The following is a 57,671-nucleotide window of genomic DNA, read 5'->3' on the forward strand; positions in this document are numbered from 1 at the left end:
TAAATGTAGCTTTTTTCCCTTTTACATCTAAAGATTGTAAAAAGTGGGAGTAGTTTGAGGTGATTGTATCGTATTGTTTTTGTACTTTTTCAAGCGCAGTAGCTACTTCTGGTAGATGAAAGAGTGTTTTTAAACCAGTATAGAACTGATAGTCTGCACTAAGTCCTGCTTCTTTTAAATAATCAGCACTCAAATAAAGCATTTTTTGTGGAGCACCACCACACTTGATAGGGCTGTCAGGTTGTGTATAGACAACTTTTTGTTTTTTTGTTTTGGCTTTTTCTTTAAGCTCATCGAACCATTTCTTCATCTCAACTGCTCCACGAGCAGTTCCTTTTTCCATATCGCTTAGATATACACAAGAGATGCCATTTGTCCCTATATCTTCTTCATTTAAACCCTCTATTTTATCAAAACGGTTGATAACTCCAGTTGCTACAATCATATAGTCATACTTAACCTCTTTTCCAGCGCGTGTTGTAACACTATTGTTTTTTGGATTAAAGGATGCAACTTCATCTTTTATCCACTCTACATCATCAGGGATATATGCACTATTATGTAAAATCAGATCATCAAAAGTCATTTCACCAGCCGCAACAAATACTTGTCCTGGTTGATAGAGGTGTATCTCATTTGGTGCTATTATAGTTATATTTGGATTTTTTATGGCACGGTGTACACGAGAGAGTGCCATGATAGCCCCCGAGCCTCCACCAACTATAAGTACTTTTCCACTTACATCTTCACTCGCTTGTATATCAGTAGGTTTTGCACTCAGTAGCATAGTAGCTGCAACGGGTGATAATCCTATGACTTTGAGGGCATCTCTTCTTGATAAGCTCATTATTACGCCTTTATTTTGTGATATATCGTCAATTGTACTAGTCTATTTCTTAGTAAAAACTGAATTAGTATTCATATTTTTTGAATATAAATTTTTTTTATCCATTTTTAAGTTTCTAAGTAATTTTAAAGCTTCATTCCCATACAATTGAAATACTGAATGAGTATTCATTTTTATAGACGATGTCTAAATTTTGCAAAGGTGGTGTATTATGGTAGAACAAAGAGAATCTTTGGCAAAGATGTTTAGTGCTAAAAGTTCACGCGTCAATACGAACCGTGGAGAGGCTTATTATGAGTCTTTAATGGAGATGATGACACAGCGTTTACAAGAGCTTGAAAAGAGCGAGGTTGCTTCTCGCACATCCGTTCTTTCAGTTTTAGAGGCTGAGGGTGTTTCTAGGCGTGACTTTATGAAGTGGGCAAGTGCTGCATGTGCTGCGTTGATGCTTCCATCTAGTTTTACACCACTTGTTGCACAGGCGGCAGAACTTATGAACCGTGTACCTATTATATGGTTAGAGTTGCAAGATTGTGCAGGTAATTCAGAGGCAATTTTAAGAAGTGATGCGCCTACGATCGATGAGCTAGTACTTGAGACTATCTCTTTAGAGTTTAATGAAACACTTATGGCTGCTGCTGGTCATCAAGCAGAAGAGCATTTAGAAGAGGCGATGAAGACATTTAAGGGCAAGTACCTTTGTGTAGTTGAGGGGGCTATCCCTATGGGTGCTGGACGTGAATGGTGTACGATTGGTGCCAAAGGGGAAACTTTTGAAGAACACTTAAAACGAGTGGCCGCAGATAGTGCAGCAGTTGTTGCAGTTGGTACTTGTGCAACATTTGGTGGTGTTCCAGCAGCTTCTCCAAACCCTACAGGTGCAGTTGGTGTTCAAGATGTTATCCGCGGTAAAGCGATCATTAACATCCCTGCTTGTCCTGCAAACCCTGCAAACATTACAGGAACTATCTTACATTTTGTATTAACAGGTCAAGTTCCAGAGTTAGATCATCTAAACCGTCCAAAATTTGCATTTGGATACAGAATCCACGACAACTGTGAAAGACGTGCGCATTTTGATGCGGGTGAGTTTGTAGAGGAGTGGGGTGATATTGGTGCACAAAACAATTTCTGTCTATATAAAATGGGCTGTAAAGGTCCTATGACATTTAACAACTGTTCAATCGTACGCTACAATAGTGGTACAAACTGGCCAATTGGTGCTGGACATGGTTGTATAGGGTGTTCTGAACCACAATTTTGGGATAAGTACGCACAAGAGCGACCAATGGCAGATACTCACTACAAAGCTCCAACAGGTGGCGTTGAGAAAACAGTTGATGAGTTTGGTTTAGGATTACTTACAGCAGCTGGTATTGGTATAGGTATTCATGCAGCAGCAAGTGCGATAGCTGGAAAAAGAGAGGGAGATGAGTAATGAGTAAGCATATTATAGTTGATCCGATAACAAGAATAGAGGGACACTTAAGAATAGAGGCGGTCATTGGCGATGATGGTGTTGTAAAAGATGCCTATTCAAGTTCTGGAATGTTTCGTGGTATAGAAGCCATCTTAAAAGGGCGTGATCCAAGAGATGCAGGGTTACTTGCTATGCGTATATGTGGTGTATGTACAGGGACTCATTACCAAAGAAGTATTGAAGCGGTTGAACACGCGTTTAACTTGAAGATCCCTAAAAATGCAAGAATTGTTCGTAACCTTATCCAAGGTGCATTGTATGTACACGATCATGTTGTGCATTTTTATCATCTCCATGCACTTGACTGGGTAGATATTACATCAGCACTCAAAGCTGATCCTGCAAAAGCTGCTAAAGAAGCACTAAAATGGAGCAATACTCCACATGGTGCAGGTGAGGGGGAGCTTAGAGCTATACAAGAGCGTGTAGGGAAGTTTGTAGCGCAAGGTCGTCTAGGTATTTTTGCAAATGCATACTGGGGCAATAAACACTATAAACTCTCTCCTGAGCAAAACCTTATAGCTGTTGCACACTATCTTCAAGCGCTTGATATGCAAAGAGATATGGCAAAAATGATGGCAATCTTTGGTGGAAAAATGCCACACCCTCAATCACTTGTAGTTGGTGGTGTGACATGTGTACAAGATATTCAAAACCCTGCACGTATAGCTGAGTTTAAATCTATACTGAACAAGTCAAGAAACTTTGTGAAAAATGCTTATATGCCAGATGTTTTGATGGCTGGTACCGTGTATGCAGATGAAGCGTTAGATGGAACTGGAGCAGGTCTTAAAAACTACATGAGTTATGGTGATTTTAGACTTGACGATACAGGTTTTTACACTTCAGCTCTGCTTTTCCCTAAAGGGGTGGTTTTAAATGGTGATCTAAGTACATTGTATCCGTTAGAGCAAGAGAAGATCACAGAGGATGTTTCTCACTCTTGGTATACAGGTGGTGGCGATAAAGGTTTACATCCATTTGATGGTGTGACAAATCCACACTACACAGGTATGGAGAAAAAAGCGGATGGAAATGCGTACATCAAACCAAATGAAAAATACTCATGGATCAAGTCACCACTTTATGATGATACAAGAGTAGAAGTTGGACCATTAGCACGTGTAGTTGTTGGTCTTGCTGCAAAAGATCCAAACATCACAAAATACGCAACTGATTTCTTAACTGAACTTGGAAATACTCTAGGTCTTGGAAAAGCTGCACCTGCATCGGTGATCTTCTCAACTGTTGGTCGTACAGCTGCTCGTGCTATCGAGACAAACTTGATGGCAGATGTGATGATGGGATGGGTAGATGAACTAGCAGCCAACGTTGCAGCTGGTGATCACAGTACTTGGACTGAGTTTGACTTTGATGCGGTAAGTAAAGATGCTAAAGGTTTTGGAATGGCTGAAGCTCCTCGTGGAGGTTTAGGTCACTGGGTAGTTATAAAAGATGGAAAAATTGAGAACTATCAAGCAGTAGTACCATCAACTTGGAATGCGGCTCCAAGGGATTATAAAAACCGTATGGGTGCATATGAAGCTGCACTTATAGGTACAAAAGTAGCTGATCCAGAACAACCGCTAGAGATACTAAGAACTATACACAGTTTTGACCCATGTATAGCGTGTGCTGTGCATATAGTTGACACAAAAGGCAAAGAACTCGCACAGTTTAAAGTCGGAACAAGCTGCGCTGTATAAAGGAGTCAGTTATGAGTCGTAAAAAAGTTGAAAGAATGACGGCTGCTATGAGGATCAACCACTGGGTGGTTGCTATCTCTATGGTTGTAGCAGTAGTTACTGGACTATATATAGGGCATCCTTATTATCAAAGTTTCATCGCTGATCCTGCGGCAGATAAGTATGTAATGGCGTACAACAGACTAGCTCACTTTATAGTAGCTATCATCTTTGATGTGAGTAGCATTGTTGTTGCGTATTTATACTTTTTCTCACGTTTTGAAAAAGCGTATAAAAAGTTACTGCCAACACCAAAGAATATCTTGGTATTTATAGCAGTTGTGCTTAACCTTATAACATTTAACCGTGTGAAAAAGTTTGACTCTTCACAAGCAGATAGTTTTAATGCGGTGTATTTTTTCGTATTTCACTTACTGTTACTGTGGATGCTTTTTACAGGGTTACAACTCTATGTTCACGGTTTAGAGAGTGGGCAAAGCTCTATAGGAACATGGTGGCCAACACTTTTACATGTTGCTACTGATTGGACTGTGGGTGTAACTGGTGGAACGTTTATGGATGTAAGAATTGCACACCATTACTCAATGTATGCTATCATCGCTTGGACGATGTTTCACATCTACTACCAAGTGTGGAGAACTATCTTCTGGCAAGAGGGCGACATCGCGATCGCTTTTGGTGGAAGCAAATTTGCAAACGAAAAATCGTAAATAGAGCTTAGACTCTATTTGCGTTATTATATGTGTGAGGTTTTATGAGAACAGCTATAATTGGTGCAGGGACTATTATATTCCAAGATGAGGGTATTGGTGTTTATGCGAGTAAATACATAGAGCAAAACTACACATTTGAAGATGATGTGACATTAGTCGATGGCGGAGTACTTGGCTTTGGACTAATGCCATACTATCAAGAGTATGACAAAGTTATCATCTTAGATACACTTACGATCGAGGACAGTGTAGGCTCGATTTATAATCTCCCATCTGAAGAACTACTAGGGCTTGGAAGCTACAAACAGACTGCACACGAAGTTGAGATCGTAGAGATGTTAGAGATATGTTCACTCCTAGAAAAAATGGCAGATGTAAACATCATAGGGATAGTCCCAAAAGATATACTCACTGTCGGAGTTGGTTTAACAGACGAGTTAAAAGCTCAGTTCGATGCTTTCATAACTGTTACAATGGATGAAGTAAAAAATAGTGGGATTGCATACAAAAAAAATGAAACTCATGTACCACTTGAAGTGATCTTGGAGAAGTACGCAAACCCTAGTGCTGAGGCTATGGTTGTAAATTAACAGGAAAATTGCAAAAGAAGGTAATGATATCACTTGTATATTTTAAATAACTTTATACGATATAAGTCTTAATAACTGTAAAGTGACCTTATTTTCCTCAAATAAATGAATTGCATTTATTTTATATTAAAAGTTTAAATATTCCTCTAAAAAATATTGATAGTTATCTGCATTTCTGATAGCGTATTCAGGGGTTTTTCTTGCTAAGTTTTGACAGTTTTTAATCCCATAAATTTCTTTTAAATTACTATTTGTTTTTCCATATCCATGAGATAACTCGTGTGCTAATGTTCCTGGTTTACTATTAAATCCGTTTGATTTTAATTTAAAATAGTTCTTGTAGCAAACACCTAATCGGTGATAATATTCATTTATATCTGGAGATGGCCAAAACCAAGCAATGGTATCATCTTCACAATTTGTATTCGTAATAAACATTTCAAAGTTTTTACATATTCTATTTGAAAAAATGCCATTTATTACTTTTTTTACATGACTCGATCTTGTATTATTATATACTCCAAACCATTTTTTATATAAACTATCATTTTTTATTTTAATTTTTTTTAATATTTCTTTTTTGTTTAAATTAAGGTAGTCATTTTTTAAAATATATGTTTGTGAATTGTTATTAGGATAAATTCTTGGAAAACTTAAATACTTTGTTCGATAACATTCACCACCATCATTATATGACAGATAACAAATATTATTTGGGGGACAAGAAGGTATAGCATCTATTGTCTTAATTCTTTTTTTATTTGGAATAGTATTATTGTTAATCTTATTAAAATATTTATTGATTCTATTTGTTGGATATAAATGTGCTTTAACGATATTTGATTTTAATTTTATTGGCTTAAAATCATCTAGTTTTGATTTCTTTTCACCTTTTATTACTAAAACATCATTATATTTTAAGCTCACACTATATAAGGCTTCGGCATTTAGGTGATAGAAATCACTTAGATTTATTTCTTGCGTGATTGATTCCTTGGATTTAATTTCAATTGTACTTTTAGTTTTTTTAAAAATACGTTTTGCATAAGGTCCTTTATATTTACAGGGCTCTTCATCTTGCAATTTTATATCAAAACAATTTAATACAATAGCATCAAAAGGAGTATTCCATTTCAGTAATTTTATAGAATAAGCATATTTATTAGTTAGAGTAACTTTTATCTTATTAGTTTTTGAGTGTGATAATTTAATTTCCAGTGCCATAATCAATCCTTTTTTATGTAGTAGAACGTTTGACTACAACGACACCTCTAAGTGTTCGTTGCTAGGCTTTGTTAGCATTATCTTACTTTCATTAATGTTCTTGAAAACTTTATATTGCCTTTTTGGAAAACTACACTGTTACCAATCTTTTTGTCTTTAAAGAATTTCAAAAGTTTTATACTTTTATTACTTCTAATAAAAGCAATAAAATCATCTAAGTTTATATACTTTTCATTGAAGTACATTCTTTTTACAACATTATTTGTATCCATACCAAATTCTCTTATTGCAAAATGGTCATATTCAAAATATGATTTTACAAGTAATGAATTTACTACAAGGCAGTTATCAATTTTTTGGTTATTTAACTCATCCAAAGGTGTAATAATTATTGGTATGATTTTTTTGACAGCATGTAGATTGATATTTAATTTTTTTGATAACTTTGTTTTATTTTTTATAATGTAATTTTCTATTCTATTTAGTTGAATAGAAGCTTTTTTTAGGTCTTTTTTTCTTTGATACATTGGTTTATAACCATAATATATTTTTTGATTTTTTAATTCTGAAATAATTAAATTATGCCCATCAAATAACAATAAATCTATTTCACCTATTGTTATACTTCCATTTTTCAATTTAATATTTTTTCTCATTTCAATATTTCTAAAGCTTAAAGTTTTTTCACTTGGCAAAAGTTTTTCTTCTAATGTTTTTCCTTTTTCTGAAAACTTTGAAATAATATCATCAAACCGTTCCACAAACAATCTAGGAGTATTGGCATATTTTATGGTTATTGGCACAGCATATGTCATAAAGTCATATTTGAAAAATGGGTAATTAAAAAAATCATCACCATTATTTGTGTAAAAATCTAAAGACTTTTCAAAAAAGCTTTTTACTTCTTCTTCATTTTTCATATTAACAATATTTTCAAATACCTTAAAACTAGCTATGAATAATTTTAGGAAAAACTCCCAATTAACAATAAATGCTGTTTCATTTTTTTCATTATTATAAAAATAAAAAAAATATGTTCTATAGATAAGATAAAATTTTATATATGCTTCAAGACAAAAATTATTTATTTTTTGATTAAAAATTTTAGATTCTATAAAGTATTCATTCTCAAAAATATTTTTTATGTACTCATATTCTAGCTGAACAATTCCAATCATATCTTTTTTTTCTACAAGAGGTATAATTTCTTTAGTATACTGCATAGACATTCTCATATGCTTTAAATTTAAATAGAGAAAATAGCCAAATTCTTTATTAATAAAAATATTCATTTGTTCTTTTTTTGGCTTTATTAAATACTCAGTATTATTACTATCTTGTAACTTTGATATATTCCAATCAAATAAATTAATTAAATCAATACATTCAATAGCATTTTTCCAAATACTAAAGGAATTTAATATACTAAAATTATCATCTTGAAAAAAATTAATAAATTCTTTTTCTATACTTTCATCATTATGAAAATATGGTTTAATTAAAATTTCATCTATTTTAGATTTATACTTAAAAAATGATATATTTGTTTGCATAAATTCAGCTATAAATTCTATTTGTTGGTCTATATCAATAGAGTTATTGTCCTTATTAGGAATAGAGTATGAAGAAGTTGTATCTAAAAGTTTATTTAAATTTTCATTTTCCCTATAATTGTCAATTATTAATAATAATTCTTGTGTAAGATGATTAAAATATGCAAAAAGATAGTTTACGAAAAGTTCTACTTTGTCTTGTTTTTCTAATGAAGTATAAAAATCATTAAATTTTACATAAAATTCATTCATTGTCAAATAAATATTTTCAATATACTCAAAATACATTTTAAACTCAAAAAAAGTATCTACTTCTTTTAATCTAATATTGAATTTTTGTAAAAAATCAATTTTACTTTTAAATTCACTTGGATTGTTAATATTAAAAATTTGATTTCTTTTGATCTCATGATATAAATTCTTCAATTCAGTAGTATTGCTTGATTTAATCATCTCAATGTTATTTTCAATATCAAGTTTTTTAAATGTTTCTAGTTTATTAATTGTATTTTCCTTTTTTACTGTGCAGTGCTAACGTTTGAAATGAGCCGATGAATTGCCCGCAGGGTAATTTATTGGCTCCACTGACTTGTTAGCTTTTTTACAAAGTTACCCATTTCAAAATCTATATATCTTGAAATTGTTATAGATTCATTATTTTTAAATGAAATTTTACAAGTACATAAAAATGGACCATAGGCTGATGTTCTAACGCCTATATAATCTTCTGTTTTTGTACCTTCATATATTTTATTTCCCCAATAACTTCCAAAGAAAAATTTTGCCTTATCAATATCAGTAAAATGTGTACTTTTATGTCTTATAATATAAATAAATATATCAAATTCTTGACCATCTTTATTAGAAGGCTCAACTATATGTGCAAGGAAGTAGCCTCGACAATCTTCATATATTTTTTCTCTTTCAACTGCTCTTTGTTCTGAGATTCCTAAATCCTGTGTATCTGGATATTTTTGCTTCGCTAATACAAACTTTGATAATTGAGGATTCTCTATTCCAGCAAATATTTTTTCATCTTTAAAATCTGATGGTGCATAAAGCTTTTTATGATGAGAACTAACAAGCCATGCGAAAACACTCAAAACAATTACAGGAAATATTGTTAAAAACCAAATAATAGGCATTCTTTCAGTTGTTACAAGATGCTCACTTGATCCTATTAACAAAGCTGCAAATCCATAAATCAATACAATAAACAATGCAATAATCCCTAATGGGTTCCTTGCTAAATCTTTTGCTGTATTCCCAAATGTTTCCAATGTATTCATAAAGTTAATTCCTTTGATAAGCTAACTATTTATTCAACGAACATTATATATAAAACAGTTCGATATTTCCAAATTAAATGACACTAAAAATGTTAATTTAAATGACTATTTTATTGCAAAATGGCATATTTCTGCTAAAAATTGCTAAAATCTTGAAAATAGCAATGTATATTTAAAAATATAATTGCCATTATTTGATCATTTTGTCATTTAATTGTTAGAAAAAAGTGTTAAATGTACATTTTGCATATTTAAACTTCTTTTATAAAACAAAACAATAGAATAATGAATAACTATTCAGAAAAAAGTGAACAATGATGATAAAACAACTTATAAAGTATAACAGTGACGGGAGTTATTTTGCGGGTTTTTTACAGAGCTTGATCGATGAAAGTGGCATTAGCGGGAGTGTTTCACAAGATGAGCATTACATTACACTCAAACTCGATGGATCGCAGCAAAAAGAAGCAGAGGTGTTTGATGGTCTATGTGCGAAGTATTTGCCACACTCTTTGTTTGTAGAGGCTATAGAGTCAAAGCCTTTGGAGTTTGCCATCACACCATCTACTTTTCGCTCACAGAGTTACGAGATCGCACCTTGTCCCAAATGTTTGGAGCTTTTAACAAACCCTGCAAGTGAGTTGTATTTAGATGATAATGTTGTGTGTGATCATTATAGTAATGATGGGGTAAGCATCACCGACACAGCGACATATACGCCACACTACACAGACCAAAACACACTTTTACTTGTAGATTCATCGAAGATAAACGAACTTTTTTACATCACTCAAAAAGAGCAAGAGGTGCTTTTTAGCATAGAAAAACCAACCATAAAAGTAACCATCAAAGATGAAACACTCAAAGAACTAACAGGTAAAAACTTCATAAATATCAAAGCCCCTTTTAGCATTAAAAGCTCCCTTGTAGCACTCAATGCAAAAGAGAGTGAGATCGGGTATGTATTTTTTGACGATCCCCAACCTTTTAGAGTTGTAGTGGTACAAGAAAATGTAACGATCATTGAAGATAAAAAAGGTCTTTCACGATCCTTGCAACCACTTGATCAAGATGAGATACTCAACCGTTTTTTAAATATTAAACACGAAGCCGTTTTTAGCAAAAGTGCCATCGGTGCTTATCTCTCTACAAATGAGATCTCATTTTTGATCGCAAATGAGCTAGGAACGAAGAAAGTGCTTTCACTTGGAGCGTTTGATCTGCAAACTTCGCTCAAAAAGATGAAAGCAGATGAGAAACGCTCGAAACTACTTGAAAACTTTGCAAGTAAGCGCAAAGATTTTGCAGAATTTGAAGCGATGGACTCTCAGGATATATTTGCCGTAGTGTGTAAGATACTTGAGTTAAAAGAGCAGAGTTATGAAGCATTGAGCGACAAAGCTTTAGAGTTTAGAGGCAACGGCGGACTTAAAATAGATATGTTTTTTGATGACAAAGGGTTTGACTACGAGTCGTTTTTAGGCTCTGTTATAAGTTTTTATCTTGCTGGAGCTGAAACGCATTACTTGGCGTATTCGATTTACGAAGCGTTTGGAGATATGACGATATCATCACTCACACAGATACAAAAGAAGTTTCATATAGACAACTTTATAATGATGGGAGATATGTTTGCCAACAATGTCCTTTACTCTCGTATACTCTCAAAGTTTCAGATGCAAAAACCTTATTTTTCAAAAGCTATAGCATTAGATAAATAAAGGAGGATTCATGTTACGTTTTTTTCTTATAATATTAGTAGCTTTGCCACTTTTTGCAAGTCAAGATAAATGGTACATTTTAAGTCACGATGATGGATGTATAGATATGAGTCTGTTAAATAGAAAAGGGGATTTCCCACATACACCAACTTCTCCACAAGACTATGCAAAGATGATGCAAGAGCAGGGCAAATCTGCAATTGTAAAAGAAAATCCAAATAAAAAAATCGTTCAAGTTAAACTTGGTGGAACAAAAACATTGTTTTTTGTAAAAGAGGAATTGTGTCATAATTTGGGCAATTAAAAAAATTTTAAAAGATAGTACTTTATGACAAAAACAACAGATGAACAAAAACTATACGATAAGATGCTGGAAAACAATCATGGTGACTTGGTATTGCCACCACAGTCGTTTTCGATAATGAAAGGTAAGATTATAGAGTATAACGACGATGAAAAATCTTTATGTACTAAAATCCCCATTTTAAACGAGTGGCTAAATCCCTACAAAACAATGCAAGGCGGTTTTATAAATGCTGCCATAGACAATGCCATAGGACCACTAAGCCTACTAGTCGCTCCTGCAAATATGACACGCACGATGGAGACAAAATACCTCAAAGCAATCACAATGGATGTTGAGTACATCTATATCTATGCTTCTTTAGTTGAACAAAGAAAAAAACGTTTAACTTTTGAAGTGAGTGTTGAAGATAAAAACGCCCAGGTGTATTGTCAAGCGAAAGTTGTGAATTTTATACTTTAAAAAAGATTAGCTATAAAATAACTATAGTAAATGTTTTCTGTTTAAAATAATTAATATTTAATTAAAGTTTTTTATGTATAATCTTATTGTATATGTTTTTTGTTGATAAAGTGGAGCAAGTATAATAATGTAAGAAAATTGTCAATTATTTTGTAGTCTCTTTATCTTGAAAAGTAAGTCTTTAAATAAGTTAAGGAGACAATTATGCAGGTCTACAGGGTATCAATAAAAATTGAAGATAAAAGTTTTGAAAATATCATGAAAGATGGAGTTATGGCTTCAACAGAGTTTGGTCGATTAAATGGTGATGAAGAAATACCAGCTTATAAAGTAAATGTACTTGTGAAAAATGAAAATGATATTTCTACTACATGGGCACAAATTTTGAAATATGATTCTTCAAAAGGCTATATACTATTTGAAGAAGGTTTTATTCATCATGAAGAAAAAATTTTAAAATCTAATATGTCAGACAACTTTATTGAGGCATCAGTGCATATTGAAGAAATGAAAGATAGTAATATTATAAAATGTTTATCAGAAGTAAGTTTTTCAAAAAGAAAATGTTGTACTTCTTATGGTGATAATTGTTATGTAAAATGCTGTAATTGTTGTTGTTCTGATGCTGTTGCATGTCCTGGTGCAAGTTGTTGTGCAATGTAAGTGTATTTATAAATAGAGTATAAATTTACTTATGATAATATAGTTTCCTTGAAATAAAGGAAGCAAAGTGCAGATTCGTAAAGCTTTATTTGTAAAAGGTATTGTGCAGGGGGTTGGTTTTCGCCCGTTTGTGTATCAGATAGCACTTGAAAATGATCTTGGCGGATATGTTAGAAATGATGCTGATGGCGTTATGATAGAGCTGCAAGGGAGTGAAGAAAATATAGAACTGTTTTTACAACAGCTTCACTCCAAACTTCCTCCACTGGCTCGAATAGACTCTATTGAGAGCCAAGAAATAGAGCTCAAAAATGAAACTGCTTTTACAATCCTGCAAAGTGATAACTCCCACGCAAAAACTACACTTATTTCCCCAGATATTGCAACATGTAAAGAGTGCTTGAATGATCTAAAAACAAAACAAAAGTACAAAAACTATTTTGCAACAAACTGTACAAACTGCGGACCAAGATACTCGATCTTAAAAACAGTTCCATATGATCGCATAAATACTTCTATGAGTGTGTTTGAGATGTGTGAGTCTTGCCAAGAGGAGTATAACGATCCAACAAGCAGACGCTACCATGCACAACCGATCTCGTGTAATAACTGCGGACCAAAATTAGACGGCGAAATTGAGACCTTTGCAAATTATATACAAGAGGGAAAAATAGTTGCCATAAAAGGGATGGGTGGTTTTCATATAGTTTGTGATGCTACAAACGATGCAGTGGTGCAAAAACTAAGAGATTATAAAAACCGCCCGAGTAAACCTTTTGCATTGATGTGTAAAGATATTGAACAAGTAAAAAGCATCGCGAATGTAAGTATAAAAGAGGAAGAACTGCTCAGTTCAAAAGAAGCACCCATTGTTATACTGCAAAAAAACTCTGCTGATCTTCTCTCACACCTGATCGCTCCAAATATCGATCGAATAGGGTGTATGTTGGCATATACGCCGTTACATCATCTTTTGTTTGAACATCTGCAAACTCCGATTGTAGCTACAAGTGCTAACTTAAGCGAAGAGCCGATTATCACTACAAAAGAGCAGATACAAGAGAAACTTCCATTTGTGGAACATATCTTAGATTTTGATCGAGAGATTATAAATGCGATCGATGATTCACTGGTGCAAATAGTGGACGGTAAAATGCAAGTGCTTAGACTTGCTCGTGGTTATGCTCCAAAGGTTATAAAACTTTCAAAAAAATCAGATAAAAAGATACTCGCAGTTGGAGCAAATGCAAAAAGTACGATCGCTTTCGTGATTGAGGACAACCTGATCCTCTCACCACACATTGGTGATTTGGATTCTTTAGAGGCTTTTAGTTATTTTGAACGAACGTACGAGAGCTTTAAAAGATTTTATGATTTTGAACCTGATCTGATCATTCACGATAAACACCCAAACTATTTAAGTACAAAATGGGCAAAGTTACAAAATATTTCACTACAAACTATGCAACACCATTTAGCACACATTTATGCAACAAAAGCGGAGTTTGGACTCCAAGGTGATTACTTAGGTTTTAGTTTTGATGGAACAGGTTTTGGAGATGATGCAACGCTTTGGGGTGGTGAGATATTTGTAGGTGATGAGAGAAAATACCACTTTAAACCGCTCAAACTTTTAGGCGGTGTTAAAGCTGTCAAGGAGCCAAGACGTGTGGCACTCAGTTTGTTGTTTGAGAAATATAGTTTTGATGAGGTGCAAACACTTGAATATGAATGTATTCAAAGTTTCTCCAATCAAGAGCTAAAGATGTTACACCAAAGTTATGAAAAAAATCTCAATGCACCTCTTAGCTCTTCTGTTGGGCGACTTTTTGATGCTGTGGCATCTTGTGCAGAGTTAGCACAAATCATTAGCTATGAGGGGGAGAGTGGACTTTTATGTGAGAGTGTTTATGATGAAAGTGTTAAAGAGTATCTAAATTTTACGATCGAAGATGGTGTGATCGAGATAGATTTTTTAAATACATCATACGATAAAAAAACACTTCCAACACTTTTTATAAATACTTTAGTTGAGATCATTATACAAATTGCACAAAAAGAGCAGATGGAAGTGATACTTAGCGGTGGAGTATTTCAAAATAAAACACTTTTAGAACTTACAATAGCAAGGTTGAAAAAATTAGATATAAAATACTTTTTCCAACAAGCTAGTCCGATCAATGATGGGGGGATTGCTTTGGGACAAACATATTACTCTTTAAATGACAAAAAATAGTAAAAAAGTAGTAAAATTAATTTTGTTTTTAATTTAAAAATATAAAATAATGAATAACTATTCATTTTTTGAGTAGAAAATTCATCTTCAAGGAAGCGCATTATGAAAATCTTATTGGCACTTTTAGCATTATCGGCTATGGCATTTGGACACACATCTACTTTAGAGAGTGGTGGTTTTAGCAGTGGTTTTTTACACCCAATTAGTGGACTTGATCACATTTTAGCAATGGTTGGTGTAGGTATGGTGGCATATGCATCGGCTAAAAATGGTTACTTACTTTTAGTTGCTTTTATGGGAGCAATGTTAATAGCTGCGACTATTGGTTTTGCAGGTGTAGAGTTTGCGTATGTTGAAGAGGGAATTTTACTCTCAATTGCTGCGGTATTTGCACTCATTGGTTTTGCTAGAAAAATGTCTATGGCTGTTATCTTTTTTATCATTGCATTTTTTGGGATGTTTCACGGGTTTGCACATGGTGCAGAGTTCCAAAGTGGAAGCTTCTTAGCATATATGGCAGGTTTTTCTACATCGACACTTCTTTTACACATTAGTGGTATCGCGTTAGCATATATATATGCACAAACTGCGATGAGAAAACAAACACAATTAGCAAAGTAGTTTTATGTGTCAAGATTGCGGTTGTAGTATAACAAGTGATGTTCATGAACATTCACATGAACATCACGAGCACGAGCATCATCACCATGATTATGGAAGCAGTGAGGAGCATCAAAAAGCACACGCACACATCCATGATAATCCTCAGCTAAACGATCCAAAAACGATCTCGGTTATCTCAAAGATACTCGATAAAAACGATCATGAAGCTGCACATAACAGAGAGCATTTAAACTCTCACAAAGTGCTTGGGATTAACTTGATGAGCTCACCTGGTAGCGGAAAAACTACGTTACTTGAACACTTAGCGGATGTAGCTGATTTTAAATTTAGCGTTGTTGAGGGTGATCTTGAAACAAGCCGTGATGCAGATAGACTTAAAAGCAAAGGTATCGAAGCACATCAGATACAAACTGGTTCAGCGTGTCATTTAGATGCTTTTATGGTACATAAAGCTTTGCATCATATAGCACTTGATCCAATAGATGTTTGTTTTGTTGAAAATGTTGGCAACTTAGTATGTCCAGCGAGTTACGATGTGGGGACACACTTAAATGTTGTGCTTGTATCAGTTCCAGAGGGGGAAGATAAGATCGCAAAATATCCTGTGATGTTTCGCCAAGCTGATCTGATCCTTTTTACAAAAACAGACCTTTTACCGTATTTTGATTATGATATAGAAAAAGAAAAAGAAACAGCTCGTAAGCTCAAACCAAATGTCGATATTTTAGAAGTGAGCACGAAAGATGAAGACTCATTAAAACGTGTGGCACAATGGATCAAGTTTAAGATGGAGATGCGTTAATGTGTCTCTCGATCCCAAGTAAAGTTGTCAAGATCGATGAAGATACAAACTTAGCTACTGTAGATACTATGGGAGTTCAGCGTGAAGCAAGTTTAGACTTGATGGCTGATGCTGATGTGAAGATCGGAGATTATGTACTCATTCATATCGGTTTTATAATGAACAAAATAGATGAAGAGGATGCACTTACATCGCTAGAGATCTACAAAGAGATACTTGCAGCCATGGATGAGGAGGAGAGGCAAAACGCCATACTTGAAGGCGATCAATGTGAGGGGAGCTGATGGCTTTAGAACTAAAAAACCTTTACGATGATTTTCGTGATGCCAAAACCATACAAGCTTACGCTAAACTCATAGCACAAGATGCCAAAAAATTGCCACATCCCATAAACATTATGGAAGTTTGTGGTGGACATACCCATACGATCATGAAGTATGGGATCCTTCAACTTTTACCCCAAAATATAAAATTTGTTCACGGACCGGGTTGTCCTGTATGTGTTATGCCAAAAGAGCGTGTTGACCATGCCTATGCACTCTCAATGCAAGAGGATGTGATACTAGTCACACTTGGAGATATGATCAAAGTTCCAGGGAGTAATGGAAGTCTGCAAGATGCAAGAAGCAAAGGTGCTGATGTACGTTTTGTTTACAGCCCCCTAGAGTGTATAAAGATCGTAAAAGAGAATCCAACTAAAAAGATCATCTTTTTTGCCATAGGTTTTGAGACAACAACACCAATGACTGCTGCACTTTTAGAGCAGGTTATAAAACAAAACATTCCAAATCTTTTAGTGCATATAAACCATGTTACAGTTCCCGAACCTATGCGTGTACTGGTAAGTGATGAGAGTTGTAATATAGATGCGTTTTTAGGACCATCACACGTTAGTGTCATTAGTGGAAGTAAAATCTACGAAGAGTTTCCAACAAAATGGGGCAAACCTGTTGTTGTAAGCGGGTTCGAGCCTGTTGATGTGATGGAATCGATCTCTATGATCGTAAAACAGTTTGTAGAGTCTCGCTGTGAGCTTGAAGTACAGTATAAACGTGCCGTAACATACGATGGAAATCTAAACGCTCAAAAGCTGGTTGAGAAATATTTTGAAAAAGCACCACACTTTCGTTTCCGTGGACTTGGTGACATTCCAGAGGGTGGATTACAACTAAAAGGCGAGTATGATAAATACAATGCAGAGGTGATCTACAACGATATACTACCAAAAGAGGAGATAGACGATCATAAGCTCTGTAAATGCGGCGAAATCCTCAAAGGTAAAGCTACTCCTCCAGAGTGCAGTATATTTGGCACAGCCTGCAAACCAAACACACCGATCGGAAGCTGTATGGTAAGCAGTGAAGGTGCATGTGCCGCTTATTATAAGTATGGGAATTTGATGTAATGCGATCATTCGGGATTAAAAATTTTAGAAGTTTTGATGAAGATGGAATATATTTAAAAAATATTAAAAAGTTAAATATTTTTATTGGCAAAAACAATTCTGGTAAATCTACTGTTTTACGATTTTTAAAATATCTGTCTGAAAGTATAAAGCAAAATAAATTACATAATTTTCCATCTGAGATACATGAAGAACATAAACGGAATGGGCAAAAAACTTCGTTCATTATTCCATTTAGTCATGAGGAATTAAATTTCCCTGATATAAAAGCTCATATATTAGACCCTTTTGAAATCGAGTTTAGATTTAAAGATTCGCAAATGAATGGTATGAGTTTATTTGATTCGTTAAATGCTAGTCAACTTAATAAGTGTATAAATATTAAAAATTCTGACATTTATCAATATGATTCACGTGTAATAGGACAATTAAAAATGAGGCTAGAAGATAGGTTAAAAGCTTCTATGGCTGAAATTATAAAAAAAGAATTTAAAGATGTCATCTATATTCCTCATTTTCGGACTATTGGCAGAACCTTTGATGGTAATTTATCTGAGATTAATGGTTCTGATATTATTTCTAAAATGTTTGAGATGCAACATCCTAGTGTTGGACAGGAAGCTAAACAGAAACAGTTTTTTAAGATAGAAAATTTTATAAAAGAGTTGTTGAAAGTAGAAACTTTAGAAATGGAAATTCCTCATACTAGAGATAATATTTTGATCAATATGCACGGGAATCGATTACCTCTTGATTCATTTGGAACAGGAATACATCAATTAGTGATTTTATGTAGTGCTTTAGTAATGAATGACAATAAAATTGTATGTATAGAAGAACCTGAAGTTTATTTACATCCAGAACTTCAGAGAATGTTTTTAGACTTTTTAATTAAAGAGACAAATCATACATATTTTATTTCAACTCATTCAAATGTGTTTATCGATTTCAATCAAGATATACAAGTGAATCATGTCACGTATGATGGCATTTCGACAAAAATTGAACAGATAAATGAATCAAATAGTGCTAAAAATATACTAGATGATTTAGGGTATAAAAATAGTGATTTATTACAATCAAATGGAATAATATGGGTTGAAGGTCCAAGTGACAGAGCTTATATAAATAAATGGATTTCTTTGCTTCGTGATGACCTAGAAGAAGGATTGCATTATACGATTATGTTTTATGGGGGTAAGCTTTTAAGTCATTTAAGTTTTACACCAAGAGAATACACAATAGCTAATAAAGACTTTCTCGAAAATGAGTTGATAGATTTAATGAGGATAAATAAAAACAGCTTTGTTGTAATTGATAGAGATGGTGTCAGTTCAAGCGTTGCAATCAGAGGTACAAAGCAGAGAATTAAAGATGAAATAGGCGATAACTTATGTTGGATAACAAAAGGTCGAGAGATAGAGAATTATCTTACTGCAAATACTCTTGAAAAGTGGCTTGATGATAAATATCGTAGAAATGGCAATATTCAATACAGTAGAGATGATAAATTGGAGGTTACAGTATCGAAATTAAATAGTAAAATAAAATATAATCTCAAAAAAAGTCAATATTCTAAAGAGATAAGTGAATATATTAATGAAGATGATTTAAATATACTTGATTTAAAGAAAAATATTGAACATTTAATTGAATTAATTGATGAATGGAATAAATAATGACAAACACAATAACTCTAGCCCAAGGAAACGGTGGCGAAGAAAACAATGAACTTATAACAAAAGTGTTTTATAAAGCGTTTGAAAATGAGATTCTCTCAAAAAGTGAAGATGCTGCTGTTATAGAATCTGGAAAACTTGCTATGAGTACAGATAGTTTTACAGTTTCACCTCTATTTTTTAACGGTGGAGATATTGGAAAGCTTTCTATTTGCGGAACATGTAACGATCTTGCGATGATGGGTGCAAAACCGAAGTATTTGACATGTAGTGTGATCATAGAGGAGGGTTTTGAGATAGAACAACTCGAACGTATTGTTGAAAGTATGAAAAAAGAACTTGGCAAAAACGGTGCTGTAGTTGTAAGTGGTGATACAAAAGTGGTGCAAAAAGGGAGTGTTGATAAGATATTTATAAACACAACTGGAGTAGGTGAAGTACTACAAGAGGGGATAAGCTCAAATAACATTTCCGAAGATGAACTCATCCTTGTAAGTCGTGACATTGGTGCGCATGGGGCTGCTATATTTGCAGCACGTGAGGGGATCGAGCTAAGCACTGATCTGCAAAGTGATTGTGAGAGCTTATTTGCAACTGTTGAGACACTTATAAATAGTGGCATAAAAATAACAGCGATGCGCGATGCAACTCGTGGAGGCTTAGCAGCAGTTTTAAATGAGTGGGCAAAACAATCAAATGTTTGCATAGAGGTTGAGGAAGAAAAAATTCCAGTGAGTGATAGTGTGCAAGGTATTTGTGAGATGCTTGGTTTTGAAGCGAGTGCTCTAGCTAATGAGGGAACATTTGTTCTTGCAATAAATAAAGAAGATGCACAAAAAGCATTAGAGATTTTACAAACATTTCATGCAAATGCACAGATCATTGCAAATGTAACGCAAAATCAACCAAAAAAAGTGGTTCTCCATAGTGCATGGGGAACAAAACGCTACTTAGAAATACCAACTGGCGAACTACTGCCGAGGATATGTTAGATGCATGAGTACAGCATAGTTCAAGCATTACTAGATAGTTGTGAAGCACAAGTTGAAAGTAACGATGCAACTTCTGTTTCAAAAGTTGTAGTTAAGATTGGTGTAATGAGTGGCGTAGAACCTGATCTACTGCAAACTGCCTTTGATACTTTTAAAGAAAAAACCGTGTGTGAAAATGCAGAGTTTATAATAAATACCCAAAAAGTTGTAATCGAGTGCAATGAGTGTAAAACACAAAAAACTTTAGAAGATTTAGAATACAAATGCGATAATTGCGGAAGCGTGAACATAAATGTAATTGATGGCGAAGATATGTATTTGATGTCTCTCGAATTAGAATAATCCCCTAGATATAAAAACTTCACGATAAAATTATGATTTTTCTTGAGAATGAAAAAAGCTTTTAAACATATCTTTTAACCTATTAAACATACCGAATTATAAGACTTCCATAAATAAATGACGAAAAAATAACTAATTTTAACGATAAGAATGAGTTTATATTTTCTTAATATTTCTATCAGTATAATACACACTTATCAAAAAAATAATAAAAGGAAATAGTTTATGGCTTCATACAAAAAAATTGCTATCACAGCATTATTGGGATTAGGACTTTTTGCAACAACTGCAAGTGCAGATGCAGCGAAAGGACAAAGAATTTATCAAAAGAAATTAAAAGCAACTTGTCATATGACAGGTGCAGTTTTTGCAGCAAAACATACTCAGGATGAATGGGCTGAATTTAAAGATAACGGTGAGTTAGTTACAGAGATGACAAATATTTGTCCGGCAGGAAAAGAGTTTTTTGAAAGTAGTAAATTTGAAAGTAAATTTTCTTCACACCTTTACGACTTCGTACATGATTTTGCAAGCGACAGTGGTAACATCCCTGCGTGTTAGTAGTATATGAGTGCATGAACGCACTCATAGCTATATCTTCCAAATATAACAATACTTCAAATATAGGATATAACATATGAATAAAATACTACTTTCTTCTGTAGTAGTAAGTGCTTTATCATTCAATATTTTTGCAGATGAGATTGCAGATTTACAAGCAGAAGTAAAAGCATTGACTACTAAAGTGAATAAACTAGAAAAAAAACAAACAAGAACAAGTAAATCACTCTCTGAAGTGAAACAACATGATGCATTTGACAATGTAAAGTTAGGAATTGATTTTAGAAATGCAATAGATGTTTTAGATTATAAAGACAATACAACTAGTGAAAGTGCTTCCAATCACTCTTTACTTACAAGTAGACTTTATTTAACAATGGCAGCAGCGCCTATGAAAAATTTAACTTTTAGAGGGAAATTAGCAGTTTATTCTATCTGGGGTGCACATGCGTATTATGATAGTAGCTCCCAGCCATCTTTAAAAGATTGGTCAGCTTCATCAAAAGCTACAGATACAGTGATGAGAATTAAAGAAGCTTATTTTGTTTATAGCGATGCTATTGGTAAGCAACCAATTAGTTTTAGTATTGGTAGACGCCCTTCAACTAATGGTTTTTTAGCAAACTATCGAGAGAATGAGCCAGAGGCTGGTTCTCCACTCGCACATATTACAAATATGGAAGTAAATGCGATAATGGCTAAGTTTGATTTTAGTCGTTATATGAATGGTGCATATTCAAAATTTGTCTACGGTCGTGCACATAGTGGCGAGATGAATAACGTGTATGGTACTGGAAGTAATCCATGGGGGCCTTATGCTACACAGAGCTCTGTAGATGACTTAGATGTGAACTTTTTTGTATTTTTAGGAGATGGTTATAACAACAGTCAGTATCAGTTGGCATATCAGTGGGCACATATATTTAATACTAAGGGACAAAGAGTAGCTGATAGTGTAAATAAGGCTGCTGCAGGTTCAGCAGATTTAGGTGCTTTATCATTTAAAGTTCAAGGTGTTGGGAATGAGATCAATGACTTTTTAGATGATACTACACTATTTGCTTCTGTTGCTGCTACAAAATACAATCCAAAAGATGGTTATGCTTTACTTGGATCAACTGAAAGTAAAACAGGGTATTCATTTTGGGCTGGAGCAGTATTTCCAGATAATTTTACAGAAGCTGGAAAGTTTGGTATTGAATATAATCATGGTACAAAATACTGGACACCTATGACTTGGGCAGAAGATACTGCTAGTGGTTCAAAAATAGCTGTTCGAGGCGATGCGTATGAAGCGTACTGGAACTTTAATCTTTTGGGTGTGAAATACCTTCCATCACAGATTCGTTATACGTATGCACAACACAATTTTACGCCAAACATAAATTGTGCTGGTTGGGTAAAACCAGTGGATGTAGATATTACTTCATCTGATTTGAGGTTTGCAGTAAGTTATAGATATTAAAAAAAAATACAAAGGGGAAAAAGTATGGATAAGAAAAAAGAGTTTATGGATGAGGTTGTAAATAGTTCTGGGATGAGTCGTCGTGAAGCATTAAAGCTTATGGGACTCTCGCCAATTGCAGCAGGTTTATTGTTGAGTGGAGCTGTTGGTGAAGCTACAACGGTTGAGGCATCATCTTCAGCAGAGGGCAAAATAGTAATCGTTGGTGGTGGTTCTGGTGGAATCATGGCTATGGCAAGATTACACTCAGCATTGTCAAATCCAAATATTACATTAATTGCACCAAATGAAAAACACCTTTATCAACCTGGACAGGTATTTATGGCCGCTGGTGAGTATACATTTGAAGATATCGTAAAAGATAACAAAGATTTTATTCCTGATGATGTTGAATGGATTAAAGATGAGGTAAAAACTTTTGATCCTGATAACAATAAAGTAATCACTCGTGCAGGTCAAGAGGTAAGTTATGATTACCTAGTAGTAGCAACTGGACTTCAGTATCATTATGAATGGATCGATGGTTTGACAAAAGATATGATAGGGAAAAATGGTATATCTTCTGTATATCTTAATGATGCTGAAGCTGGAACTGCTAATGGTGGTTCTATAACTTGGGATTGGTTCAACAACCTCAAAGAAGCAGCTAAAAAAGGTACACCTAAGGTTATATGTACACAACCTGCTACAGCTATAAAATGTGGTGGTGCACCTCAAAAGATACTTTACTTAAGTGATGATTTTTTGAAAAAAGATAATTTGAGTGCAGATTACACCTTTGCAACAACGAGTTCAAATCTTTTTAGTGTCCCTGAAGTAAATAAAACTTTAGAAGAGGAAGTTCAACCAAGATATGGAAATATCACGAATAAATTTGGACATAATTTAGTGGCGATTGATGCTGAAAATAAGATAGCAACATTTGAACATAAGTACGAAGAACAAGGTGAATATGATGAAGATTTAGAAGAGTATGAAATCATCAAAAAAACTGAGCGTGTTGAGATGAAATATGATTTTATCCATATCGTTCCACCGATGGCTGGTGTTGATGCAGTTGCTTCTTCTTCTCTTGCTTGGCAAAAAGGTACTGGTAAAGGGTGGCTTGAAGTAGATCAGTATACATTGCAACACAGACGTTATAAAAATGTATTTGGTATAGGTGATATTTGTGGTGTACCAAAAGGAAAAACTGGTGGTTCAGCACGTCACCATGGACCAATCATGGTAGGAAACCTTTTAGCGGTTATGGAAGGAAAAGAGCCTAAAGAGAAATTTGATGGTTATACTGTATGTCCACTCAAAACACAGTATGGAAAAATCATCCTTGCAGAGTTTGACTATAAAGGAGCAGCACCATCATTTCCTCTTGATGTAGGTGAACAAAGATGGATATGGTGGGCATTTGATCTTTATATGTTAAAACCAATGTACTGGTATCTGATGATGCGAGGTTTGATGTAGTATGAAACGCATAATGATAAGAGAAAGTGGTATATTTATCACGTTTCTTATCCTCTTGGCACTTTTGATCCATCCTGATCTCTTTGGATCAGCAAGTCAAAGATTATTATTGATGAGTGAAAGAGGAAATTATCTTCACCCATTTATATATACTTTCATAATTTATTTACTTTTTTTGCTGATACGAACTACTATTCTAAAAGTAATACAAGTGCTTCGCAAAATTAAAAAACACAAACAATTAAACAAAACTTAAAACTAAGTTGGGTATAATTCCGCACTTTTTGTAGAAATACATATACATAGATATAATTTAAGGACCATAGATGTACGCAATTATTAAAAATGGTGGTAAGCAATATAAAGTTCAAGAGGGTGATGTTTTAAACTTAGATAAAATGTCTCTAGAACCAGAAGCTACTATCGAAATCAAAGAAGTTTTAGCAGTAAACGCAGGTGAGCTTAAAATGGGTGCTCCATATGTTGATGGTGCTGTTGTAACTGCTGAAGTAATCAGTGAAGGTCGTGACAAGAAAGTTGTTATCTTCAAAAAACGTCGTCGTAAAGACAGTAAAGTAAAACGTGGTTTCAGAAGAGATCACACTCGTGTTCGTATCACGAAAATCGCTGCATAAGCTAAACTAAAAGAGGAGAGGTAAGATGGCACATAAGAAAGGTCAGGGTAGTACACAGAATAACCGTGATTCAGCAGGTCGTAGACTTGGTGTAAAAAAATATGGTGGAGAAGCTGTAGTTGCTGGTAACATCATTATTCGCCAAAGAGGAACAAAAGTTCACCCAGGTAAAAATGTAGGTATGGGGAAAGACCACACTATCTACGCTTTAGTTGACGGTGTAGTTTCTTTTGAAAGAAAAGATAAGAAACGTAAACAAGTTTCTATCATCCCTGCTGCATAATTCTGCATTTTAGATGTTTGGGGTTTTCCCAAGCATTGTATTTTATATAAATCCTTCAAAAATTTTAAATTCAAACCCAAATGTTTAACAAGCTACTTTTGTGAAGATGAGTAGGTTTTTAAGTATTTGTTGTTAGAGTTGTAAGCAGTTTTAACATTTTGTTGCTAACGAATTATGAGATTTACTCATAATTCTACTATAATTACCTTTTAAGGCTAAACATTAATATCAGGAGTTCACTTGTTTACAGATAGTGTCGAATTAACAGTTTCATCAGGAAAAGGTGGTGCTGGTTGTGTAGCATTTCGCCGTGAAAAATTTGTACTCAATGGTGGACCAAATGGTGGTGATGGTGGAAAAGGTGGAGACATCTGGTTTAAATGTGATAATAACACACATACACTTTCGCACTTTCAAAGAAAGATGCACATAAAGGCAGATAATGGTCGTCCAGGTGAAGGTTCACTTATGACTGGAAAATCTGGTGCAAAAAAAGTAATCATCGTACCACCTGGCACACAAGTTGTCGATATGGAAACAGGCGAAGTACTTTTAGACCTTGTAAATGATGGTGAAGAGTTTAAATTTTTAGAGGGTGGAAAAGGTGGACTTGGAAATACTCACTTTAAATCTTCTACAAACCAAAGACCAACATACGCTCAACCTGGACAAAAGGGCGAAACTCGTCATATTAAACTAGAATTAAAACTCATTGCTGATGTTGGACTTGTAGGTTTCCCAAATGTTGGTAAATCAACTTTAATCTCAACAGTTTCAAATGCTCGTCCAGAGATTGCTAACTATGAGTTTACAACACTTACACCAAAACTAGGTCAGGTAAACATTGGGGATTATGAGTCATTTGTAATGGCAGATATTCCTGGAATTATCGGTGGAGCTCACGAGGGTAAAGGTTTAGGTATTCAGTTTCTTCGCCATATTGAGCGAACAAAAACACTTCTGTTTATGATCGATCTTGCTTCATATCGTGATCTTAAAGAGCAAATTGATGTTTTAAAAGAGGAAGTTGCATCTTTTTCACAGAAACTTGGAACTTCAAAATATGCTATAGCACTTACTCGTGTAGATATAGTCCCACCAGATGAAATTGAAGAGTTAGTAAGTGGTTTTATTAAGATGATGGACTTAGAGCCAAGTCAAAAAAATGGTTTTGATTTTGATTTAAGCATACCATATTATATACAAGATGATGTAGATGAGACTTTAGGGTATGAAAAAGAGAAACCTTATTTCATTTTACCAATCTCTTCTGCGACTCATAAAAATATAGAAGGGTTAAAGTACGCCCTTTTTAATTTAGTACAAAGTGACAGAGAAAAAAAATAATGAAAAGAATTGTTGTTAAGGTTGGAAGTGCAGTTTTAACACAAGATGGAACCATTGCACTTGATCGAATGAGAGCATTGGTTGCATTTTTAGCAGAGCTAAAAAAAGAGAATGAAGTGATACTTGTATCATCAGGTGCAGTAGCAGGTGGGTATACAAAACTACAACTTGATCGTAGTATTTTAGCAAATAAACAAGCACTAGCAGCAATAGGTCAGCCAGTTTTAATGCAAAAATATGCACAAAAATTTGACAAGTTTGATATTATTACTGCACAAGTTTTAGTCACTGCTGCAAATTTAGCTCGTGCAGATGAAATACAAAAAATAAAAAATACAGTAGATACATTGTTAGCAAATGGAGTTATTCCAATCGTAAATGAAAATGATGCAACAGCAGTTGAAGAGCTTGTTGTAGGGGATAATGATCAACTCTCAGCATATATGGCAAAACACACAGCTTCAGATATGCTTATTATACTTTCTGATATTGATGCGTATTATGATAAAGACCCACGAAAACATGAAGATGCACAAAGATTAAAAATTGTACATAAAATTGCACAAGAAGAGTTACAAAGAGATGTGACTCCAAACAATCTTTTTGCAACAGGCGGAATTGTTACAAAACTAAAAGCAGCTTCGTATTTATTAGATAATAATTTAGAAATGTTTTTAGCAAGTGGATTTGATTTGAGTGATGTGAAAAGTTTTATGTTGAAAAAAGAGCATATAGGCGGTACTTTATTTACAAAGGATGTGTAGTGGATATTATTTTTATGGGGACACCATCGTATGCAGATGAAATTTTAAAAACACTGATTGCAGAAGAGGGGATAAATGTGGTAGCAGTTTACACGCAACCAGATAAACCTGTCGGTAGAAAAAAAGTATTAACACCACCCCCTGTAAAAACAACTGCGCTAGAAAATGGGATCGAAGTTTACCAACCAAATAGATTACGTGATGAGCAGACTGTTGCAGAGTTATTAAAAATTTCATGTGATTTTATAGTTGTTGCAGCGTACGGGCAGATACTTCCAAAAGAGGTACTCGATCACGCTCCGTGTATAAATCTTCACGCTTCAATTCTTCCAGCATACAGAGGTGCAAGTCCGATCCAACAAACTCTTTTAAATGGTGATGATAAAACAGGTGTTACAGCAATGCTTATGGATGTGGGGCTTGATACTGGAGACATTATAAAAATCTCTGAGATAGATGTGGCTGATGATGAGATGGTGGCAACTTTATTTGATCGACTGACAAGTGTTGCTTCAGAGTTAACAGTTGATGTACTCAAAAATTTTTCACAGTATACTCCGATCAAGCAAGATGAAAATTTAGCAACGCATTGCACAAAGATCACAAAAGCAGACGGAGAAGTGATGTTTGAAGATGCAAATGAACTTTATAACAAATACAGAGCATTTACTCCATGGCCTGGAATATATTTACAAAGTGGTTTAAAACTTAAAAAGATCGCTTTAGTAGATAAAAACTCAAAAAATGAAGCTGGAAAAATTTTAGAAGTTAAAAAAGAGAGTATTGTTGTAGGTTGCAACTCTGGAGCGTTAGAAATTTTCCATGTACAGCCAGAATCAAAAAAAGAGATGAATATCATCGGCTATTTAAACGGCAAAAGGATAGGTGTTGCAGATACTTTATCTTGATGAAGTTGACTCTACACAAACATACTTAAAAAATTTACTACAAAAAACTACACAACAAAAATTGCCGATAGCAGTATCATCAGAAATGCAAACAAATGGGATTGGCAGTAGAGATAACTCTTGGAGTGGTATACGAGGAAATCTTTTTCTTTCATTTGCTATTCCCTTAGATAAACTTCCTCAAGATTTAAAACTCGAATCAGCTTCGATATATTTTGCCTATCTTCTCAAAGAGACATTATCAGAACTTGGTTCAGAGGTTTTTTTAAAGTGGCCAAACGATTTTTATATCAAAGATAAGAAAATTGGTGGTATGATAACGAACATAATTGAAAACACACTTGTATGCGGTGTCGGTATCAACTTAATAGAAGCTCCAGTAGAATTTGAGATAATAGATATAGAGCTTGACAAGAGACAACTCATAGAGGGTTATTTAAAAAAAGTTGAAAAAAATCTATTATGGAAGAAAGTTTTTAGAAAATATAAGTTAGAATTTCACAACAATCATAAACTTTTTGTACATATAAAAAATAAAAAAGTTTCTTTAAGTAATGCTAAACTCGAAGAAGATGGCAGTTTAAATATCGATGGCGAGAGGATATACAGTTTAAGATGAGCGAAGTAATCGTAATAGCAAATCAAAAAGGTGGAGTTGGTAAAACTACAACTGCAGTAAACCTTGCAGCTTCACTAGCTGTTGCTGAAAAAAAAGTGTTGTTAATTGACTCTGATCCTCAAGCGAATGCCACAACGTCACTAGGGTTTCACAGAAACGATTATGAGTTTAATATTTACCATGTACTTATTGGCGCTAAAAAACTCAAAGATATTATTTTAAAATCTGATCTCCCAACACTGCATCTCGCCCCATCAAACATTGGTTTGGTTGGTATAGAAAAAGAGTACTACGATGCAGATAAAGCAAAAGGACGTGAATTAGTTTTAAAAAAAGCTATAGCGACTATTATAAAAGATTACGATTATATTATAATCGATTCACCTCCGGCGCTTGGACCTATGACTATCAATGCTCTTTCGGCATCTAATTCTGTGATTATCCCAATTCAATGTGAGTTTTTTGCATTAGAAGGTTTAGCACAGTTGCTTAACACTATCAAACTTGTAAGAAAATCGATCAATCCAAAGTTAAATATCAAAGGGTTTGTTCCAACGATGTATTCATCGCAAAACAATCTTTCAAAACAAGTATTTGCAGATTTAAAACAACATTTTAAAGGAAAACTATTTATAGACAAAGACAGTAAATATATTGTCGTTCCACGAAATGTTAAATTAGCTGAATCTCCATCATTTGGAAAACCTGCAATTTTATATGATGTAAAATCAATTGGATCAATAGCATATCAAAATTTAGCACAAGCAATTATTGAGTAGAGGTGAGTGAAGTGAAAAGTCAAAAACTTGGTCGTGGATTAGATGCTCTTTTAGGGGAGATTGATGAAGCTTATGGGAATGAAGGTTCTCAAAAAGATCATATCCTAGAGATTCCTCTTAAAGATATCCGTCCTAATCCATTTCAGCCAAGAAAACATTTTGACGAAAGTGCTCTTTCTGAACTCTCTGAATCTATCAAAAATGATGGACTACTTCAACCTGTAGTTGTTAAAGAAGATATCGATGGTTATGTTTTAATTGCAGGTGAGAGACGTTTTCGTGCATCTAAATTAGCAAAACTTAAAGAGATTAGAGCAATAGTGCTGAACTCTGATGATCAAAAAATGCGCAAACTCGCACTTATTGAAAATATTCAGCGTGAAGAGTTAAACTCTGTCGAGTTAGCTGAATCGTATGGAGAGTTACTAAAACTACATGATTTAACACATGAAGAGCTCTCTTCAATGATTCATAAAAGTAGAACACACATTACAAATACTATGAGGTTATTGCAGTTATCTAAAAAAACACAAAAAGCACTTATAGATAAAACTATTACAGCTGGACATGCCAAAGTCCTTGTTGGACTTGATGAAAAAGAGCAAGAAGTGATGGTAAACTCTATCATTGGACAAAAGTTATCAGTACGTGATGTTGAGTCTATGATTAAGGATAGACGCCAGATTGTGGAGAAAACTCCTACTCAGAGTAGTAAAATAACATACGACTTTTCTGATTTACAAGAGAAATTAGATAGACTTGAATTCAACTATAAAACCTCTGGAAATAAGCTAACCATCGAGTTTTCATCGGAAGATGAGATAAGCGAATTTTTAGCGCACTTAGCATAAAACCTCTCAAATTTTCAAATTTTTTACCTCGTTTAACTAACTTTTCAATTTAATAATAGTATAATCACGCAACTTTTAGGAGGTGCTATGTTAGATATAAATCCAATATTACTTTTGGCTACGTTTGTTGTATTTGTTTCACTTATAGCCGTTCTGAATAGTTGGCTTTATAATCCATTGTTTAGCTTTATGAACAAACGTGACGAAGATATTAAAAAAGACCTCGATAAAGTAGGTTCAAATGATTCTGAAATCGCCGAATTACAAGCTAAAGCACAATCAATTATTATGAACGCTAAACTAGAAGCTGCGGCCCTAAGAGAAAAAGTTATTACAGATGCAAAAGAGTTGGCAGAGAATAAGTTAGAGGCGAAACGTGCTGAACTGGCAGTTGATTATACAGAGTTCAAGCAGTCACTAGCAAAATCTAAGGAAGAGTTGACAAAAGAGCTTATGGCTCAAGTTCCAATGTTTAAAGAAGCTATTACAGCTAAAGTAAGTCAGATATAGGGGTGTAAAATGAGTAGAATTTTAGTGTTATTACTAATGATATCATCTATGGCATTTGCATCTGAAGCAGGGCATGGAGATACTGATATCATCCAAAGAACTGTTAACTTCTTATTATTTGCTGGGCTTATTTGGTATCTTGTGGCTGAACCAGCAAAAAATTACTTCGCATCAAGAAGTAATGCGATTGCTGATGAGTTAAATAAAGTTCAAGACAAACTCAAAGAATCTGTCGAACTTAAAAAAGAAGCGTTAGCTAAAATTTCTGAAGCTGAAAAGTTTGCTGAAGAGTTAGCTGCTACATCTAAAAAAGAGAACAAAATTTTAAACGACACAATCATGGCTCAATGTGATTCTGATCTTGAAGTTTTAGCGAAACAAAATGAAACTAAAAAAGATTTTGAAACTAGAGGTATGGTTGCAGAGGTTGTTGAAGAAGTTATTTCTGAGACATTAAATCAAAGTTCTGAACTCTTTGATAGAGAAGCTATGGCTAATGTTATTTTAAAGAAGGTGGCATAGTACATGGAAGAATTGATAGCAAAAAGATATGTTAAAGCCTTAAAAGAGGGAATTGATCCAACATCTATTCAAGCTGTAAGTGATATTTTTTCTGCTTTATCTGATTCTTTCAAAGATGAAAAGTTTATAACAGTTGTTACTAATCCAAATGTATCAATTGCAGATAAATCTAGTATTCTTTTAGAAGCAGTAAAGCCAGCTAAGTCTGAACAGTTAGATAATTTTATAAAACTTTTAGTGCAAAATAAAAGAGTTGAAATTATTCCAGCTATCTCTCAAGAATTAAAAAAAGAGATAGCTATTTCAACTAAAACTTTTGAGGGGACAGTTTACTGTGATAGTGAACTAGACGCAAAAGTTATTGGTGATTTAAGTAGCGGACTAAGTAAAAAGTTTGATTCTACAATAACTTTGAATTTCCAAAAAAATGATTTTAATGGGATTAAAGTTGCAGTAGAAGGACTTGGTGTAGAGATTAATTTCTCTAAAGATAGAATTAATAATCAAATTATTCAACATATTATTAAAGCAATTTAACTTCAAGAGAGGAGAGAAGTAGTGGTAGCAAAAATCCAAGCTGATGAGATCAGCTCAATAATTAAAGAACGTATCGACAATTTTGAACTAAATGTTGATATTAATGAAACAGGTAAGATTGTTTCTTATGCCGATGGTGTTGCTAAAGTTTACGGACTAAGTAATGTAATGGCAGGGGAAATGGTTGAATTTGAAGATGGTACAAAAGGTTTAGCAATGAACCTTGAGGAAGCAAGTGTAGGTATCGTTATCCTTGGTTCTGGTGAAAATCTTCGTGAAGGTATGAGTGCAAAACGTTTAGGAAAACTTCTTCGTGTTCCAGTTGGTGATGCACTTCTTGGCCGTGTTGTAAATGCTCTTGGTGAGCCAATCGATGGTAAAGGACCAATTGAAACAACTGAAACTCGTTTCGTTGAAGAAAAAGCTCCTGGTATTATGGCGCGTAAATCAGTTCATGAACCAATGGCAACTGGTATTAAAGCTATTGATGCACTAGTACCAATCGGTCGTGGTCAACGTGAGCTTATCATTGGTGATAGACAAACTGGTAAAACAACAGTTGCACTTGATACAATCATTAACCAAAAAGGTAATGGTGTTGTTTGTGTATACGTTGCAGTAGGTCAAAAAGAGTCAACTGTTGCTCAAATTGTTCGTCGTTTAGAAGAACATGGTGCAATGGAATATACAATTGTTGTTTCTGCAACTGCTGCTGAAGCTGCTGCATTACAATTCTTAGCTCCATATACTGGTGTTACAATGGGTGAATATTTCCGTGATAACGCTAGACATGGTCTAATTGTATATGATGATTTATCTAAACATGCGGTTGCTTACCGTGAGATGTCACTTATCCTTCGTCGTCCTCCAGGTCGTGAAGCATACCCAGGGGATGTTTTCTATGTTCACTCAAGATTGTTAGAGCGTGCTGCGAAACTTTCTGATGAAGAGGGTGCAGGTTCACTAACAGCTCTTCCAATTATTGAGACTCAAGCTGGTGATGTTGCTGCGTATATTCCAACTAACGTTATCTCAATTACTGATGGTCAAATTTTCCTTGAAACAGACCTTTTCAACTCAGGTGTACGTCCAGCGATTAACGTTGGTCTTTCTGTATCTCGTGTTGGTGGTGCTGCTCAAATTAAAGCTACTAAACAAGTTGCAGGGACTTTAAGACTTGATCTTGCTCAGTATCGTGAACTTCAAGCATTTGCTCAATTTGCATCTGATCTTGATGAAGTTTCTCGTAAACAACTAGAGCGTGGACAAAGAATGGTAGAGGTTCTTAAACAACCTCCATACTCTCCATTATCTGCTGAGAAACAAGCTGCTATTATTTTCGCAGGTAACGAAGGTTTCTTAGATGATATGGACGCATCAAACGTTACACGTTTTGAAGCTGAAATGTATCCATTTATCGAAGCATCTTATCCTCAAATTTTAGAGAGCATTAATAGTTCTAAAAAAATTGATGATGAAACAGAAGCATTACTTAAAAAAGCACTTGAAGAGTTCAAAGCTAGCTTCATAGCGTCTTAAGGAATACTTTATGGCAAACTTGAAAGATATTCAAAGAAAAATTAAGAGTGTTTCAAGCACTCAAAAGACGACTCGTGCGATGAAACTAGTTTCGACTGCGAAACTTCGTCGTGCAGAAGAGTTAGCAAAACGCTCACGTCTTTATGCAGAGAAAATGAATCAGGTTATTGCCGAAATTGCTGGGCGCATTAGTTGTAGTAAAGTTGGAGGATTAGACAGCCGTTTCTTTGAAGCAGTTGAAAATCCGAAGATGGTTGATATTGTTTTTGTAACTGCAGATAAAGGTTTATGTGGTGGTTTTAATGTGCAAACTATTAAAGCTGTTAACAAACTTTTGAAACAATACAAAGAACAAAATGTAAAAGTGCGTTTACGTGGAATCGGTAAAAAAGGTGTTGAGTATTTTAATTACAACGAAGTTGAGATGTTTGACACTGTTGTAGATTTAAGTTCAAAACCAGATAAAGATAGATCTGATGAGTTTATTGAAGCTTCTATCATTGATTTTCAAGAGGGTAAAATTGATGGTTTATATGTAGTATATAATGGGTACTTAAATATGATTACTCAACAATTACATGTAAATCAAATCTTACCAATTAACTCTGAAGAATTTGATTGTAAAGAGGTTCAAAAAAATTCTACTATAGAAGTTGAAGCACAAGATGAAGAGAAAATGTTAAACTCTTTAGTGTCTAAATATGTTAGTTATAACATGTACTACTCTTTAATTGATTCAGTTGCAGCTGAACATTCAGCTCGTATGCAAGCGATGGATACAGCAACGAATAATGCTAAAGAGATGGTGAAAAGCTTAAATGTTGAATTTAATAAAGCGCGTCAAGCTGCGATTACTACTGAACTAATAGAAATTATTAGTGGTGTAGAGAGTATGAAATAATGGAGAAAAATATGATTGGAAAAATTAGCCAGGTAATGGGTCCTGTTGTTGATGTTGATTTCGATGGTTATCTTCCGGTAATAAACGAAGCTATTGAAGTTAATGTTAGTGTTGAAGGTAGTGAACACAGATTAGTGTTAGAAGTTGCTGCTCACTTAGGTGATGGTCGTGTAAGAACTATTGCTATGGATATGTCTGAAGGTCTTGTCCGTGGTATGGATGCAAAAGCTACTGGTGCTCCTATTAAAGTTCCAGTTGGTGAGAAAGTTCTTGGACGTATCTTTAATGTAATTGGTGAAACAATTGATGGTGGTGAGCAAGTTCAAGATGCTCCTGAATGGTCAATTCACCGTGCACCTCCAGCATTAGTTGATCAATCAACTACTACTGAGATGTTTGAAACAGGTATCAAAGTTGTTGACTTACTTGCTCCATATGCAAAAGGGGGTAAAGTTGGACTATTCGGTGGTGCTGGTGTTGGTAAAACAGTTATTATCATGGAGCTTATTCACAATGTTGCTCATGGTCATGATGGTTTATCAGTATTTGCTGGTGTTGGTGAGCGTACACGTGAAGGAAATGACCTTTACCATGAGATGAAAGAATCAAGCGTACTTGACAAAGTTGCACTGTGCTATGGTCAAATGAGTGAGCCTCCTGGGGCACGTAACCGTATCGCTTTAACTGGTCTGACTATGGCTGAGTATTTCCGTGATGAGAAAAAACTTGATGTTCTTATGTTCATCGATAACATCTTCCGTTTTGCTCAATCTGGTTCAGAGATGTCTGCACTTCTTGGACGTATCCCTTCAGCTGTTGGTTACCAACCAACTCTTAGCCGTGAAATGGGTGCATTACAAGATCGTATTACATCAACTAAAAATGGTTCAATTACATCTGTTCAAGCTGTATATGTACCTGCGGATGACTTAACTGACCCGGCTCCAGCTTCAGTTTTCGCGCACTTAGATGCAACAACAGTACTTAACCGTAAAATTGCTGAAAAAGGTATCTATCCTGCAGTTGATCCACTTGATTCAACTTCAAGATTACTTGATCCACAAATTTTAGGTGAAGAACACTATAACGTAGCTCGTGGTGTACAACAAACTTTACAAAAGTATAAAGATCTTCAAGATATCATCGCTATTCTTGGTATGGATGAGCTTTCTGAAGATGATAAAAATGTTGTTGAGCGTGCTCGTAAAATTGAGAAATTCTTGTCACAACCATTCTTCGTTGCTGAAGTATTTACAGGTTCACCTGGTAAATATGTTAAACTTGAAGATACAATTTCTGGTTTCAAAGGTATCTTAAACGGTGATTATGACCATATGTCAGAGAACTCTTTTTATATGGTTGGTGGCATGGACGAAGCTATCGCGAAATTCGAAAAAAACAAATAATTTTGTTTGAATAAAGGACTGTAATGGATAAGTTTAAACTTGAAATCCTAACTCCTAACGGTGAAATCTATAACGATGAAGCTGTTAGCGTAGTTCTTCCTGGTGTAGAGGGAGAATTCGGTGTATTAGCTGGCCATGCTGCACTAACAACTTTGTTAGAAGCTGGTGTAGTTGATGTTGAAAAAGAGGATAAATCAGTCGAATCTATTGTTATCAACTGGGGTGTAGCTCATGTTGATGAAGAAAAAGTTATTGTATTAGTTGAAGGTGCTGCTGCTATTCGTGGTGAGACAGAGACAGAAATCTCTAAAGCTCTTGATGCAGCTAAACAACTTATTAATGAAATCGCAGACTCAAGTACTGCGATTGCTGCTGTATCGGCTAAAATTGAAACAGCTGCACAAAAGTTATTGTAATATATGCTTAATAATATAATAGATTTTTATTTAAAATCTCATCCAGTTACTATTGGTGTACTTGTCTTATTGGCAGTATATTTTATAGTTTTAAATTGGGTGTTTTTCTATCGCTATTTTTCTCTTAATACGTGGCTAAAAAATGAGAGTGCTTCACTTGAAGCTCTCTTACTTGGTGCCACAAGAGTCAATGAGAACTCTTTTTTAAATAATTTTGTAAAAACGAGTAATTTTATTTCAAAAGAAGTTTTACAATTAGGACAATTAGCATCTACTAAAGAGGCGACAAAAGGTCTTTCTATTATCTCTGTTTTTGCTTCCACAACACCATTTATTGGACTTTTTGGTACAGTAGTGTCAATCCTTGACACATTTACGCATATTGGGCAAACTAGTGGAAGTATGTCTGTTATCTCTACAGGTGTGTCAGATGCTTTAATAGCAACAGCAGCAGGTATATTTGTAGCGGTATTTTCTTATACATACCACCAAATATTAAAAAGATTAGCATATGATGTGATTAGTCATATACAGATGCAAAGTGATGCACTTTTAGCCCGTAAGGCGTAAAATATGTTATACGATTGGGATGAAAAACCTGAATTAAATATCACTCCATTAGTAGATGTGATGTTAGTATTACTAGCAATTTTGATGGTAATTGCTCCAAATATTATCTTTGAGGAAAATATCAAACTTCCACAAGGCTCAACTACAAAACAAGTTGCAAAAATTCCCCCTGTTCATATAACAATAGATAAAGAACAAAATATTCAGATAAATAAAGACAACTTTTTATTGAGTGGTTTTCATGATAATTTTTACTTGTATGCAACTAAGCTTGATAAAAAAGCAACAGTACTTATTAGTGCTGATGAGAGTTTAGATTATGGTATTGTCATGTCTATATTAGCAGCTGTAAAACAGGCTGGATTTACTGAGGTTTCTTTAGCAACAAATGGTTAGAGAAGAAAAATATTTTTATATAAGTGGGTTTATATCACTCTTTATATTTTTAACTTTTTTATTTCTATTTGCAGGTTTGTTATTTAGTGTCAATACAACAAAAACATATGGTTTAAAAAAAGATAATTTTGTATCTATTTCACTTGCAACTCCAGTCATGATGAAACAACTATCGCAGAAAAAATCTACACAAGCCATTAGTATCCCTGAAGCTAGTGAAGTTCCTAAAAATGTTGATGTGAATGATCTTTTTAGTGATGTTTGGACACAAAAGATTGATAATACTAAAACAAGACCTAAAGAGGTAAACTCAAAAAGGATACAAGAGATATCCAAGCGAGTACAAACAAGTAAACAAAAAGAGGTTGCATCGCTTTCAGAAAAAATTCAGAATATAGATACAACGACAAATGATAAAGAGAGACAAAGCAGTTCAAGTGCTGAGGAAGTTAACGAATATTTAGCTAAAATTCAAGCTATAGTCTATGATAATTTTTCTCCTCCAATGAATTCAGAGGGAAATATAGTAAAAATTGTAATAGAGATCGATCCAATTGGAAAGATGTTAGATTTTAGAGTGTTAAACTATTCATCCAATGAGTCTTTAAACCAAGAAGCTGATAAAATGAAACAAAAACTTAGCTCAGTTATCTTTCCAAAAAACCCTGAACATCAAAAATCAAGGGTGATTATTCAATTAATTCCAGAGAATAAGGAGTAATTTTGAGATTACTATTTTCATTAATATTTACATCTATTTTATTATTTGCAAGTGATGCAACAATTGATGTTATAAAAAAAGTTGATTCTTTACCATCATTAGCAATAGAAGATGCTTCAATCAACTATGATGACACTTTTAAATTACAAGTATTTAAATCTTTAGTAGCTGATTTAAATGTTATCTCTATCTTCAATGTAGATAGACACCATAGAATTTCAAACTATAATGATACAGATGTTTTGGTTGAGAATAAAGATCTTAATTATGTACTGAGATATAAACTGGAAGAGGATGACAACGGGGCTTTAAATATATCTACAAAACTTTTAAATAAAAATGAAGAAGTTTTTTCAAAAAGTTATAAAGTAAGTAAGCAGTCATTATATGTTTTTGTAACTCATGCCATTGCATATGATATAAATGAATTTATGGGTGAACCTTCAGTTGAATGGATGAAAAGAAAAGTGATCTTTTCTCGTGTAGTTGGTCCTAAAAAAAGTGAAATTGTTATCTCAGATTATACATTACGGTATCAACATGTGATTATTAAAGGTGGTTTTAATCTGTTCCCTAAATGGGCAAATAAAGCACAGACTGCTTTTTATTATTCATCTTTAGATTCTAAACCAACACTTAAATATGTTGATATAAGAACAGGACAAATCAAAAGTTTGATTTCATCAGATGGTATGTTAGTTTGTTCTGATGTGAGTACTGATGAAAAAACACTTTTACTTACAATGGCACCAAAAGGTCAACCTGATATCTATACTTATAATGTAAATACAAATAAATATAAAAGGGTTACAAAATATGGTGGGATAGATGTGAATGCTCAGTTTATGGGTAAAGATAAAATTGTATTTATTTCATCAAGACTTGGGTATCCAAATGTGTTTTCAAAAAGTTTAAATAGTAATGCAGTAGAACAACTTGTTTACTATGGAAAAAACAACTCTGCTTGTAGTGCACATGGAGAATATGTTGTGTATAAAGCAAGAGAGAGTTCAAATAGTTTTAGTGAAAATACTTTTAATTTACATTTAATTTCAACTAAATCTGATTTTATTAGACGCCTTACAGCTACAGGAATAAACGAGTTTCCAAGGTTTTCAAAAGATGGAGATGCCATTATTTTTATAAAAAACTATAAAAATCAAAGTGCAATTGGTATTATAAGATTAAAATATAATAAAAACTATCTTTTCCCATTACAATATGGAAGAGTTCAGTCTATGGATTGGTAAAAAGTTAATAGTTTTCTGCTATAATATTTCAAATCATAATTAAGGATATAAGATATGAAAAGTTTGGTACTTTCTAGCGTTGCCGTAGCACTTTTATTATTTAGTGGATGTAGCTCAAAAGAGCCTGCTATTGATTCTGAACCTCAGAACACTCCTAGCGTTCAAGCTGAAGAAGTAAAAGCTCCTGTAACAGAAGAAGTTGCTGCTGAAGAGAGTGTAGTTAGCTCTAGTTCAGAAAACATTGTTAGAATGAGTGTAGATGAAGTTGAGAAAAGCTTACCTGTAATCTATTTTGATTTTGATAAATTTGATATCACTGCACAAGCTCAGGACAAAATTGTAGCTGCTGCTACTCTTGGAAATAATGGTGCAAAAGCTTATAGTGTTAAACTGGAAGGTAACTGTGATGAGTGGGGTAGTGATGAGTACAACTTCGCTTTAGGTTTAAAACGTGCAGAAGCAGTTAAAAAAGCTTTAGTTGCTGAGGGTATCGATGAAACTCGTATCTCTATGGTAAGCTATGGTGAAAGTAATCCAGTATGTACAGATAAAACTAAAGAGTGCTGGTCGCAAAATCGTAGAGTAAACTTTAAACTATTACCATAAAGTTTGTTCTATGAATCGCAGTACAAAAGCCTTACTACTTAGTGCTGCAATCTCTCTTTCTCTTAACTGTGCCGAACCATCAGCGTTTGGTGCAGGAGATCTCTCAAGTGATAATCCTTATGGATTGACTCCAGATGAAAAAGCCATTTTAGAAACTAAGAAAAAACTTCGCAAAGTTGATCTTAGTACAAAAACACATGCTTCACAGTTAGATTCTTTAAGAGAAAGAATTGATGGACTTCAAGATATTATTGAAGCACTAAGTAGAAAATCACACAACAATAAAATAGCTTTAAAAGAGTTAGAAGATAAAAATGTAGTTGATAGTAACAACTCTAATGAGTATCAAAAAAGACTTTCAGAATTAGTGCAACAAGATTCGCAAACTATCAAAGTTTTACAAGAACAAACACTTGAAATCTCTAAATTGGTTGATCAAATTAATACTGATTATGTTTCAAAAAAAGAGTTTAATGATCTTGTAAACGATATTAATGAATTTAAATCACTTGTTTCAAAAGAGTTGAAAACAAAACCTTCTAAAACAACTACAACATCAAGTAAACTTGGAAGTTCAGAGCTTTATAATAGTGCTAAAGAAAATTTTGATAAAAAGTACTACACAAAAGCGATAGAAGAGTATACAGAACTTATTGAACGAAATTATAAACCAGCATATGCTCATTATATGATTGCTGAGATGTGGTATAAACGAAAAGATTATGCTAAAGCAATTTCATACTTTAAAAAGTCATCAGAGTTATATTCAAAAGCTTCTTATATGCCGGAATTAATGTTGCATACTGCAATTTCGATGGAGAAAACTGGAGATATATCACATGCAAAAACTTTTTATAATGCGATTATCAGTAAATATCCAAATTCAAAAGAAGCAATTAAAGCAAAAAAACTTTTGAATTAACATACAATATGTTAAAATCTCGAAATTAAAAACAAAGGTAATATTATGGCAATAGAAACAAATCAAATCGTATCTATAGAATACGAAGTACGTGATGGGGATACAGTAGTAGATAGTAATGTTGGTGCAGCTCCATTAGTATTTATGTTTGGAAAAGGACAAATAATTCCAGGTTTAGAAAACGGAATTAAAGATATGACAATCGGTGATAAAGGTGATGTATTAGTTCAACCTGCTGATGCTTACGGTGAATACAATCCTGAAGCTACTCAAGAGGTTCCAAAAGAGCAATTTGCTGGAATTGATCTTCAAGAGGGTATGACACTTTATGGTCAAGGTGAAGATGGATCAACTGTACAAGTAATCGTAAAAGAGATTCAAGATGCAGCAGTAATCATCGATTTTAACCACCCATTAGCTGGAAAAAGTTTAATGTTCACTGTAACTATTAACAATGTGAGAGATGCATCGGCTGAAGAAGCTATGACTGGTATTCCAGAAGAGAATAAACCAGCTGATGATGGTTGTTGCGGAACTGGCGGCGGCAGCTGTGGATGTCACTAATTTTATAACAGCTTCTGAAGCATCTAGTCAAGCATTTAAAACAGCGACGCTGTTAAAATCATTGACGATAAATGCCCTTATAATGGGTGAAAATGGTGTAGGTAAAAGAACATTGGCTTCTTTTATCTTGCCAAATGCAACAGCAATAGATGCATCTAATTTTGAAGAGCTCCTACAAGCATTGGAGAGTTCTGATGAAATTATTATTATCGATATTGATAACTTCCCAAATTTAAAACTTTTGATTGATACTATTAAAAAAAATAAAACTAGAGTAGTTGCTACATCTAGACAATCATTTAGTAATGAGTATCTTGATGATCTCTTTAGTGTAAAATTTGACATTCCACCTTTAGTACGAAGAGATGAAGATGTTCAAGAGTTGATCAAGTTATTTGTCAAAGATGCAGTAGAGTTGTTTGGTGGGGATAGTAAATTTGATATAAAAAATTTTAAACCAGATTTATCAGATAATGCTAATTCGTTAAGACGACAAGTGATGATTAGTTATTTACTTCAAGATATTGATGACAATGAGCTTATGGGGATTATTGAAAATTATTTATTTGAAAAACTAGGTTCAAATAGTGATTATAGAAACTATTTGTACCTTTATGAAGTTCCATTAATTAGAGCAGGTTTAACCCGTTTTAAATCACAATTACAATTATCTGATAGATTAGGGCTTAACAGAAACACACTAAGAAAGAAAATATCTGAAAATAAAGAGTATTTAGAAGGAGAAAATAATGAGTAAAATTGCAATGATTTTTGCAGGACAAGGTTCACAAGCAATATGTATGGGGAAAGATTTTTATGAAAATTCTGAACTTGCTCGTGAGATGTTTGAAAAAGCTTCAGAGAGAATAGGAGTTGACTTTAAAGCACTTATTTTTGAAGAGAATGAAAAACTAAATGAGACTGCATATACACAACCTGCTATTTTATTAGTACAGATGATTGCATATAAACTTTTTAAACAAGCTTGTCCAGATATTAAAGCTGAGCTCTTTTTAGGTCACTCTTTAGGTGAGTTTTCTGCTCTTTGTGCAAGTGGTGCTATTGATTATGTAGATGCAGTAGAATTGGTACATAACCGTGGAGCTTTTATGCAAGATGCTTGTAGTGAGATTGAAGCTGGAATGATGGCTATTGTTGGTTTAGATGATGTATCTGTTGAGAAAATCTGTGCGGATGCTCAAAGTGCAGGAAAAAAAGTTTGGCCAGCAAACTATAATCAAGATGGGCAACTTGTTGTGGCAGGGTTAAAACCTGATTTAGTATCATTAGAGCAAACATTTAAAGATGCAGGGGCAAAACGTGCATTAGTTTTAAATATGTCGGTAGCTTCTCACTGTGCACTGTTAGAACCAGCTGTAGAAAAATTAGGTACGTTAATGGATAGCATGGTAGCTGATAGTTTTGAAGCTCCAGTAATCTCTAATGTTACAACGAAACCGTATAAGTCAAAAACAGATGCAATCGCTCTTTTAAAAGAACAATTAACATCTCCTGTAAAATATAAACAATCAATCGAAGCGATTGAGAATGATGTAGATGTAGCAATCGAGTTTGGTAATGGTGTAGTTTTAAAAGGTCTCAACAGAAGAATTGGCAAGGGTTTAACTACACTTAATGTCTCTGATATGGTAACACTTGCAAAGGTAAAAGAGGAAATCTGCGCATAAATGAAAATAACTCTTGCACAAACATCTCCTAAGTTAAATAGAACTAACTTAGAAGATGTTATATCTATAGTAAATAGTATAAAAAATGAGTCTGATTTAATTGTATTTCCAGAACTCAGTCTTAGTGGATATATGTTACAAGATAAACTTTACGAAGATGCATGGCAAGAGGAAGAACTTCAAGACTTAGCTCTATTGAGTAGTGATATAGATATAGTTGTTGGTGCAGCTATAAATGAGAATAAACTTTTTAGAAATACAGCTTTATATTTTAGTGGTGGTTCATTAGTTTCAAAACATATAAAAGTACATTTACCAAATTATGGAATGTTTGAAGAAGCCCGTTACTATGAAGGTGGAGATGGTTTTGAGGTCTTCGAACTCAATGGTAAAAAAATATCTATGTTAGTGTGTGAAGATTTATGGTATGAAAATGTGCATAAAGAGATCATACAATTAGCTCCAGATATTATTATAGCACTAGTAGCATCACCTGCAAGAGGCTTTTATGATGATGGTTTAGTGATTGAAGATAAATGGTATAAAATTATTCAAGAGTTATCTGTAGAAACAAATTCAAAGCTAATTTTTGTTAATCGCGTTGGTTTTGAAGATGGTTTAGGTTTTTGGGGTGGTAGTTGTATAGTTGAGCATGGAAAAATGGTGGCAAAACTACCAAAATTTAAAGAGATGATAGAAACTTACGAGGTGTAAAATGAAAATAGCAGTTATGGGAGCAATGCCAGAAGAGATAGCTCCAATTTTAGAAAAATTAGAGACTTATTTGACAATTGAATATGCTGGGAACAAGTACTATGAAGGTAGTTACAATGGTATAGATGTAGTTGTAGCGTATTCAAAAATAGGAAAAGTTTTTTCCACATTAACTGCGACAACTTTGATAGAGCATTTTGGATGTGAAAAATTACTTTTTAGTGGTGTAGCAGGAGCGATTAATTCAGAACTAAAAGTTGGTGATCTGATTGTTGCAACAAAACTTTCACAACATGATCTTGATATTACAGCATTTGGGCACCCGTATGGTTATGTTCCAGAGGGTGCAGTGTATGTTGAGGCAAATAGAGAGTTAATAGACATAAGTAAAGATGTAGCACAAAGTTTAGGTAAAAAAGTGCGTGAAGGAATTATTGCAACAGGAGATCAGTTTGTTGCAAATGAAGAGCGTAAAAACTGGATAGGTGATACATTTGGTGCAGATGCTTTAGAGATGGAAGGTGGAAGTGTTGCAGTTGTTTGTGATGCTTTAAATGTTCCATTTTTTATACTGCGTGCTATTAGTGATGCGGCAGACATGGATGCAAGTTTTAGTTTTGATGAGTTTTTAGAAACAAGTGCAGTTGAATCTGCAGAGTTTGTTATGAAAATGTTAGAAGTTATTGCGACTAAATGAGTATAAAACTTTCTAAAAAAATCATGTCTAAACTTGGCAAAACAAATGCTGAGTTTGGACTTATAGAAGAGGGTGATAAGATTCTTGTAGGTCTTAGTGGTGGTAAAGACTCTTTAACACTTATTCATGCTCTTAAAGAACAACAACGACGTGCCCCATTTAAGTTTGAATTTGTAGCTGTTACTGTAACTTATGGAATGGGGGAGAACTATTCAAACTTGCAAAAGCATTGTAAAGAACATGAAATACCTCATGTGCTTAAAGAAACAGAGACGTATGATCTTGCAAAAGAAAAAATCCGTAAAAACTCATCATTTTGTAGTTTCTTTTCACGTATGAGAAGAGGTTATCTTTATACTGCAGCAAAAGAGCTAGGGTGTAATAAAGTGGCTTTAGGACATCATTTAGATGATGCAGCAGAGAGTTTTTTTATGAACTTTATTTATAATGGGCAACTACGCTCATTAGCACCTAAATATACGGCTGAAAATGGTTTGGTAGTTATTCGTCCACTTATTCAAATGCGTGAGCGTCAACTGCGTGCTTTTGTTGTAGATAATGCGATAGAAGCTATTGGGGATGAAGCATGTCCAGCGATGCGTTTTGATGTGAAAATGCCTTATGCAAGGGCAAACACAAAAGATATGTTAGAAAAGATGGAGCAAGAACATCCACAACTTTTTACTTCACTAAATGCTGCATTTAAAAATATAAGTGTTGATAGTTTTTTTCTAAGTGAGAAAGAGGAAGAAAGAGTAGGGTTATAAAAACCCTACTTAAATGGGGAGTTTCTTAGAACTCTCCTGCTGCACCATTTTTAATTAAAGTTTCCATTGTATCTTTAACTATAAGAGCTGCTTTTAACATCTCTGGAGGAAGTGGTTTACCACCTTTAATCGCTAAAGTTAAATCCATAGTAATTAAGAATCTATCACCATTTCCATACTCAACTAGCATAATTCTACATGGCATAAAACCACCGTAATATCTTGAATGATTTAAAAATACTTTTGCAGTAGTTAAGTTACATACAGAGATGATACGAGCATGTTTCACTTCATCTGGAGCTGCATCTTCTTTTGTAAACATTTTAACATCGCCTGTAACTCTCATATTACGTTCTTCAGTGATAGCTTTGATAGCTTCTACAGCGTCATCATTTGTTACATCATCATTGATTTTTGTTTCGATCATCATTGCTTTTGCTGGATCACCATATGTATCGATACTATCCATCATTTTAGCATAAGCCTCTTGAGTTTCAGGCTCAAGTTTAATAAATGCTGTACCCATTTTCATCATTGTACAACCACTAGCCATAAAAGCAAGTGCGATTGCAAATGCAAAACCTAGAATTTTTTTCATTTTTATACCCCTGTTCATTTTAATTTTGTAAAGCGAGAGTATATTTTACATAGAAAATATAAAAGTATTGTTAAAAAATTATAACTTTTTGATAATTTAATCTTCAGTGTGTATAACTGCTGTATTTGCGAGTAGGTCGTGCAGAGAACGTTTATCTTTTCTAAAGATAATTATAAGAAAACCTAATCCAAGTAATAAAATTGAAGGAATATAACCAAGAGATCGTGTAATTGCTTGTGTATTTGAAATATCTTTAAAGCTTTTGGCATCAACGATTTTGATATGCAAAACTTTTTTTCCAGGTGTAGCACCTTTAAATTGTTTCCAAAAAATAATAGTAACAACTAAAACAGCAATTTCAAAAATAAGTTCCCATGTTAAAGAAGTTTGTGGTTGTTGATCGAGTGCATGAATATTGCCACTCATAGCCATTTGAAGATTTTGTTGGTATGTTGCAAAGTCAAACCACGCTCCACCACTGATAATATAGATAACTATACCAACAGGAAGAGCAAGAAAAAAAGTGTCTAAAAGTGAAGCTAAAAACCTGATACCAAAACCAGCATATTGTACTTGTTGTGAGTTTGTCATAATTTTAAATTTCTGCCTTTGCCAAAAGGCTAGCTTTAGTCGCCACAGCGGCGTGAGCGAAGATAAAGGAATTGACTTCCTTTATCGGACTATACATGGTAATTCGGAGCTTCTTGAGTGATGATAACATCATGAACATGAGATTCTTTTAGACCTGCTGAAGTGATCTCAACAAATTCAGCTTTATCCCAAAATGCTGGAATACTTTCACTTCCACAGTAACCCATAGATGAACGTAGACCTCCCATCATTTGATGTACTATTCCAGCAATGCTTCCACGAAATGGAACACGACCTTCAATACCCTCTGGAACTAATTTATCTGCTGCAGTTCCCTCTTGGAAATATCTGTCATTAGAACCTTTTTGCATAGCCCCAATACTTCCCATACCACGGTATGATTTGTATTGACGTCCTTGGAACATAATAGTCTCACCTGGACTCTCTTCAGTTCCTGCTAAAAGTGAACCAGCCATAATACAACTAGCACCTACTGCTAATGCTTTTGCAATATCTCCAGAATATTTGATACCACCATCGGCAATAATAGGTACACCATGTTTTTTAGCTGCTGCTGCACACTCATCAATTGCAGAGATTTGTGGCACACCAACACCAGCTACGATACGTGTAGTACAAATAGAACCAGGGCCAATACCAACTTTTACGCCATCAGCTCCAGCTTCAATGAGTGCTTCAGTCGCTTCAGCAGTCGCAATGTTTCCTGCAATTACATCTACAGCTAAAGTTTTTTTGATCTCTTTTACAGTATCTAAGATACCTTTTGAGTGTCCGTGTGCAGAATCAAGAACTAAAACATCTACACCAGCATCAACAAGTGCTTTTGCTCTATCCATCTGTCCTACACCAATAGCAGCACCTACAACTAAACGACCAAAATCATCTTTGTTTGATTGTGGATATTCTATACGTTTTTTGATATCTTTGATAGTAACAAGACCTTTTAAGAAACCTTCATCATCAATAATTGGAAGTTTTTCAATTTTATTTTGGTGCATAATATCTGCTGCAGAGTCAAGATCAATTCCTTGTGTAGCAGTAATAAGTGGCATAGATGTCATCACTTTAGACACAAGTTTTTTCATATCTTTTTCAAATCTCATATCACGGTTAGTTAAAATACCTAAAAGCTTGTTATGACCGTCAACAACAGGTACACCTGAAATTCTAAACTCATTCATAAGTGCTTCAGCATCAGCTAAAGTAGCATCTGGATGAACATAGATAGGATCAATGATGATACCACTTTCAGATTTTTTAACCTTTTTTACTTGTTGGCATTGTGATTCTATATCCATGTTTTTATGGATAATACCTATCCCTCCAAGTCTAGCCATTGCAATTGCAGCACGGTATTCAGTTACCGTATCCATTGCTGCAGAAACCATAGGAATTTTTAGTGTTATATTACGTGTTAGTTTTGTTTCAAGAGAAACTTCTTTGGGAAGAACTTCAGAATATTGTGGTACTAAAAGTACATCTTCAAATGTGAGTGCGCGTTTACGAATTCTCATGGTTTTCCTTTGCAGAGTTAAAGTGGTTTATAAATTTTCGCATTATACCTTTTTAGATGTTAAAAAAAGGTAAAACTATAGCCATTGCTTTAGGGGTTTTGGCTTACCTAAAAAATACCCTTGTCCATAAGTAATACCTATCTCTTTAAGTGTATCTACATCCTCTTGCATTTCGATATATTCAGCAACTGTTTCTTGCCCTTTTAAAGCGCTTATTTCATGTATATATTTTATAACTGCTTTATCAAGCGGATTGTGCATATCTTTGATAACATCAAAAGGCATACTTTTTAGGTATTCAAACGATGCCATACCAGTTCCAAAATCATCTAATGCTAAACCTATACCAATCTCTTTAAGCCAATCGATAAAATCATTTGCTTTTGAAAAGCTATTTATTGCAGAAGTTTCGGTAATTTCGAGTTCAAGTTTTTCCCATGGAAAATCAAAAGTTTGTGTAGCTTCTTTGAGTTTATCGTGAAAATCAGGATTTGTGAATGATGAACCTGCAACATTTATATGCACAGAGTGTAGTTTTTGAATATGTTGAGGATGTTTAGTTACCATCTCTAAATAGTTCCATAATACCCAAATATCAATCTCTAACATCATTTGATAACGCTGTGCAGTTGGTAAAAAATTGTCAGGCGCAATAAACTCACCATTTTGATCCCACATACGTATCAAAATCTCATAGCTTATTTTGTCTGTATCGTATTGTAATGGGACAATCGCTTGTGCATACAGCTCAAATTTAGCAGTTCCATCGCCAAGAGCTTCTTTAATAGAATTTGCTATAGATATTTCATTGTTAAAACGTTGAATATCGTCTTGTGTATCATAAACGAAGACTTTATTGTGTCCCATTGATTTGGCAACATGTAAAGCGGAAAAAACATTTTTTATTAACTCTTTAAAAGTGTATTCATATGCTTTAAAATGGATCATACCAATACTTGCTGAGATACTAAAAACTTCATTTTTGAAAGAGAAGCTAAAGTTATGCAATAATTGTTGAGATTTATAGAGAAAATCCAAACCATTCTCTTTAGAAGAATCTTTCATCAAAACCATAAAACTATCACCATCAAAACGAGCAAAAATCGAGTTTTTTGGAACGATTTTTGAGTATTCATATGCGATCATTTTTAAAAGTTCATCCCCTGCTTGATGACCTGCAGAGTTATTTACAAGTTGAAACTGATCAAGGTTTATATGGAGAAGATTGTATGCTAGTTGATTTGATCCTTGAAGTGCTTTTTTAATCTCATCTTCAATAAAAAAACGATTTTTAATGTTAGTGAGGCGATCATTATTAGCTTGATAACGTAGTTGTACAACAGAATCTTGTACTTGTTTCATCAATTTAGTATATCCATTGAAAATATCTTTAATTTCATTTTTTAATGAAGTGTGAATAGAGATGACTTTTCCATGTGCTGGATCGCTATTTGTCATTGCATAAAGCAGTTGAGTAAAAGGTTCTGTGTAGCTTTTACTTAAAAATATACTGATTAAAAAACCAATAATTAACGAGATAATAAAAATAGATAATATACTTTCGATAATCAGTTGTTGCTTATAATTAAAAGCAGATGTGTCCAAATCTAAAAAAATATATCCATAGATATAGTTTTCAAGTTCAATGGTGTCTTTTACAAAAAAATGTTCCTTGTCATGATACTGTGAATTTTCAAAGAGAAACTCTCTGTGTTCAGCTAAATCATGAATAGTTTTATATTGAAAGATAGGTTCTTTTTTTTCATTAAAAAGTAAAACACCGTGGAGGTCTTTGAATGCATCTAGTCTATATTTTATATCAGAGAGATGATCTGCTTGAGGGTTGAGTAGAACTTCCAAAAAATCTTTTTTTAAAGATTTTGTCAGAATCTGAATCTCTTTTTTTGTTGTAGCAATACTATCTTGCTTTTGAAGTTTAAAGATAACAAGTAATGTACTTATCTCAACTAACGAAACAATTAAAGTTATAAAAACTATGAGTTGAAATTTAAGACTTAGTTTTTTCCACATACGAAAGACCTTATTTTTGTGCTGAAGGGTTTTCAATATCTAAACTAAAATCATTTCCCCATTCTTTCCAAGAAGCATCGTAATTTGAAACATCATATCCTAGTTGACGCAATGCAAAATAATTTGTAGCAGAAGCTTTACCGATGGTACAGTAGAGGATCACTTTTTTAGTGTTTGGAATTTTGCTGTAAAGATTTTTTAAACTATTTATAGATTTTATATGGGAACTATTTTGATCTTTTGATATATTTGCATGGGCTGGGATATTAATGGCTTTTGGTATATGCCCATAACGTTTTGCTGAAGAGATTTTACCTAAATAAGCAGGGAGTGTTCTAGCATCAACAATAACATAATTAGGATTTTTGGTTGCTAAAAGAGTTGTAAATTTAGTTGCAAGTTTTTGATTGTTGATAGTTGCTATATAGTTACTTTGTTTGAGTTTTGGAGTTGTATTAGAGATTGGATAATGCAATTCTCTCCAATGTGAAAAGCCTGTTTCAAGTAACTTCACATCTTTAAAACCATAAACTTCTAAAGCCCAAAAAATTCTTGCAGCATTGGTGAATGAGCCATCATCATAGATAACAACATTGTCATCAATATCTAAACCTAACTTTTGTAAAAGTTGTTGCATTTGAAGTGGGTTTGCAATTTTTCCATTTAATTTTAAATTAGCGTAGGTCATATTGATTGGAAAATTGATAGCCCCATTAATATGGCTTTTTGTATAAAGTTCTTCTGAACGTGCATCTAAAATTTTATATTCTTGTAAATGTGAATTCAGTGTATTTAAGTCCACCTCTAACGATTTAGCATATATGACAGAAAACAAGAGGTTTAATAGTAAAAATGGAAAAACTTTTTTCATGCATACAACTCCTTATAGGAACTATTTTACATGAAAAAAGTATATGGTTTTCTTAAGAGCTTTTTTTAAAAAAAGTTTTTATTTTTTCTTTCTAAAAAGATGATAGTTTTCAGCTTCTAGCATCTCTTCAATATATCCAACTACACATTTAGAACATTCTGTCCAAATACCAGATGGAAGTCTGATCTCTAATTTTTTCTTTTCACGAAGTTTAATGATTTTTTTAGGAGATAAAACTTTTGTAACAGGTGTAAAGTCAACATCTGTTAAGTCAACATCATCTCTATAATAACATGTTTGTTTTTTAAAGTTACCCCAACCAGGAACACCATCTTCTGTGTAAGGCACTTCATAACCATTTTTAAATTTCACCATCATTTTATAGTAAGAATCTTCAAAAACAGCAGTAACTTTTCCACGTCCAAAAACAAGACCGTACACTTTGTCTTTAACTTTTACATTATCAAAATACGCCATGAAATATTCCTTTAGTTGTAATTTACTTCTTTTTCTAGGCTGAGCGCTCCATCAAAGAGTGTTTGTTCATTATAAGGTTTTGCGATCAGTTGTAGACCCACTGGCATACCCTCGCTATTTTTCATAATTGGAAGTGAAAGAGCAGGTAACCCAGCAAGGTTTACACTAATTGTGTAGATATCACTTAGATACATATCTATAGGATTTGCAAGTTCACCAAATTTTGGTGCTACACTTGGTGCTACAGGAGATAAAATAAGATCAACATCTTCAAAAATTCTCTCATATTCCTCTTTTATGAGGTGTCTTGTTTTTTGTGCTTTTACATAGTAAGCTTCATAGTAACCACTACTTAAAACAAAGTTTCCAAGCAGAATTCGTCGTTTAACTTCATCTCCAAAACCTTGGCTTCTTGTTTGAACAAAAGTATCTTCAAGGTTTTTACCCTCAACACGATTTCCATAACGGATACCATCATAACGTGCTAAGTTTGTTGTAGCTTCGGCAGTTGCAGTGATATAGTACGCTGAGATATCATACTTTGCATCCATTAGTTCTTTTTCAACTATTTCATGTCCAGCAACTTTTAGCGCTTCTGTAGCTAGTTTATAGGCATTTTTTACATCTTCACTTGCATTTTCAATATAGTGTGGGAGGACTGCAATTTTTAGTTTACGATCAGAGTTTAGATTTGGAGTGACTTTGTCATCTAGCTGTGCATTAGTAGAATCTTTTTCATCACTTCCGCTAATAATGTCGTATAAAATCGCTGCATCTTCAACATTTTGTGTCATAGGACCAATTTGATCTAAACTTGAAGCATACGAACCAAGACCATAGCGGCTTACTCTACCATAAGTTGGTTTCATCCCTACAATACCACAGAATGCTGCTGGTTGGCGAATTGAGCCACCAGTATCGCTTCCAAGTGCTGCAATAGCAAGACCAGCACCAACTGCTGCAGCGCTCCCACCTGAACTTCCACCAGGAACACGATCAGGTGCATGAGGATTCAATGTTTTACCATAGAAACTTGATTCGGTTGTAGAACCCATTGCAAATTCATCCATATTTGTTCTACCAAATGGGCTAAGACCAGCAACAAGGAGTTTATTTACGACAGTAGCATTGTATGGAGCGATATACCCTTGAAGGATGTTTGAACCAGATGTAACAGACCATTCTTTTACTTGAATGTTGTCTTTTAGAGCGATGGGAATCCCTTCACCAAAATCATCTACTGAAATATAAGCATTTAGTTCTTTATTTGCTTCAATTTTTGTTCGGAGTTCTTCTTTAAAATTTGTTAGTTCTTCTTTTGATAATTGTAGGGCTTGTTTTAATGTAATCATTAAATTTCCTATGGTCGTAAAATTTTTAGTATTATACCTAAATGTAATTATTTTTTATTTAATGGCGAGTTTGATGGATACAAGACTTTTCCTGATGGAACTACTAAAGAGGAAGAGTTTAAATGCACATCTTGGTCATCGAAAAAGATATGTGCTTTGAAAGATTTTAAAATATTGCTTTTTTCAACTCCACCAAGAAAAAATGCTTCATCAACATATACTCCCCAATGACGTAATGTTTTAATAACTCTAAGTTCTGATGGGCTATTGCGTGCTGTTACAATAGCGATGCGTACAGGGGAGTGTTCTACTTTCATAGGGAGTCTCTCTTGAAGTTTTGATAACTTTTTCAAAAAATTTGCAAATGGCCCTTCATTCATAGGAATATCTTGTGAATTATTTTCATTTTCATGGAACGCTTCAATCCCTTTTTCTTTGTAAACAAGTTCACTTGATTCATCAAAAAGTACAGCATCCCCATCAAAAGCTATACGCACTTGATCTTCAGGAGTATCGCACTTATATTGTGGGGGCGTTGAAAGTACAGCAGAAGCACATACTCTACTATCGATAACTTTTTGTGCATCCACTTCATTTGTTGTTAAAAAAAGGTCTACATCAAACGCTTCAATATAATCAGCACTAGGTTCCCCTGCTGTAAAAGCCGAACGGGTAATATTTAAGCCCATTTTTCTGATAGTGTTTAATACTCTGATCCCTGTTTCAGGAGAGTTTCTTGACATAACAACTACTTCAACAAGCGGAGCTTGACCTTTAACTTGGTATTTGTTGAGGTTTAAAAGTGCTTTAACCAGTGGAAAACCTATTCCTTCATTTAAAGGAATATCTTCATGTTTAAGCATATAGGCTCTATATTTTTCTATTGCGTGTTCAGGACTTTTTTTTGATTCTTTTTGAAAGAGTTGATCTGATTCACTTAAATCAAATAATGCTGTTGCAGATATACCAATGACTAGGGTATCTTTGAGATTAAATGCCATATAAAGATTTTCCAATTGCTATTGTTTTTTTATTAAGAATAATAGTATCCATAACTTAAAGTAAGTTTTTTTGTAAAAAAACTTATCAAGATTAACAAAAAATGACTGAAATAAAGTAACTTTCATAAAATAATATTTCTAATATATAAAAACATAAAATATTATTTTATGTTTTTATATAGATTTAAGTAAAAAAGGAATAGGATGTAATTCTATGTTTTTTAATATTTTAAAAAAACATAAAAAAATATATAAAAGGAGGTGTTTTCTAATTTAGTATTCTAAAATGTAACTCAGCAGTAAGTCCGGAAATTAATTTTCTTAATTCAATAATGAAAATCACAAAAAGGAATTAAAATGTCACAGATTAAAAGTTATCTTGATGCAGCAGCGGAAAAAACAGGTGTAGAATTTATAGGTTTAGAAAGAAAAGATGGAGTTATAAGAAACGGTATAGGAAGTACTGTAGAAGATATCTTAGGATGGAATATCATTGTAAGAGATAAAGATGGATCATGCCATGAGTATTATACAGCAAGACCCCCTTTAATAGGAATGACACAACCAGTACCTATCAGATGTCCACTAGGTATCGTTTCATTTGATGGTTATAAAATTGATATTGAAGAAGCAGTAAAAATCTTTCATACTCAAAATGGCGGTGATAAGTTTGTTGAAGTAAGTTTATCATGGCCTTTAACTCATCCTGAAGCACCAGAACCATACTGGTATTTTAGAACTAATTTAGGAAACAATGTCGTTATAGGAGCTAATTCTGGGCAAATTAAGGGATATTCTCCAATAGTCGTTCTTTATATGGCTCAACCAAAATAATCATAATAGTCGAGAGAATACTCTCGGCTAACATTAATATAGAAGGTAAAAATATGAATACAAATAAATATATCCCTAAAAATTGTGTTTGGGAACTGACTTTAAAATGTAATATGAGTTGTCTCCACTGTGGTTCTAGAGCAGGAAAAGAACGAAAAAATGAATTGTCTTGTGAGGAAGCCCTAACTTTAGCAGATGAACTTATCGATTTGGGTTGTGAGTATGTAACACTTATTGGTGGTGAGGTTTTTCTCTATAATGGATGGGAAAAAATTGCACGTAGATTTACAGATAATGGTGTTGTAGTAAATATCATAACAAATGGATACCTTTTTAATGATAAACAAGTTCAAGAGGTAAAATATGCTGGACTTTCAAATATTGCACTCTCTATAGATGGGATGAAAGAACAACATAATACTATTAGAAACAATCCCAAATCATTTGACCATTTAATCAAAACTATTGATCGTTTAAACCAAGAAAATATAAAAATAGGGGTAAATACTACGTTGATTGATTCTAATGTTGCAGATTTAGAAGATTTATACAATTTTTTTCTTGAAAATAACGTACAAATATGGCAACTACAACTAGCAAATCCTATGGGAAATTTTAGTGATAGACGAGAACAGATGATATCAATTGAAAATATTAAAAAAGTCACATCATTTATTAAACAAAAAAGAGATGAAGGAAAAATGAGAATTTATACTGGTGATAATATTGGTTATTATGATGAAAATGAAAGATTTATAAGAGGAAATCCAGGAGATATAAACTACTGGGCTGGATGTCACGCAGGGCTAAGTGTTGTTGGTATAGACAGTGTAGGAAATGTAAAAGGGTGTGAATCTCTTTATGATGATATTTTTATAGAAGGTAATATTAGAGACGAATCATTTAGTAACATATGGTTTAAAGAAGATAATTTTGCATATAATCGTCAATTTGACAAATCTCTTTTGAGTGGTAAATGTAAGGACTGTGATATGGGTGCATATTGTAGGGCTGGATGTAGGGGGGCTTGTTATTTCACAAATGGAAATTATTTTGAAAATGCTTATTGTGTTTATAATGAATAATTCACATTGCTAGTTGATTTTGCTGTTTATCAGAAAACAGTGAAAAATCTTTATTGTAGCCTTTCATATCTCTGTGATTGTAAATGTTAGAGTTTATCAAATATAGCTAATATTTAATCTTATACAATTAAATTTTCAAGGTATAAAAAATGTATATTTAAAATTCATATAATAACTAAAGGTATGAATGAACTCTTTACTTAACGTATTCCCATTTGTTGCTAATACGATGTCAGAATTGGACAGTCAAAATAAACTCCTTAATAGAGTGACATTAACAGGTAAAATTGTTGCTTTACATGTTGCTTCAACACTTTTTGAATTTACAGATACTACTGCTATAACTTTCAATGAAATTCAGGAGGAGTTAGTAGAGGCACTTTTAGGCGAAAATGTAAAAAAACTTAATGCCGAGTTAGAATCAAAAGCACAAATAGCGATAGATATACTCATAAGAAATCTTTTTGAACGTACTGCGGATGTGGGTTTTTTGGCAACAGACTCAGTCATCGTTGATTTTTTAACAACTGATGCGGTAGAGTATTCAAGTATACAAAAACGTCTTGAGGAGTATGTTGCAAAATACTCTGTATATAATGAAATTGTAGTTTTTGATACAGATGGAAATGTAAAAGTTAATATCAATCCAAATAATTATATAAAAAACTCTCAAGATATGATTTTAAAAGAGGCATTAAGTAGCGATAGCTATATTGAACGCTATGCTTATACAGATATCTTTAAAACTCAAGAAAAAACACTTGTATACGTACAAAAAATTGAAGCTCATGGTCAAAACATTGGTGTGTTATGTTTGTGTTTTAAATTTGAAGATGAGTTAAAACTGATTTTAAAAAATTTAGGTACTGAAAATGAAGTTGTTTGTCTTGCAGATAACAAAGGTTTAATAGCATCAAGTAATAGTTATATAAAAGAGGTACCGACATATAAAAATATCCCTTATCAGTTAGTAGGGAGTAAAGAGGTAGCAGTTACTGTAAAAACAAATGGTTATCAAGGGTATAGTGGGATAGAATCCTGGTATGGTGTATCTATAGGACATACACAAAATCAGTCACACTCAAGTGAGGCAGAAGAAAAACCTACTACATCTGTAACTTTAAATGAAAAACTTAGTGCCATCATTGAAAAAGCAGATGCTTTAGTTGAGGACTTAAATGATGTAATCATAAATGGTGAATTGATAGCTTCAAAACGAAAAGTATATGTATTGCACCCAATTCTTGATAACTTAAGAGCTATTAGTAGTTCACTTTTAGAAATTATCAAATCTTCTGTGAAAAATTTAGAAGATTTAATATCAGCATCTTTAGTACACGATGCAAGTATATCAGCACATTTAGCCATAGATATTATGGATAGAAATCTTTACGAGAGAGCCAATGATTCTAGATGGTGGGCGTTAACTCCTTTATTTAAAAATCAACTAATCCAAAAAGAGCCAGATGTAAGTGCTATGAATGATACGTTAAAGTATATCAATGAACTCTATACTGTATATACTAATCTATTTGTTTATGATAAACAAGGTAATGTTATAGCAGCCTCTAATGATCAAAGTATCATTGGAAAAAGTTTTGATGACCCTTTGGTAAAATATGTACTTGGAAATAAAAATACACAAAACTATTATGTCAGTCAATTTCAAGTAAGCCCTTTTTACGAGCAAAAACCAACATATATTTATAATGCTACAATCTCTTATGAAAACAAAACAGTTGGTGGGATAGGAATAGTCTTTGATGCTGAGGTAGAGTTTCAAGCAATGCTCAAAGAGAGTTTCCCAAATGCAAAAGAGGGATTTTCACTTTTTGTTGATACACATAAAACAATTATTGCAAGTAGTTCAGATAGTTATAAACCTTTACAAATGATAGATATAGATGATAAATTTGTAAATCCAAAAATGAAAACATCTGTAAATGACTATATCACTATAGATGGGAAAAATTACATCGTAGCAAGTGCAATCTCAAAAGGGTATAGAGAGTACAAAACACAAGACAATTATAAAAACACTCTTTTTGCTATTGTGTTTATACTTCTCTAAAAGATGGGCTTTCAACCTTTTAGTGTTTCTAAACCTTTATCAATCCAACCCCAATTGATCCCACCATCCAACTCATAAACATTTTTATATCCAAGTTGTAAGCCCATTATTTCACCAACTGTTTTTGTTCTATTTGCATGTGCACATACCAAAATAAAAGGTTGTTCTTGATCTTTTACTATTTGAGTAAA

Annotated in this window: 62 protein-coding genes (2 of these 62 running past the window's edge); 49 read left to right on the forward strand and 13 right to left on the reverse strand. The window is 33.6% G+C overall.

The genetic code is table 11. The features are described 5' to 3' along the window. Nucleotides 1-847, reverse strand: partial view of an NAD(P)/FAD-dependent oxidoreductase gene (locus tag ACQY56_RS07075; protein WP_428737223.1) — the 5' portion only. The gene continues 527 nt to the left of window position 1, outside the view; the window shows 847 of its 1,374 coding nt (coding positions 1-847); the start codon lies at nt 845-847; the stop codon falls past the left edge of the window. A 211-nt stretch (nt 848-1,058) separates the two neighbouring features. Between ACQY56_RS07075 and ACQY56_RS07080 the strand changes: the two genes are divergently transcribed. From ACQY56_RS07080 to ACQY56_RS07095, 4 genes are read left to right on the forward strand one after another with little or no spacing between them, the layout of a single operon-like run. Continuing rightward, nucleotides 1,059-2,285, forward strand: a complete 1,227-nt coding sequence (locus ACQY56_RS07080; RefSeq protein WP_428737224.1) for a hydrogenase small subunit — start codon at nt 1,059-1,061, stop codon at nt 2,283-2,285. Then, nucleotides 2,285-4,033, forward strand: coding sequence for a nickel-dependent hydrogenase large subunit (locus ACQY56_RS07085; protein ID WP_428737225.1), 1,749 nt, complete (start codon nt 2,285-2,287; stop codon nt 4,031-4,033). Before ACQY56_RS07080 ends, ACQY56_RS07085 begins: the two co-directional genes overlap by 1 nt. Before the next feature lie 11 nt (nt 4,034-4,044). Next, nucleotides 4,045-4,743 (forward strand): cytochrome b/b6 domain-containing protein, encoded by a 699-nt coding sequence (locus ACQY56_RS07090; protein ID WP_428737226.1) that lies wholly within the window; start codon nt 4,045-4,047, stop codon nt 4,741-4,743. Between the two features lie 44 nt (nt 4,744-4,787). Beyond that, on the forward strand, nt 4,788-5,336 hold the full coding sequence (locus tag ACQY56_RS07095; protein WP_428737227.1) for a HyaD/HybD family hydrogenase maturation endopeptidase: 549 nt from the start codon (nt 4,788-4,790) through the stop codon (nt 5,334-5,336). A 126-nt stretch (nt 5,337-5,462) separates the two neighbouring features. On the opposite strand, the gene ACQY56_RS07100 is transcribed toward ACQY56_RS07095, so the two are convergent. The 3 genes from ACQY56_RS07100 to ACQY56_RS07110 all read right to left on the reverse strand — a co-directional run bounded on the left by ACQY56_RS07100 (nt 5,463) and on the right by ACQY56_RS07110 (nt 9,402). Further along, the gene (locus ACQY56_RS07100) at nt 5,463-6,560 is read right to left on the reverse strand and encodes a M35 family metallo-endopeptidase (RefSeq protein ID WP_428737228.1); all 1,098 of its coding nucleotides are present in this window, start codon (nt 6,558-6,560) and stop codon (nt 5,463-5,465) included. A 77-nt stretch (nt 6,561-6,637) separates the two neighbouring features. After that, a complete protein-coding gene (locus tag ACQY56_RS07105; RefSeq protein WP_428737229.1) occupies nt 6,638-8,566 on the reverse strand; it encodes a hypothetical protein in 1,929 nt (642 codons plus the stop codon). A 119-nt stretch (nt 8,567-8,685) separates the two neighbouring features. Beyond that, nucleotides 8,686-9,402 carry a pYEATS domain-containing protein gene (locus ACQY56_RS07110; protein WP_428737230.1) on the reverse strand — a complete coding sequence of 239 codons (717 nt, stop codon included), beginning with the start codon at nt 9,400-9,402 and terminating at the stop codon, nt 8,686-8,688. A 314-nt stretch (nt 9,403-9,716) separates the two neighbouring features. Here ACQY56_RS07110 and ACQY56_RS07115 point away from each other — a divergent pair, with 314 nt between their 5' ends. The 42 genes from ACQY56_RS07115 to ACQY56_RS07320 all read left to right on the forward strand — a co-directional run bounded on the left by ACQY56_RS07115 (nt 9,717) and on the right by ACQY56_RS07320 (nt 45,034). Then, nucleotides 9,717-11,123, forward strand: a complete 1,407-nt coding sequence (locus ACQY56_RS07115) for a hydrogenase (protein ID WP_428737231.1) — start codon at nt 9,717-9,719, stop codon at nt 11,121-11,123. Between the two features lie 10 nt (nt 11,124-11,133). After that, entirely contained in the window at nt 11,134-11,427 is a 294-nt protein-coding gene (locus ACQY56_RS07120; protein ID WP_428737232.1) for a hypothetical protein, read from the forward strand. Nucleotides 11,428-11,451: 24 nt separating this feature from the next. Then, nucleotides 11,452-11,889, forward strand: a complete 438-nt coding sequence (locus ACQY56_RS07125; protein ID WP_428737233.1) for a PaaI family thioesterase — start codon at nt 11,452-11,454, stop codon at nt 11,887-11,889. 204 nt (nt 11,890-12,093) lie between these two features. Continuing rightward, entirely contained in the window at nt 12,094-12,552 is a 459-nt protein-coding gene (locus ACQY56_RS07130) for a hypothetical protein (protein WP_428737234.1), read from the forward strand. Nucleotides 12,553-12,619: 67 nt separating this feature from the next. After that, nucleotides 12,620-14,788, forward strand: coding sequence for a carbamoyltransferase HypF (hypF, locus tag ACQY56_RS07135; protein WP_428737235.1), 2,169 nt, complete (start codon nt 12,620-12,622; stop codon nt 14,786-14,788). A 102-nt stretch (nt 14,789-14,890) separates the two neighbouring features. Then, nucleotides 14,891-15,409, forward strand: coding sequence for a HupE/UreJ family protein (locus ACQY56_RS07140; protein WP_428737236.1), 519 nt, complete (start codon nt 14,891-14,893; stop codon nt 15,407-15,409). Nucleotides 15,410-15,413: 4 nt separating this feature from the next. Further along, the gene (gene hypB / locus ACQY56_RS07145; protein ID WP_428737237.1) at nt 15,414-16,214 is read left to right on the forward strand and encodes a hydrogenase nickel incorporation protein HypB; all 801 of its coding nucleotides are present in this window, start codon (nt 15,414-15,416) and stop codon (nt 16,212-16,214) included. Further along, a complete protein-coding gene (locus ACQY56_RS07150) occupies nt 16,214-16,498 on the forward strand; it encodes a HypC/HybG/HupF family hydrogenase formation chaperone (protein ID WP_428737238.1) in 285 nt (94 codons plus the stop codon). Before hypB ends, ACQY56_RS07150 begins: the two co-directional genes overlap by 1 nt. After that, entirely contained in the window at nt 16,498-17,619 is a 1,122-nt protein-coding gene (gene hypD / locus ACQY56_RS07155) for a hydrogenase formation protein HypD (RefSeq protein ID WP_428737239.1), read from the forward strand. Before ACQY56_RS07150 ends, hypD begins: the two co-directional genes overlap by 1 nt. Next, nucleotides 17,619-19,298, forward strand: a complete 1,680-nt coding sequence (locus ACQY56_RS07160; protein ID WP_428737240.1) for an ATP-dependent nuclease — start codon at nt 17,619-17,621, stop codon at nt 19,296-19,298. Before hypD ends, ACQY56_RS07160 begins: the two co-directional genes overlap by 1 nt. Then, complete coding sequence (hypE, locus tag ACQY56_RS07165; RefSeq protein ID WP_428737241.1) at nt 19,298-20,290, forward strand: hydrogenase expression/formation protein HypE; 993 nt, start codon at nt 19,298-19,300, stop codon at nt 20,288-20,290. Before ACQY56_RS07160 ends, hypE begins: the two co-directional genes overlap by 1 nt. Continuing rightward, nucleotides 20,291-20,632 carry a hydrogenase maturation nickel metallochaperone HypA gene (gene hypA, locus ACQY56_RS07170; RefSeq protein WP_428737242.1) on the forward strand — a complete coding sequence of 114 codons (342 nt, stop codon included), beginning with the start codon at nt 20,291-20,293 and terminating at the stop codon, nt 20,630-20,632. It begins immediately after the preceding gene. 225 nt (nt 20,633-20,857) lie between these two features. Beyond that, nucleotides 20,858-21,193 carry a cytochrome C gene (locus ACQY56_RS07175; RefSeq protein ID WP_428737243.1) on the forward strand — a complete coding sequence of 112 codons (336 nt, stop codon included), beginning with the start codon at nt 20,858-20,860 and terminating at the stop codon, nt 21,191-21,193. Between the two features lie 76 nt (nt 21,194-21,269). Further along, nucleotides 21,270-22,658 carry a DUF3373 family protein gene (locus ACQY56_RS07180; RefSeq protein ID WP_428737244.1) on the forward strand — a complete coding sequence of 463 codons (1,389 nt, stop codon included), beginning with the start codon at nt 21,270-21,272 and terminating at the stop codon, nt 22,656-22,658. 24 nt (nt 22,659-22,682) lie between these two features. Further along, nucleotides 22,683-24,122: an NAD(P)/FAD-dependent oxidoreductase gene (locus ACQY56_RS07185; RefSeq protein WP_428737245.1), complete on the forward strand. Its 1,440-nt coding sequence runs from the start codon at nt 22,683-22,685 to the stop codon at nt 24,120-24,122. Between the two features lie 326 nt (nt 24,123-24,448). After that, nucleotides 24,449-24,757: a 50S ribosomal protein L21 gene (rplU, locus tag ACQY56_RS07190; protein ID WP_428737246.1), complete on the forward strand. Its 309-nt coding sequence runs from the start codon at nt 24,449-24,451 to the stop codon at nt 24,755-24,757. Between the two features lie 25 nt (nt 24,758-24,782). Then, the gene (gene rpmA / locus ACQY56_RS07195) at nt 24,783-25,040 is read left to right on the forward strand and encodes a 50S ribosomal protein L27 (protein WP_193114403.1); all 258 of its coding nucleotides are present in this window, start codon (nt 24,783-24,785) and stop codon (nt 25,038-25,040) included. A gap of 240 nt (nt 25,041-25,280) precedes the next feature. Continuing rightward, nucleotides 25,281-26,387, forward strand: a complete 1,107-nt coding sequence (obgE, locus tag ACQY56_RS07200; protein ID WP_428737247.1) for a GTPase ObgE — start codon at nt 25,281-25,283, stop codon at nt 26,385-26,387. Beyond that, nucleotides 26,387-27,151 carry a glutamate 5-kinase gene (gene proB / locus ACQY56_RS07205; RefSeq protein ID WP_428737248.1) on the forward strand — a complete coding sequence of 255 codons (765 nt, stop codon included), beginning with the start codon at nt 26,387-26,389 and terminating at the stop codon, nt 27,149-27,151. The genes obgE and proB overlap by 1 nt, the downstream gene beginning before the upstream one ends. Beyond that, nucleotides 27,151-28,059 (forward strand): methionyl-tRNA formyltransferase, encoded by a 909-nt coding sequence (gene fmt, locus ACQY56_RS07210; RefSeq protein ID WP_428737249.1) that lies wholly within the window; start codon nt 27,151-27,153, stop codon nt 28,057-28,059. The genes proB and fmt overlap by 1 nt, the downstream gene beginning before the upstream one ends. Next, nucleotides 28,037-28,678, forward strand: a complete 642-nt coding sequence (locus ACQY56_RS07215; RefSeq protein ID WP_428737250.1) for a biotin--[acetyl-CoA-carboxylase] ligase — start codon at nt 28,037-28,039, stop codon at nt 28,676-28,678. Before fmt ends, ACQY56_RS07215 begins: the two co-directional genes overlap by 23 nt. Further along, nucleotides 28,675-29,457, forward strand: a complete 783-nt coding sequence (locus tag ACQY56_RS07220; RefSeq protein ID WP_428737251.1) for a ParA family protein — start codon at nt 28,675-28,677, stop codon at nt 29,455-29,457. The genes ACQY56_RS07215 and ACQY56_RS07220 overlap by 4 nt, the downstream gene beginning before the upstream one ends. An 11-nt stretch (nt 29,458-29,468) precedes the next feature. Further along, the gene (locus tag ACQY56_RS07225; protein WP_428737252.1) at nt 29,469-30,308 is read left to right on the forward strand and encodes a ParB/RepB/Spo0J family partition protein; all 840 of its coding nucleotides are present in this window, start codon (nt 29,469-29,471) and stop codon (nt 30,306-30,308) included. An 87-nt stretch (nt 30,309-30,395) separates the two neighbouring features. Then, entirely contained in the window at nt 30,396-30,818 is a 423-nt protein-coding gene (locus tag ACQY56_RS07230) for a FoF1 ATP synthase subunit B' (RefSeq protein WP_428737253.1), read from the forward strand. 9 nt (nt 30,819-30,827) lie between these two features. Next, complete coding sequence (locus ACQY56_RS07235) at nt 30,828-31,340, forward strand: F0F1 ATP synthase subunit B (RefSeq protein ID WP_428737254.1); 513 nt, start codon at nt 30,828-30,830, stop codon at nt 31,338-31,340. Between the two features lie 3 nt (nt 31,341-31,343). Next, nucleotides 31,344-31,877: a F0F1 ATP synthase subunit delta gene (locus ACQY56_RS07240; RefSeq protein ID WP_428737255.1), complete on the forward strand. Its 534-nt coding sequence runs from the start codon at nt 31,344-31,346 to the stop codon at nt 31,875-31,877. A 21-nt stretch (nt 31,878-31,898) separates the two neighbouring features. After that, a complete protein-coding gene (gene atpA / locus ACQY56_RS07245) occupies nt 31,899-33,416 on the forward strand; it encodes a F0F1 ATP synthase subunit alpha (RefSeq protein WP_428737256.1) in 1,518 nt (505 codons plus the stop codon). A 10-nt stretch (nt 33,417-33,426) separates the two neighbouring features. Next, nucleotides 33,427-34,317 carry an ATP synthase F1 subunit gamma gene (gene atpG, locus ACQY56_RS07250; RefSeq protein ID WP_428737257.1) on the forward strand — a complete coding sequence of 297 codons (891 nt, stop codon included), beginning with the start codon at nt 33,427-33,429 and terminating at the stop codon, nt 34,315-34,317. 11 nt (nt 34,318-34,328) lie between these two features. Further along, entirely contained in the window at nt 34,329-35,723 is a 1,395-nt protein-coding gene (gene atpD, locus ACQY56_RS07255) for a F0F1 ATP synthase subunit beta (protein ID WP_428737258.1), read from the forward strand. Between the two features lie 23 nt (nt 35,724-35,746). Further along, nucleotides 35,747-36,139 (forward strand): ATP synthase F1 subunit epsilon, encoded by a 393-nt coding sequence (gene atpC / locus ACQY56_RS07260; RefSeq protein ID WP_428737259.1) that lies wholly within the window; start codon nt 35,747-35,749, stop codon nt 36,137-36,139. A gap of 3 nt (nt 36,140-36,142) precedes the next feature. Continuing rightward, nucleotides 36,143-36,709: a MotA/TolQ/ExbB proton channel family protein gene (locus tag ACQY56_RS07265; RefSeq protein ID WP_428737260.1), complete on the forward strand. Its 567-nt coding sequence runs from the start codon at nt 36,143-36,145 to the stop codon at nt 36,707-36,709. A 3-nt stretch (nt 36,710-36,712) separates the two neighbouring features. Then, nucleotides 36,713-37,105 carry an ExbD/TolR family protein gene (locus ACQY56_RS07270; RefSeq protein WP_428737261.1) on the forward strand — a complete coding sequence of 131 codons (393 nt, stop codon included), beginning with the start codon at nt 36,713-36,715 and terminating at the stop codon, nt 37,103-37,105. Continuing rightward, nucleotides 37,098-37,826 carry a TonB C-terminal domain-containing protein gene (locus ACQY56_RS07275; RefSeq protein ID WP_428737262.1) on the forward strand — a complete coding sequence of 243 codons (729 nt, stop codon included), beginning with the start codon at nt 37,098-37,100 and terminating at the stop codon, nt 37,824-37,826. The genes ACQY56_RS07270 and ACQY56_RS07275 overlap by 8 nt, the downstream gene beginning before the upstream one ends. Before the next feature lie 2 nt (nt 37,827-37,828). After that, nucleotides 37,829-39,076 carry a Tol-Pal system protein TolB gene (gene tolB, locus ACQY56_RS07280; protein WP_428737263.1) on the forward strand — a complete coding sequence of 416 codons (1,248 nt, stop codon included), beginning with the start codon at nt 37,829-37,831 and terminating at the stop codon, nt 39,074-39,076. Between the two features lie 54 nt (nt 39,077-39,130). Beyond that, on the forward strand, nt 39,131-39,682 hold the full coding sequence (locus tag ACQY56_RS07285) for an OmpA family protein (protein ID WP_428737264.1): 552 nt from the start codon (nt 39,131-39,133) through the stop codon (nt 39,680-39,682). A gap of 10 nt (nt 39,683-39,692) precedes the next feature. After that, the gene (locus tag ACQY56_RS07290; protein ID WP_428737265.1) at nt 39,693-40,604 is read left to right on the forward strand and encodes a tetratricopeptide repeat protein; all 912 of its coding nucleotides are present in this window, start codon (nt 39,693-39,695) and stop codon (nt 40,602-40,604) included. A 45-nt stretch (nt 40,605-40,649) separates the two neighbouring features. After that, nucleotides 40,650-41,168 (forward strand): FKBP-type peptidyl-prolyl cis-trans isomerase, encoded by a 519-nt coding sequence (locus ACQY56_RS07295; protein ID WP_428737266.1) that lies wholly within the window; start codon nt 40,650-40,652, stop codon nt 41,166-41,168. Then, nucleotides 41,122-41,925 carry a Fis family transcriptional regulator gene (locus ACQY56_RS07300; RefSeq protein WP_428737267.1) on the forward strand — a complete coding sequence of 268 codons (804 nt, stop codon included), beginning with the start codon at nt 41,122-41,124 and terminating at the stop codon, nt 41,923-41,925. The genes ACQY56_RS07295 and ACQY56_RS07300 overlap by 47 nt, the downstream gene beginning before the upstream one ends. Beyond that, nucleotides 41,918-42,856, forward strand: coding sequence for an ACP S-malonyltransferase (fabD, locus tag ACQY56_RS07305; RefSeq protein ID WP_428737268.1), 939 nt, complete (start codon nt 41,918-41,920; stop codon nt 42,854-42,856). The genes ACQY56_RS07300 and fabD overlap by 8 nt, the downstream gene beginning before the upstream one ends. Continuing rightward, nucleotides 42,857-43,570, forward strand: coding sequence for a nitrilase-related carbon-nitrogen hydrolase (locus ACQY56_RS07310; RefSeq protein ID WP_428737269.1), 714 nt, complete (start codon nt 42,857-42,859; stop codon nt 43,568-43,570). Between the two features lies 1 nt (nt 43,571). After that, complete coding sequence (locus ACQY56_RS07315; protein WP_428737270.1) at nt 43,572-44,267, forward strand: 5'-methylthioadenosine/adenosylhomocysteine nucleosidase; 696 nt, start codon at nt 43,572-43,574, stop codon at nt 44,265-44,267. Next, entirely contained in the window at nt 44,264-45,034 is a 771-nt protein-coding gene (locus ACQY56_RS07320; RefSeq protein ID WP_428737271.1) for a tRNA 2-thiocytidine biosynthesis TtcA family protein, read from the forward strand. The genes ACQY56_RS07315 and ACQY56_RS07320 overlap by 4 nt, the downstream gene beginning before the upstream one ends. Nucleotides 45,035-45,059: 25 nt before the next feature. Here the strand turns inward: ACQY56_RS07320 and ACQY56_RS07325 are convergent, their stop codons facing one another. The 8 genes from ACQY56_RS07325 to ACQY56_RS07360 form a co-directional block, all read right to left on the reverse strand. Beyond that, entirely contained in the window at nt 45,060-45,632 is a 573-nt protein-coding gene (locus tag ACQY56_RS07325; RefSeq protein WP_428737272.1) for a DUF302 domain-containing protein, read from the reverse strand. Between the two features lie 96 nt (nt 45,633-45,728). Beyond that, entirely contained in the window at nt 45,729-46,223 is a 495-nt protein-coding gene (locus ACQY56_RS07330) for an RDD family protein (RefSeq protein WP_428737273.1), read from the reverse strand. Nucleotides 46,224-46,312: 89 nt separating this feature from the next. After that, nucleotides 46,313-47,758, reverse strand: coding sequence for an IMP dehydrogenase (gene guaB / locus ACQY56_RS07335; RefSeq protein WP_428737274.1), 1,446 nt, complete (start codon nt 47,756-47,758; stop codon nt 46,313-46,315). Between the two features lie 75 nt (nt 47,759-47,833). Further along, nucleotides 47,834-49,789 carry an EAL domain-containing protein gene (locus tag ACQY56_RS07340; protein WP_428737275.1) on the reverse strand — a complete coding sequence of 652 codons (1,956 nt, stop codon included), beginning with the start codon at nt 49,787-49,789 and terminating at the stop codon, nt 47,834-47,836. Between the two features lie 10 nt (nt 49,790-49,799). Beyond that, on the reverse strand, nt 49,800-50,660 hold the full coding sequence (locus ACQY56_RS07345; protein ID WP_428737276.1) for a sulfurtransferase: 861 nt from the start codon (nt 50,658-50,660) through the stop codon (nt 49,800-49,802). 78 nt (nt 50,661-50,738) lie between these two features. After that, a complete protein-coding gene (locus tag ACQY56_RS07350) occupies nt 50,739-51,137 on the reverse strand; it encodes a hypothetical protein (protein ID WP_428737277.1) in 399 nt (132 codons plus the stop codon). Nucleotides 51,138-51,148: 11 nt separating this feature from the next. Beyond that, complete coding sequence (gene gatA, locus ACQY56_RS07355; RefSeq protein WP_428737278.1) at nt 51,149-52,489, reverse strand: Asp-tRNA(Asn)/Glu-tRNA(Gln) amidotransferase subunit GatA; 1,341 nt, start codon at nt 52,487-52,489, stop codon at nt 51,149-51,151. Nucleotides 52,490-52,536: 47 nt separating this feature from the next. Continuing rightward, nucleotides 52,537-53,490 (reverse strand): 5'-nucleotidase, encoded by a 954-nt coding sequence (locus ACQY56_RS07360; RefSeq protein ID WP_428737279.1) that lies wholly within the window; start codon nt 53,488-53,490, stop codon nt 52,537-52,539. A gap of 357 nt (nt 53,491-53,847) precedes the next feature. Between ACQY56_RS07360 and ACQY56_RS07365 the strand changes: the two genes are divergently transcribed. The 3 genes from ACQY56_RS07365 to ACQY56_RS07375 all read left to right on the forward strand — a co-directional run bounded on the left by ACQY56_RS07365 (nt 53,848) and on the right by ACQY56_RS07375 (nt 57,480). Then, the gene (locus tag ACQY56_RS07365) at nt 53,848-54,324 is read left to right on the forward strand and encodes a hypothetical protein (protein ID WP_428737280.1); all 477 of its coding nucleotides are present in this window, start codon (nt 53,848-53,850) and stop codon (nt 54,322-54,324) included. A gap of 53 nt (nt 54,325-54,377) precedes the next feature. Further along, a complete protein-coding gene (locus ACQY56_RS07370; RefSeq protein WP_428737281.1) occupies nt 54,378-55,409 on the forward strand; it encodes a radical SAM/SPASM domain-containing protein in 1,032 nt (343 codons plus the stop codon). Between the two features lie 187 nt (nt 55,410-55,596). Further along, complete coding sequence (locus ACQY56_RS07375) at nt 55,597-57,480, forward strand: cache domain-containing protein (protein ID WP_428737282.1); 1,884 nt, start codon at nt 55,597-55,599, stop codon at nt 57,478-57,480. Nucleotides 57,481-57,491: 11 nt separating this feature from the next. Here the strand turns inward: ACQY56_RS07375 and ACQY56_RS07380 are convergent, their stop codons facing one another. Continuing rightward, nucleotides 57,492-57,671, reverse strand: partial view of a rhodanese-like domain-containing protein gene (locus ACQY56_RS07380; RefSeq protein ID WP_428737283.1) — the end only. The gene runs 189 nt beyond the window's last position; 180 of the gene's 369 nt are visible here — the last part of the coding sequence; the start codon falls outside the window, past its right edge — the gene reads right to left on this strand; its stop codon occupies nt 57,492-57,494.

The organism is Sulfurimonas sp., from assembly GCF_050296975.1.
Lineage (GTDB): Bacteria > Campylobacterota > Campylobacteria > Campylobacterales > Sulfurimonadaceae > Sulfurimonas.

What these genes read in the sequence shown, in the direction of transcription:
- ACQY56_RS07080 (WP_428737224.1), top strand. Translation starts at nt 1,059, where the DNA reads ATGGTAGAACAAAGAGAATCTTTGGCAAAGATGTTTAGTGCTAAAAGT.
- ACQY56_RS07085 (WP_428737225.1), top strand. Translation starts at nt 2,285, where the DNA reads ATGAGTAAGCATATTATAGTTGATCCGATAACAAGAATAGAGGGACAC.
- ACQY56_RS07090 (WP_428737226.1), top strand. Translation starts at nt 4,045, where the DNA reads ATGAGTCGTAAAAAAGTTGAAAGAATGACGGCTGCTATGAGGATCAAC.
- ACQY56_RS07095 (WP_428737227.1), top strand. Translation starts at nt 4,788, where the DNA reads ATGAGAACAGCTATAATTGGTGCAGGGACTATTATATTCCAAGATGAG.
- ACQY56_RS07100 (WP_428737228.1), bottom strand. Translation starts at nt 6,560, where the DNA reads ATGGCACTGGAAATTAAATTATCACACTCAAAAACTAATAAGATAAAA.
- ACQY56_RS07105 (WP_428737229.1), bottom strand. Translation starts at nt 8,566, where the DNA reads ATGATTAAATCAAGCAATACTACTGAATTGAAGAATTTATATCATGAG.
- ACQY56_RS07110 (WP_428737230.1), bottom strand. Translation starts at nt 9,402, where the DNA reads ATGAATACATTGGAAACATTTGGGAATACAGCAAAAGATTTAGCAAGG.
- ACQY56_RS07115 (WP_428737231.1), top strand. Translation starts at nt 9,717, where the DNA reads ATGATGATAAAACAACTTATAAAGTATAACAGTGACGGGAGTTATTTT.
- ACQY56_RS07120 (WP_428737232.1), top strand. Translation starts at nt 11,134, where the DNA reads ATGTTACGTTTTTTTCTTATAATATTAGTAGCTTTGCCACTTTTTGCA.
- ACQY56_RS07125 (WP_428737233.1), top strand. Translation starts at nt 11,452, where the DNA reads ATGACAAAAACAACAGATGAACAAAAACTATACGATAAGATGCTGGAA.
- ACQY56_RS07130 (WP_428737234.1), top strand. Translation starts at nt 12,094, where the DNA reads ATGCAGGTCTACAGGGTATCAATAAAAATTGAAGATAAAAGTTTTGAA.
- ACQY56_RS07140 (WP_428737236.1), top strand. Translation starts at nt 14,891, where the DNA reads ATGAAAATCTTATTGGCACTTTTAGCATTATCGGCTATGGCATTTGGA.
- hypB (WP_428737237.1), top strand. Translation starts at nt 15,414, where the DNA reads ATGTGTCAAGATTGCGGTTGTAGTATAACAAGTGATGTTCATGAACAT.
- ACQY56_RS07150 (WP_428737238.1), top strand. Translation starts at nt 16,214, where the DNA reads ATGTGTCTCTCGATCCCAAGTAAAGTTGTCAAGATCGATGAAGATACA.
- hypD (WP_428737239.1), top strand. Translation starts at nt 16,498, where the DNA reads ATGGCTTTAGAACTAAAAAACCTTTACGATGATTTTCGTGATGCCAAA.
- ACQY56_RS07160 (WP_428737240.1), top strand. Translation starts at nt 17,619, where the DNA reads ATGCGATCATTCGGGATTAAAAATTTTAGAAGTTTTGATGAAGATGGA.
- hypE (WP_428737241.1), top strand. Translation starts at nt 19,298, where the DNA reads ATGACAAACACAATAACTCTAGCCCAAGGAAACGGTGGCGAAGAAAAC.
- hypA (WP_428737242.1), top strand. Translation starts at nt 20,291, where the DNA reads ATGCATGAGTACAGCATAGTTCAAGCATTACTAGATAGTTGTGAAGCA.
- ACQY56_RS07175 (WP_428737243.1), top strand. Translation starts at nt 20,858, where the DNA reads ATGGCTTCATACAAAAAAATTGCTATCACAGCATTATTGGGATTAGGA.
- ACQY56_RS07180 (WP_428737244.1), top strand. Translation starts at nt 21,270, where the DNA reads ATGAATAAAATACTACTTTCTTCTGTAGTAGTAAGTGCTTTATCATTC.
- ACQY56_RS07185 (WP_428737245.1), top strand. Translation starts at nt 22,683, where the DNA reads ATGGATAAGAAAAAAGAGTTTATGGATGAGGTTGTAAATAGTTCTGGG.
- rplU (WP_428737246.1), top strand. Translation starts at nt 24,449, where the DNA reads ATGTACGCAATTATTAAAAATGGTGGTAAGCAATATAAAGTTCAAGAG.
- rpmA (WP_193114403.1), top strand. Translation starts at nt 24,783, where the DNA reads ATGGCACATAAGAAAGGTCAGGGTAGTACACAGAATAACCGTGATTCA.
- proB (WP_428737248.1), top strand. Translation starts at nt 26,387, where the DNA reads ATGAAAAGAATTGTTGTTAAGGTTGGAAGTGCAGTTTTAACACAAGAT.
- ACQY56_RS07220 (WP_428737251.1), top strand. Translation starts at nt 28,675, where the DNA reads ATGAGCGAAGTAATCGTAATAGCAAATCAAAAAGGTGGAGTTGGTAAA.
- ACQY56_RS07230 (WP_428737253.1), top strand. Translation starts at nt 30,396, where the DNA reads ATGTTAGATATAAATCCAATATTACTTTTGGCTACGTTTGTTGTATTT.
- ACQY56_RS07235 (WP_428737254.1), top strand. Translation starts at nt 30,828, where the DNA reads ATGAGTAGAATTTTAGTGTTATTACTAATGATATCATCTATGGCATTT.
- ACQY56_RS07240 (WP_428737255.1), top strand. Translation starts at nt 31,344, where the DNA reads ATGGAAGAATTGATAGCAAAAAGATATGTTAAAGCCTTAAAAGAGGGA.
- atpG (WP_428737257.1), top strand. Translation starts at nt 33,427, where the DNA reads ATGGCAAACTTGAAAGATATTCAAAGAAAAATTAAGAGTGTTTCAAGC.
- atpD (WP_428737258.1), top strand. Translation starts at nt 34,329, where the DNA reads ATGATTGGAAAAATTAGCCAGGTAATGGGTCCTGTTGTTGATGTTGAT.
- atpC (WP_428737259.1), top strand. Translation starts at nt 35,747, where the DNA reads ATGGATAAGTTTAAACTTGAAATCCTAACTCCTAACGGTGAAATCTAT.
- ACQY56_RS07265 (WP_428737260.1), top strand. Translation starts at nt 36,143, where the DNA reads ATGCTTAATAATATAATAGATTTTTATTTAAAATCTCATCCAGTTACT.
- ACQY56_RS07270 (WP_428737261.1), top strand. Translation starts at nt 36,713, where the DNA reads ATGTTATACGATTGGGATGAAAAACCTGAATTAAATATCACTCCATTA.
- ACQY56_RS07275 (WP_428737262.1), top strand. Translation starts at nt 37,098, where the DNA reads ATGGTTAGAGAAGAAAAATATTTTTATATAAGTGGGTTTATATCACTC.
- ACQY56_RS07285 (WP_428737264.1), top strand. Translation starts at nt 39,131, where the DNA reads ATGAAAAGTTTGGTACTTTCTAGCGTTGCCGTAGCACTTTTATTATTT.
- ACQY56_RS07290 (WP_428737265.1), top strand. Translation starts at nt 39,693, where the DNA reads ATGAATCGCAGTACAAAAGCCTTACTACTTAGTGCTGCAATCTCTCTT.
- ACQY56_RS07295 (WP_428737266.1), top strand. Translation starts at nt 40,650, where the DNA reads ATGGCAATAGAAACAAATCAAATCGTATCTATAGAATACGAAGTACGT.
- ACQY56_RS07300 (WP_428737267.1), top strand. Translation starts at nt 41,122, where the DNA reads ATGATGGTTGTTGCGGAACTGGCGGCGGCAGCTGTGGATGTCACTAAT.
- fabD (WP_428737268.1), top strand. Translation starts at nt 41,918, where the DNA reads ATGAGTAAAATTGCAATGATTTTTGCAGGACAAGGTTCACAAGCAATA.
- ACQY56_RS07310 (WP_428737269.1), top strand. Translation starts at nt 42,857, where the DNA reads ATGAAAATAACTCTTGCACAAACATCTCCTAAGTTAAATAGAACTAAC.
- ACQY56_RS07315 (WP_428737270.1), top strand. Translation starts at nt 43,572, where the DNA reads ATGAAAATAGCAGTTATGGGAGCAATGCCAGAAGAGATAGCTCCAATT.
- ACQY56_RS07320 (WP_428737271.1), top strand. Translation starts at nt 44,264, where the DNA reads ATGAGTATAAAACTTTCTAAAAAAATCATGTCTAAACTTGGCAAAACA.
- ACQY56_RS07325 (WP_428737272.1), bottom strand. Translation starts at nt 45,632, where the DNA reads ATGAAAAAAATTCTAGGTTTTGCATTTGCAATCGCACTTGCTTTTATG.
- ACQY56_RS07330 (WP_428737273.1), bottom strand. Translation starts at nt 46,223, where the DNA reads ATGACAAACTCACAACAAGTACAATATGCTGGTTTTGGTATCAGGTTT.
- guaB (WP_428737274.1), bottom strand. Translation starts at nt 47,758, where the DNA reads ATGAGAATTCGTAAACGCGCACTCACATTTGAAGATGTACTTTTAGTA.
- ACQY56_RS07340 (WP_428737275.1), bottom strand. Translation starts at nt 49,789, where the DNA reads ATGTGGAAAAAACTAAGTCTTAAATTTCAACTCATAGTTTTTATAACT.
- ACQY56_RS07345 (WP_428737276.1), bottom strand. Translation starts at nt 50,660, where the DNA reads ATGAAAAAAGTTTTTCCATTTTTACTATTAAACCTCTTGTTTTCTGTC.
- ACQY56_RS07350 (WP_428737277.1), bottom strand. Translation starts at nt 51,137, where the DNA reads ATGGCGTATTTTGATAATGTAAAAGTTAAAGACAAAGTGTACGGTCTT.
- gatA (WP_428737278.1), bottom strand. Translation starts at nt 52,489, where the DNA reads ATGATTACATTAAAACAAGCCCTACAATTATCAAAAGAAGAACTAACA.
- ACQY56_RS07360 (WP_428737279.1), bottom strand. Translation starts at nt 53,490, where the DNA reads ATGGCATTTAATCTCAAAGATACCCTAGTCATTGGTATATCTGCAACA.
- ACQY56_RS07365 (WP_428737280.1), top strand. Translation starts at nt 53,848, where the DNA reads ATGTCACAGATTAAAAGTTATCTTGATGCAGCAGCGGAAAAAACAGGT.
- ACQY56_RS07370 (WP_428737281.1), top strand. Translation starts at nt 54,378, where the DNA reads ATGAATACAAATAAATATATCCCTAAAAATTGTGTTTGGGAACTGACT.
- ACQY56_RS07375 (WP_428737282.1), top strand. Translation starts at nt 55,597, where the DNA reads ATGAACTCTTTACTTAACGTATTCCCATTTGTTGCTAATACGATGTCA.